52 protein-coding genes, 1 tRNA gene and 2 pseudogenes are annotated in these 55,383 nt (G+C 71.0%); 25 read left to right on the forward strand and 30 right to left on the reverse strand.

Going from position 1 to position 55,383, the window contains the following annotated elements; translation table 11 throughout:
- Positions 1-336: 336 nt before the first annotated feature.
- From ACFYOH_RS30055 to ACFYOH_RS30070, 4 genes and pseudogenes are all read right to left on the reverse strand, one after another.
- Positions 337-1,155: pseudogene (locus ACFYOH_RS30055) on the reverse strand (hypothetical protein); the annotation flags it as partial.
- Positions 1,156-1,465: 310 nt separating this feature from the next.
- Complete coding sequence (locus ACFYOH_RS30060; protein WP_388631867.1) at positions 1,466-2,149, reverse strand: LPXTG cell wall anchor domain-containing protein; 684 nt, start codon at positions 2,147-2,149, stop codon at positions 1,466-1,468.
- A gap of 343 nt (positions 2,150-2,492) precedes the next feature.
- Positions 2,493-3,062 carry an ATP-binding protein gene (locus ACFYOH_RS30065; protein ID WP_388631869.1) on the reverse strand — a complete coding sequence of 190 codons (570 nt, stop codon included), beginning with the start codon at positions 3,060-3,062 and terminating at the stop codon, positions 2,493-2,495.
- Positions 3,063-3,380: 318 nt separating this feature from the next.
- Positions 3,381-3,758, reverse strand: coding sequence for an STAS domain-containing protein (locus tag ACFYOH_RS30070; protein ID WP_388631871.1), 378 nt, complete (start codon positions 3,756-3,758; stop codon positions 3,381-3,383).
- 230 nt (positions 3,759-3,988) lie between these two features.
- On the opposite strand from ACFYOH_RS30070, the gene ACFYOH_RS30075 reads away from it, so the two are divergent.
- Positions 3,989-4,897 carry an RNA polymerase sigma factor SigF gene (locus tag ACFYOH_RS30075; protein ID WP_388631874.1) on the forward strand — a complete coding sequence of 303 codons (909 nt, stop codon included), beginning with the start codon at positions 3,989-3,991 and terminating at the stop codon, positions 4,895-4,897.
- 309 nt (positions 4,898-5,206) lie between these two features.
- Positions 5,207-6,781, forward strand: a complete 1,575-nt coding sequence (locus ACFYOH_RS30080) for a ricin-type beta-trefoil lectin domain protein (RefSeq protein WP_388631877.1) — start codon at positions 5,207-5,209, stop codon at positions 6,779-6,781.
- A gap of 30 nt (positions 6,782-6,811) precedes the next feature.
- Here ACFYOH_RS30080 and hutI read toward each other — a convergent pair whose 3' ends face one another.
- From hutI to hutU, 4 genes are read right to left on the reverse strand one after another with little or no spacing between them, the layout of a single operon-like run.
- The gene (gene hutI, locus ACFYOH_RS30085) at positions 6,812-7,987 is read right to left on the reverse strand and encodes an imidazolonepropionase (protein ID WP_388631880.1); all 1,176 of its coding nucleotides are present in this window, start codon (positions 7,985-7,987) and stop codon (positions 6,812-6,814) included.
- A gap of 20 nt (positions 7,988-8,007) precedes the next feature.
- Positions 8,008-9,360 carry a formimidoylglutamate deiminase gene (locus ACFYOH_RS30090; protein ID WP_388631883.1) on the reverse strand — a complete coding sequence of 451 codons (1,353 nt, stop codon included), beginning with the start codon at positions 9,358-9,360 and terminating at the stop codon, positions 8,008-8,010.
- On the reverse strand, positions 9,357-10,574 hold the full coding sequence (locus tag ACFYOH_RS30095; RefSeq protein WP_388631886.1) for an allantoate amidohydrolase: 1,218 nt from the start codon (positions 10,572-10,574) through the stop codon (positions 9,357-9,359). Before ACFYOH_RS30095 ends, ACFYOH_RS30090 begins: the two co-directional genes overlap by 4 nt.
- Positions 10,571-12,235 carry a urocanate hydratase gene (gene hutU / locus ACFYOH_RS30100; RefSeq protein WP_388631888.1) on the reverse strand — a complete coding sequence of 555 codons (1,665 nt, stop codon included), beginning with the start codon at positions 12,233-12,235 and terminating at the stop codon, positions 10,571-10,573. The genes ACFYOH_RS30095 and hutU overlap by 4 nt, the downstream gene beginning before the upstream one ends.
- Before the next feature lie 148 nt (positions 12,236-12,383).
- Here hutU and ACFYOH_RS30105 point away from each other — a divergent pair, with 148 nt between their 5' ends.
- From ACFYOH_RS30105 to ACFYOH_RS30125, 5 genes are all read left to right on the forward strand, one after another.
- Positions 12,384-13,757, forward strand: coding sequence for a diaminopimelate decarboxylase (locus ACFYOH_RS30105; protein WP_388631891.1), 1,374 nt, complete (start codon positions 12,384-12,386; stop codon positions 13,755-13,757).
- A 179-nt stretch (positions 13,758-13,936) separates the two neighbouring features.
- Positions 13,937-14,323, forward strand: coding sequence for a hypothetical protein (locus ACFYOH_RS30110; protein ID WP_388631893.1), 387 nt, complete (start codon positions 13,937-13,939; stop codon positions 14,321-14,323).
- Positions 14,320-15,132: a transcriptional regulator gene (locus ACFYOH_RS30115; RefSeq protein ID WP_388631896.1), complete on the forward strand. Its 813-nt coding sequence runs from the start codon at positions 14,320-14,322 to the stop codon at positions 15,130-15,132. Before ACFYOH_RS30110 ends, ACFYOH_RS30115 begins: the two co-directional genes overlap by 4 nt.
- Positions 15,133-15,163: 31 nt before the next feature.
- Positions 15,164-15,676, forward strand: coding sequence for a roadblock/LC7 domain-containing protein (locus ACFYOH_RS30120; RefSeq protein WP_388631898.1), 513 nt, complete (start codon positions 15,164-15,166; stop codon positions 15,674-15,676).
- Between the two features lie 20 nt (positions 15,677-15,696).
- Positions 15,697-16,071: a hypothetical protein gene (locus ACFYOH_RS30125; protein WP_388631900.1), complete on the forward strand. Its 375-nt coding sequence runs from the start codon at positions 15,697-15,699 to the stop codon at positions 16,069-16,071.
- Between the two features lie 13 nt (positions 16,072-16,084).
- On the opposite strand, the gene ACFYOH_RS30130 is transcribed toward ACFYOH_RS30125, so the two are convergent.
- The 3 genes from ACFYOH_RS30130 to ACFYOH_RS30140 form a co-directional block, all read right to left on the reverse strand.
- Positions 16,085-16,669: a hypothetical protein gene (locus ACFYOH_RS30130; RefSeq protein ID WP_388631903.1), complete on the reverse strand. Its 585-nt coding sequence runs from the start codon at positions 16,667-16,669 to the stop codon at positions 16,085-16,087.
- 92 nt (positions 16,670-16,761) lie between these two features.
- Entirely contained in the window at positions 16,762-17,643 is an 882-nt protein-coding gene (locus ACFYOH_RS30135; RefSeq protein ID WP_388631905.1) for a MurR/RpiR family transcriptional regulator, read from the reverse strand.
- Entirely contained in the window at positions 17,640-19,157 is a 1,518-nt protein-coding gene (locus ACFYOH_RS30140; RefSeq protein ID WP_388631908.1) for an aromatic amino acid ammonia-lyase, read from the reverse strand. Before ACFYOH_RS30140 ends, ACFYOH_RS30135 begins: the two co-directional genes overlap by 4 nt.
- Positions 19,158-19,298: 141 nt before the next feature.
- Between ACFYOH_RS30140 and ACFYOH_RS30145 the strand changes: the two genes are divergently transcribed.
- The 5 genes from ACFYOH_RS30145 to ACFYOH_RS30165 all read left to right on the forward strand — a co-directional run bounded on the left by ACFYOH_RS30145 (position 19,299) and on the right by ACFYOH_RS30165 (position 23,067).
- Complete coding sequence (locus ACFYOH_RS30145) at positions 19,299-20,333, forward strand: ABC transporter ATP-binding protein (protein ID WP_388631911.1); 1,035 nt, start codon at positions 19,299-19,301, stop codon at positions 20,331-20,333.
- The gene (locus tag ACFYOH_RS30150; protein ID WP_388631913.1) at positions 20,330-20,971 is read left to right on the forward strand and encodes an ABC transporter permease; all 642 of its coding nucleotides are present in this window, start codon (positions 20,330-20,332) and stop codon (positions 20,969-20,971) included. Before ACFYOH_RS30145 ends, ACFYOH_RS30150 begins: the two co-directional genes overlap by 4 nt.
- Positions 20,971-21,633, forward strand: coding sequence for an ABC transporter permease (locus ACFYOH_RS30155; RefSeq protein WP_388631915.1), 663 nt, complete (start codon positions 20,971-20,973; stop codon positions 21,631-21,633). The genes ACFYOH_RS30150 and ACFYOH_RS30155 overlap by 1 nt, the downstream gene beginning before the upstream one ends.
- Positions 21,634-21,645: 12 nt before the next feature.
- Positions 21,646-22,578 (forward strand): ABC transporter substrate-binding protein, encoded by a 933-nt coding sequence (locus ACFYOH_RS30160; protein WP_388631918.1) that lies wholly within the window; start codon positions 21,646-21,648, stop codon positions 22,576-22,578.
- A gap of 66 nt (positions 22,579-22,644) precedes the next feature.
- Complete coding sequence (locus ACFYOH_RS30165; protein ID WP_388631921.1) at positions 22,645-23,067, forward strand: hypothetical protein; 423 nt, start codon at positions 22,645-22,647, stop codon at positions 23,065-23,067.
- A 401-nt stretch (positions 23,068-23,468) separates the two neighbouring features.
- Here ACFYOH_RS30165 and ACFYOH_RS30170 read toward each other — a convergent pair whose 3' ends face one another.
- Positions 23,469-24,860, reverse strand: coding sequence for a cystathionine beta-synthase (locus ACFYOH_RS30170; RefSeq protein WP_388631922.1), 1,392 nt, complete (start codon positions 24,858-24,860; stop codon positions 23,469-23,471).
- 159 nt (positions 24,861-25,019) lie between these two features.
- Here ACFYOH_RS30170 and ACFYOH_RS30175 point away from each other — a divergent pair, with 159 nt between their 5' ends.
- The 3 genes from ACFYOH_RS30175 (at position 25,020) to ACFYOH_RS30185 (ending at position 28,495) form a co-directional block, all read left to right on the forward strand.
- The gene (locus ACFYOH_RS30175) at positions 25,020-26,039 is read left to right on the forward strand and encodes an SGNH/GDSL hydrolase family protein (RefSeq protein WP_388631925.1); all 1,020 of its coding nucleotides are present in this window, start codon (positions 25,020-25,022) and stop codon (positions 26,037-26,039) included.
- Between the two features lie 160 nt (positions 26,040-26,199).
- Positions 26,200-27,420 carry an acetyl-CoA C-acetyltransferase gene (locus tag ACFYOH_RS30180; RefSeq protein ID WP_388631927.1) on the forward strand — a complete coding sequence of 407 codons (1,221 nt, stop codon included), beginning with the start codon at positions 26,200-26,202 and terminating at the stop codon, positions 27,418-27,420.
- Between the two features lie 283 nt (positions 27,421-27,703).
- Positions 27,704-28,495 (forward strand): hypothetical protein, encoded by a 792-nt coding sequence (locus tag ACFYOH_RS30185; RefSeq protein ID WP_388631930.1) that lies wholly within the window; start codon positions 27,704-27,706, stop codon positions 28,493-28,495.
- 10 nt (positions 28,496-28,505) lie between these two features.
- On the opposite strand, the gene ACFYOH_RS30190 is transcribed toward ACFYOH_RS30185, so the two are convergent.
- Positions 28,506-28,817 (reverse strand): hypothetical protein, encoded by a 312-nt coding sequence (locus ACFYOH_RS30190; protein ID WP_388631932.1) that lies wholly within the window; start codon positions 28,815-28,817, stop codon positions 28,506-28,508.
- A gap of 99 nt (positions 28,818-28,916) precedes the next feature.
- Here ACFYOH_RS30190 and ACFYOH_RS30195 point away from each other — a divergent pair, with 99 nt between their 5' ends.
- Positions 28,917-29,147, forward strand: a complete 231-nt coding sequence (locus tag ACFYOH_RS30195; protein ID WP_020940491.1) for a DUF4287 domain-containing protein — start codon at positions 28,917-28,919, stop codon at positions 29,145-29,147.
- A 67-nt stretch (positions 29,148-29,214) separates the two neighbouring features.
- Here the strand turns inward: ACFYOH_RS30195 and ACFYOH_RS30200 are convergent, their stop codons facing one another.
- The 6 genes from ACFYOH_RS30200 to ACFYOH_RS30225 form a co-directional block, all read right to left on the reverse strand.
- The gene (locus ACFYOH_RS30200; protein WP_388631934.1) at positions 29,215-30,069 is read right to left on the reverse strand and encodes a Bax inhibitor-1/YccA family protein; all 855 of its coding nucleotides are present in this window, start codon (positions 30,067-30,069) and stop codon (positions 29,215-29,217) included.
- 186 nt (positions 30,070-30,255) lie between these two features.
- Positions 30,256-31,482 carry a 4-hydroxybenzoate 3-monooxygenase gene (locus ACFYOH_RS30205; RefSeq protein WP_388631936.1) on the reverse strand — a complete coding sequence of 409 codons (1,227 nt, stop codon included), beginning with the start codon at positions 31,480-31,482 and terminating at the stop codon, positions 30,256-30,258.
- A gap of 145 nt (positions 31,483-31,627) precedes the next feature.
- Positions 31,628-32,302 (reverse strand): hypothetical protein, encoded by a 675-nt coding sequence (locus ACFYOH_RS30210; protein ID WP_388631939.1) that lies wholly within the window; start codon positions 32,300-32,302, stop codon positions 31,628-31,630.
- Between the two features lie 58 nt (positions 32,303-32,360).
- Entirely contained in the window at positions 32,361-34,283 is a 1,923-nt protein-coding gene (locus tag ACFYOH_RS30215) for a hypothetical protein (protein ID WP_388631942.1), read from the reverse strand.
- Positions 34,284-34,419: 136 nt separating this feature from the next.
- Complete coding sequence (locus ACFYOH_RS30220; RefSeq protein ID WP_388631945.1) at positions 34,420-34,638, reverse strand: hypothetical protein; 219 nt, start codon at positions 34,636-34,638, stop codon at positions 34,420-34,422.
- A 43-nt stretch (positions 34,639-34,681) separates the two neighbouring features.
- Entirely contained in the window at positions 34,682-34,897 is a 216-nt protein-coding gene (locus tag ACFYOH_RS30225; RefSeq protein ID WP_388631947.1) for a hypothetical protein, read from the reverse strand.
- 234 nt (positions 34,898-35,131) lie between these two features.
- Between ACFYOH_RS30225 and ACFYOH_RS30230 the strand changes: the two genes are divergently transcribed.
- A complete protein-coding gene (locus tag ACFYOH_RS30230; protein WP_388631950.1) occupies positions 35,132-35,539 on the forward strand; it encodes a helix-turn-helix domain-containing protein in 408 nt (135 codons plus the stop codon).
- A 139-nt stretch (positions 35,540-35,678) separates the two neighbouring features.
- Positions 35,679-35,930 (forward strand): hypothetical protein, encoded by a 252-nt coding sequence (locus ACFYOH_RS30235; RefSeq protein ID WP_244189471.1) that lies wholly within the window; start codon positions 35,679-35,681, stop codon positions 35,928-35,930.
- A 394-nt stretch (positions 35,931-36,324) separates the two neighbouring features.
- Here the strand turns inward: ACFYOH_RS30235 and ACFYOH_RS30240 are convergent, their stop codons facing one another.
- The 4 genes and pseudogenes from ACFYOH_RS30240 to ACFYOH_RS30255 all read right to left on the reverse strand — a co-directional run.
- Positions 36,325-36,522: a hypothetical protein gene (locus tag ACFYOH_RS30240; RefSeq protein ID WP_388631953.1), complete on the reverse strand. Its 198-nt coding sequence runs from the start codon at positions 36,520-36,522 to the stop codon at positions 36,325-36,327.
- 42 nt (positions 36,523-36,564) lie between these two features.
- Complete coding sequence (locus ACFYOH_RS30245) at positions 36,565-36,759, reverse strand: hypothetical protein (protein ID WP_388631955.1); 195 nt, start codon at positions 36,757-36,759, stop codon at positions 36,565-36,567.
- Entirely contained in the window at positions 36,756-36,974 is a 219-nt protein-coding gene (locus tag ACFYOH_RS30250) for a LexA family protein (RefSeq protein ID WP_388631958.1), read from the reverse strand. The genes ACFYOH_RS30245 and ACFYOH_RS30250 overlap by 4 nt, the downstream gene beginning before the upstream one ends.
- 136 nt (positions 36,975-37,110) lie before the next feature.
- Positions 37,111-37,479: pseudogene (locus tag ACFYOH_RS30255) on the reverse strand (Ku protein); the annotation flags it as partial.
- Positions 37,480-38,461: 982 nt separating this feature from the next.
- Here ACFYOH_RS30255 and ACFYOH_RS30260 point away from each other — a divergent pair.
- From ACFYOH_RS30260 to ACFYOH_RS30275, 4 genes are all read left to right on the forward strand, one after another.
- The gene (locus ACFYOH_RS30260) at positions 38,462-39,847 is read left to right on the forward strand and encodes an NADP-dependent succinic semialdehyde dehydrogenase (protein WP_365723147.1); all 1,386 of its coding nucleotides are present in this window, start codon (positions 38,462-38,464) and stop codon (positions 39,845-39,847) included.
- Between the two features lie 34 nt (positions 39,848-39,881).
- Positions 39,882-40,775, forward strand: coding sequence for an NAD(P)-dependent oxidoreductase (locus ACFYOH_RS30265; RefSeq protein WP_388631961.1), 894 nt, complete (start codon positions 39,882-39,884; stop codon positions 40,773-40,775).
- A 55-nt stretch (positions 40,776-40,830) separates the two neighbouring features.
- On the forward strand, positions 40,831-41,628 hold the full coding sequence (locus tag ACFYOH_RS30270) for a maleylpyruvate isomerase family mycothiol-dependent enzyme (protein ID WP_365723145.1): 798 nt from the start codon (positions 40,831-40,833) through the stop codon (positions 41,626-41,628).
- Between the two features lie 149 nt (positions 41,629-41,777).
- Positions 41,778-42,641, forward strand: a complete 864-nt coding sequence (locus tag ACFYOH_RS30275) for an SDR family oxidoreductase (protein ID WP_388631964.1) — start codon at positions 41,778-41,780, stop codon at positions 42,639-42,641.
- A gap of 175 nt (positions 42,642-42,816) precedes the next feature.
- Here the strand turns inward: ACFYOH_RS30275 and ACFYOH_RS30280 are convergent, their stop codons facing one another.
- From ACFYOH_RS30280 to ACFYOH_RS30295, 4 genes are all read right to left on the reverse strand, one after another.
- Positions 42,817-43,512, reverse strand: a complete 696-nt coding sequence (locus tag ACFYOH_RS30280; protein ID WP_365587765.1) for a type 1 glutamine amidotransferase domain-containing protein — start codon at positions 43,510-43,512, stop codon at positions 42,817-42,819.
- A 195-nt stretch (positions 43,513-43,707) separates the two neighbouring features.
- Positions 43,708-44,283 carry an FUSC family protein gene (locus ACFYOH_RS30285; RefSeq protein WP_388631967.1) on the reverse strand — a complete coding sequence of 192 codons (576 nt, stop codon included), beginning with the start codon at positions 44,281-44,283 and terminating at the stop codon, positions 43,708-43,710.
- Between the two features lie 59 nt (positions 44,284-44,342).
- Positions 44,343-45,194: an alpha/beta fold hydrolase gene (locus tag ACFYOH_RS30290; protein WP_365723142.1), complete on the reverse strand. Its 852-nt coding sequence runs from the start codon at positions 45,192-45,194 to the stop codon at positions 44,343-44,345.
- Positions 45,195-46,415: 1,221 nt separating this feature from the next.
- A tRNA-Leu gene (locus tag ACFYOH_RS30295) sits at positions 46,416-46,502 on the reverse strand.
- Between the two features lie 447 nt (positions 46,503-46,949).
- Between ACFYOH_RS30295 and ACFYOH_RS30300 the strand changes: the two genes are divergently transcribed.
- Positions 46,950-47,720, forward strand: a complete 771-nt coding sequence (locus ACFYOH_RS30300) for an ABC transporter ATP-binding protein (protein WP_388631970.1) — start codon at positions 46,950-46,952, stop codon at positions 47,718-47,720.
- Positions 47,720-50,248, forward strand: a complete 2,529-nt coding sequence (locus ACFYOH_RS30305; RefSeq protein ID WP_388631973.1) for an ABC transporter permease — start codon at positions 47,720-47,722, stop codon at positions 50,246-50,248. Before ACFYOH_RS30300 ends, ACFYOH_RS30305 begins: the two co-directional genes overlap by 1 nt.
- 59 nt (positions 50,249-50,307) lie before the next feature.
- Here ACFYOH_RS30305 and ACFYOH_RS30310 read toward each other — a convergent pair whose 3' ends face one another.
- Complete coding sequence (locus ACFYOH_RS30310; RefSeq protein WP_388631976.1) at positions 50,308-51,600, reverse strand: class I SAM-dependent methyltransferase; 1,293 nt, start codon at positions 51,598-51,600, stop codon at positions 50,308-50,310.
- Positions 51,601-51,852: 252 nt separating this feature from the next.
- On the opposite strand from ACFYOH_RS30310, the gene ACFYOH_RS30315 reads away from it, so the two are divergent.
- Positions 51,853-52,449, forward strand: coding sequence for a hypothetical protein (locus ACFYOH_RS30315; protein ID WP_388631979.1), 597 nt, complete (start codon positions 51,853-51,855; stop codon positions 52,447-52,449).
- Between the two features lie 105 nt (positions 52,450-52,554).
- Here the strand turns inward: ACFYOH_RS30315 and ACFYOH_RS30320 are convergent, their stop codons facing one another.
- Positions 52,555-53,934, reverse strand: a complete 1,380-nt coding sequence (locus ACFYOH_RS30320) for an NAD(P)/FAD-dependent oxidoreductase (RefSeq protein ID WP_388631982.1) — start codon at positions 53,932-53,934, stop codon at positions 52,555-52,557.
- 442 nt (positions 53,935-54,376) lie between these two features.
- Positions 54,377-55,333 (reverse strand): exopolyphosphatase, encoded by a 957-nt coding sequence (locus ACFYOH_RS30325; protein ID WP_388632362.1) that lies wholly within the window; start codon positions 55,331-55,333, stop codon positions 54,377-54,379.
- Positions 55,334-55,383 lie beyond the last annotated feature (50 nt).

Here is a 55,383-nt window from a genome sequence, read left to right on the forward strand (position 1 = left end):
CGCAACACCAGGCATCGCAACACCCGCCGTCAGCGAGCCCGTCACACAGCCTCCGAGGGCCCGGCCGTCGAGGGCAGGCGCGGTGGAGGCCGAGGTACCGGTCGACAAGGGGCCGGAGGACAAACCCCCGGCCACCGGGCCACCGTGGGCCGCAACACCAGGCATCGCAACACCCGCCGTCAGCGAGCCCGTCACACAGCCTCCGAGGGCCCGGCCGTCGAGGGCAGGCGCGGTGGAGGCCGAGGTGCCGGTCGACAAGGGGCCGGAGGAGGAATTCCGGGCCGCCGGGGCGTCGGAGGCCGGGGCACCGGGCGTCGGGGGGTCCGGGGCCGAGTGCTCGGGTGCCGGGTCGTCGGAGGGTGTGTGGTGGCGCCGCCTGCGGACTGCGAGCACCGCGATCGCCCCCGCGAGCAACGCGCCGCCCGCCACCGCCGGCCACGGCACGAACCGGGCCGACGTGGTCGCCGTGTCGTGGGCTCCGCCCGGGGCCGTGACCGTCAGCCGTACGTCGACCGCGTCCAGCGCGGGCCGGTCGGGCCAGGGCTCGGTGAGCTTCACGCGGGCGCCGGGGCGCAGGTGGACGGGCAGGGTGCGGGGCGCGCGGTCCAGGACCCGGCCGAGGACGCCGTCCGCGCGCACCGCGAGCCTCGGCACCAGGACGGTCGTACCGCGGTTGACCAGCTCGTACGTGATGCCCTCGGCGTGCACGGCGAGGTGCTCGACGGTCAGCGCGGCGAGCGCCGGGCCGCCGACGCGCAGCCGGACCGGGACGGTGGCCGTACGCCCCCGCGCGTCCCGCGCGACGACGGCACCGGAGTGGTCGCCGGGCGCGGCCCCGACCGGCACGGTCACCGTGAAGGGCACCTCGGCGCGGGTGCGGGCCGGAACGCGTATCCCGTCCCCGGCCTTGTCGGCGAAGACGGTCCACAGGCCGCTTCCGGACAGCCGTACGACGACCGGCGCCCGCCCGGGATTGGTGACGGCCACCGTGTCCTGCAGGACCGAACCCGGCGGACCCTCGGCGTAGAAGGACGGACGGCCACCGCCCGCGGGCGCGACGGACCACCGCGCGGGTGTGGCTGAGGCGCCGGGTGCGGCACCCAGCACGGTGCACAGGCACAGGGTCGCGGGCAGGATGACGCGCGCCGGAAGCAGCGCCTTGGTCCGGGGCGGGCGCCGATGGCTGGTCAGGGCGCGGGACCCTGGCGGGCGTCGGCGGCGCGGCAGAGCACGGCTCAGCGCGCGGGTCAGAGCGCGGACGGCGGACGGCATGGGCGGCTCCAGCGGTTGGCCCGGACTTCGGCGGTGGCCCGCGAACTCGGCGATCGACCTGGGCTTCGGCGACTACCCCCGGCTTCAGCAGTCGCCCCGAGCCCTGGCAGCTACCAGGTCCAGCAGTTGCCCGAGCTGCTGCGGCTACCGGGCTCCGCCGGGCGGCCCGGGTTTCGGTGGTCGTCGGTCCGGGTCAGCGCCGGGACGGCTGGCCACGGCGGGTCAGCCAGAGCGTGCCCGCCGCTCCGGCGAGGAGCACCGTGCCGCCGAGTGTGCCGAGGGCGATCGCGCTGTCCTCGGGGCCGGTCTGCGGGAGCTGTCCGCCGGAGGAGGAACCGCCCGAGGTCGAGGAGGACGACGAGCCGCCGGCCGCCGTCACGTCCAGCGTGAGCCCCGGCCTGGGACTGTTGGTCGGCGTACAGGTCGTCGTCGTACCGAGCGCCTTGATGATCAGCGTGCCCGGCGTGAAGGTGACCTTGCCGGTCTTCTTCGGCGTGTACGTGCCGGTCAAGTCGCTGATCTTGATCGGGGTGTTGGCGGGGATCGCGGCCGCGTTGGCGGGCCCGCTGACCGGCAGTGTGCCGCTGTCGGCGCCTCCCAGCACGATGCTCGCGCTCGGGGTCATCGCGCCCTTGCCCAGCTCGACCGGGCTGGAGGAGACGCCCTTCTGCCAGGACATCGTGATCTTGTAACCGCTGCCGCTCTTGACGCCCGTCATGTCGATGGGCGAGACGGCGCTCTTGACGCCGATCGGGGTCTGACAGCGGTAGTTGACGTCGACGACGTCGGCGTGGGCCGCCGGCGCGGCCAGCAGCACCGCCGAGCCGGCCAGGGCCGCGGCGGACGCGAGCGCGGCGGTTCGTTTCGGGTACGACACGGTCGGTCCACCCCATTCGTTCCGGATTCGTTCGGACGAGCAGTTCCTGACGACGTATCAGATTTGGCCGTCAAGGTACGCCCGGCGCCGCGAGGAGGGAAGACGCAGCACACGCCGGAGTTGTGGCGATCCGGCGTGTGTGACGCGTGGCTGGAGTGGAGGGTGGGCCCGGGCCGGCCCGGGCCTCACGGCCTGCGCAGTACCTCCGGCAGGCCCGAGGCGTTGAGGGCGGGTGGCGGCTCGCTGGGCCCGGGCCACTCGTGTCCGTCAGCGCGTTGCGCCCAGGGCAGGAAGGCTCGTACCCACGGGAAAGCGGATTTCCGCGGGCTCCGAAGCAGGGCGCTCATGCCGGGGCGCCCAGCTCCGCCCACACCGTCTTGCCCGGCCGGCCCGCGGCGCGGACGACGCCCCAGTCCAGGCACAGCCGCTGCACGATGAACATGCCGTGGCCGCCGGGGCGGCCGGCGCGGTGCGGGGTGCGCGGGGCCGGCTGGCCGGCACCGCGGTCCGAGACCTCGATCCGGATCACCTTGTTGCCGCAGGCCAGGAGCAGTTCGTCGGGGCCCTCGGCGTGCAGGCAGGCGTTGGTGACCAGTTCGGAGACGACCAGCAGCACATCCTCGGCCGCGGCCCGCCGGTCGGCGCCCGCGGCGGGCAGCCAGCCCCATGCGTACAGCGCCTGGCGGGCGAAGTCGCGGGCGAGCGGGACGACCCCGCTCTCACCCGCGAGGCCGATCCTGCGGACCTGCGGCCCGCCGGTGCCCTGAGTGCCGTCGGCGGGGCCGGGCGGCACGGACGGCGCGGCTGCCCCCGTGGGCGCGCCTGCCGTCGGCGCACTCTCCTCGGACGCCCCGGAAGCGCCGCTGGGCTCCGGGCCGCGGTCGCCCGGCGAGCAAGGCCGGGTGGTGCTCATCAGCGCTTCACCTCACCGATTCACCAGTTCAGATTCAAAGGGCCGGCACTGCTCCGTGCCGGCCGGTCCGTACGTCGTCCGCCCGCTGTGCGCAGGCCGTCCTGCCGCTGTCCGCGGGGGGTGTCCCGCTCGCCCGTCCGTCGCAACGTACGTCCCGTCCAGTCGTTTCGCCGGTGCCGGGGCGGTCCGGGCCGGCGGTCGTCAGGGGGTTCCCCGTCTTCTCCTGCCCTCTCCTGCCCGGCCGATCCGGCACAACACCCCCGTTTTCGGCGTGCCGGAAACGGGCGCCCGGGACCGGTGGCGCGCGGGACGGCGGACTCAGCCGGCGCCGTCGACCAGGGCCGCCTCCACGGAGTCGTGCACGGTGAAGACCGCCTCGGCTCCCGTGATCTCGAACACACGGGCGACCACCGGCTGCATCCCCGCCAGATGGACCCCGCCCCCGGCGGCCTCCGCCTTCAACCGGGCCCCGAGCAGGACGTTCAGCCCCGTGGAGTCGCAGAACTCCAGGCGGGTGCAGTCCACGACGAGGCGTGAGAAGCCCTTGGCCAGAAGGTCGTCGAGGGGCTCGCGCAGAAGATCGGCGGTGTGGTGATCGAGCTCACCCGCCGGTGTCACAACGGCGCTGGAGCCCTCTTCCCGCACCTCCACCAGAAGCCGGCCCGACTGTGCGCTGCCGACCGTCCCGTGGTCCATGCCGTCTCTCCCCAGGTCGCGGACGCTGACTGGTCTCGAACATTACGCCTTCCCTGCACACTCCGGCACCCGAAGAACCTCACAGAACCGGACATACCCGAACAGGACGCACTTGCGATCGGCTCGGTCGAGCAGGTAGGGCTAGTAGGACACCTACTCCTACACGCCGGCTTCGGAGGCGCCGCACACCGCAGTGCACGCATGGCTTCGGCAGCCGTATGCCGAGAACGATGGAGGACACCATGCCACCCCGGCTCGACGCATCGGATACCCCGCTCGCGACGTCGACACCCCCACCGGAACAACTGGATCATCCCATCGACGCCCTCGACCCCTTCGAGGGACTCCCGGAGATCCCCCCGTACGACGAGATCGGCCCGGTCGACGCGCGGGCCCTGTCCAAGACCCTCTTCGAGCGCCTTCAGTCGCTGGAGGAAGGGACGCACGAGTACTCGTACGTCCGCAACACGCTCGTCGAGCTCAATCTCGCGCTCGTCAAGTTCGCCGCCTCCCGGTTCCGCTCCCGCAGCGAGCCGATGGAGGACATCATCCAGGTCGGCACCATCGGCCTGATCAAGGCGATCGACCGCTTCGAGCTCTCCCGCGGGGTCGAGTTCCCGACCTTCGCGATGCCGACCATCATCGGCGAGATCAAGCGCTTCTTCCGCGACACCTCGTGGTCCGTGCGCGTTCCGCGCAGGCTGCAGGAGCTGCGCCTGGACCTGGCCAAGGCCGGGGACGAGCTGGCCCAGCGGCTGGACCGGGCCCCGACCGTCCAGGAGCTGGCCGAGAAGCTCGGCATCTCCGACGACGAGGTCGTCGAGGGCATGGCCGCCTCGAACGCGTACACCGCCTCCTCGCTGGACGCCCAGCCCGAGGAGGACGAGACGGAGGGCGCGCTCGCGGACCGCATCGGGTACGAGGACCACGGGCTGGAGGGCATCGAGTACATCGAGTCCCTCAAGCCGCTGATCGCCGAACTCCCGCAACGGGACCGGAAGATCCTCTCCCTGCGGTTCGTGGCGAACATGACCCAGTCGGAGATCGGCGAGGAACTCGGCATCTCCCAGATGCACGTGTCCCGGCTGCTGTCGCGCACGCTGGTACGGCTGCGCAAGGGTCTGACACTCGAGGAGTGACCTCCGCGTCCGCTGCTGTGACGCCTGCGCAGCGGCCTGGCCACCGGTGCCGGGCCGCTGCGGCGTTCCGCCGCTGACCCACGTCTCCGAGTGGCGCGAGTATCCCGGACTGCGCCCGCCAATCCCGGTTCCGGGCCGCTCTGCCGACCAACTCGCCCCGTGGTCCCAACCGTTATGTGGTTACCCGCGGAAACCTCTTTTCCCGGCCGTCCCCCTCGACCACTATGGCCCCCCTAACTGGCTACTGGCCGGTATGTCAGACCGGGGCCGCAACGGCGCGGTGCCCGGGGGTGCGAGGAGGCTGGACGCATGGCTCAGGGGGACGGGGCCGGAACGGGCGGAACCGAGACGGGCGGCACCGGGACACCCGGGGAGCTCGAGAACGCGCCGGACACCCGGCTGACCGAACTGCTCCGCTCCCCCACGGCGACGGCGTACCCCGCCCTGCAGGAACTGCGCCGCCGGCACCACGCGGCGGTCCTGGCCTACGCCCGGCTGTGCGCCGCGGGAGAGTCGACCGCCCGCCGGCTGGCGGCCGAGGTCTTCACCACGGCGGCCCGCGAGACGGCCCGGGGCGTCGACCCGGCCGTCCCGCTGCGCCACCGGCTGCTGCTGCTCACCGCACGGCTGGCGGCCGGCTGGGCGCGCGACGAGCGCTCCGCCGGCCTCGACCCCGGGCTGCTGCTCGTCCTGAACGCCTCCGGCCTGCCCGAGGGCCCCACCCCGCCGCTGCTCCCGGCGTTCCGCTCGCTGCCCTCCCGTACCCAGGGCCTGATCTGGTACGGCGTGCTGGAGGCGGAGCCGCAGGACCGCACCGCCGCCTTCCTCGGCCAGAGCGGTGTCGATGTGGCCTACGGCACCCCGCAGGCCCTCAAGGCCCTGGCCCAGGCCTGTCTGCGCCACCGGCTCGCCGCCTCCGACGACCCGCGCTGCGCCGACTTCCGCCGGCTGATCGAGGAGGCGGTACGGCCGGACGGCCCGCGCCACAGCGCCGACCTGGACGCCCACATGGCCCGCTGCCCGCACTGCACGGCCGCGTTCGAGGATCTGCGGGCCCTGCGGGACGCGCCCCGGCAGGCCCTGACGGAGGGCCTGCTGCCGTGGCAGGGAACGGCGTACATACGCGCCGCGGAACCCCCGGCCGCCCCCCGCCTCGCCGCCGTACGTCCGTCCTGGCCGCCCCGGCGCCGTGTCCTGCTGGCCTCGGCGGCCCTGGGCGTGGCCCTGACCCCGCTCCTGGTGTTCCTTCTCACCCCGGCACACACCGACGAACAGCAGCCGACCGCCTCGACGCCCACGCCGCCACCGGTGACGAGGACGGCGACGCCGACGGCCTCGCCCACCCCGTCCCCGTCGCCGTCCCCCACGCGGTCCCCCACGCCCAGGCCGCCGTCCGCCACGCCGAGCCCGTCCCGCCCGGCCACGCACCCGCCGCACACCCAAAAGCCCACTCCCAAGCCGTCGCCCTCGTTCGCACCGCCCGGCACCTCCTTCACCCAGGTGGTGAACCTGGCGACGGGCCGCTGCCTGGACATCCGCGACGGCGATCTGTCCCAGGGCAACGACGTCATCACGGCCCCCTGCTCCGCCGCCGACACCCAGCGCTGGCGGTTCGACACATACCTGGGCGTACTGCGCTCGGAGGCCGACGACGACTTCTGCCTGGACAGCCGGGGCTCGACCGACCGCGGCGTGGGCATCTGGACCTGCGACTCGGTCTACGGCGGCAACGGCGAGAACCTCCGCTTCACCATCGACCCCGACGGCACGATCCGCCCGAACATCGCCATCGAGACAGCGGTGACCCCGGACGGCGGCTACGACGTGTCCCTCCAGCCCCTGTCCGACGGCGGGGAGCAGCGGTGGCGGGCGGGGGCGCGGTGAGGCCGGCCCGGCTCCGCCGCCGGTCCCCGCTCAGACCACGCGTTCGCCGCGCCGCCACACCCCGCTGACCAGGGGCACGCCCGGGCGGTAGGCGAGGTGGACGTGGCTGGGGGCGTCCAGGAGGGTGAGGTCGGCGCGGGCGCCGGGGGTGAGGCGGCCGATGTCGGTGCGGCGCAGGGCCGCCGCACCGCCCGCCGTGGCCGACCAGACCGCCTCGTCCGGGGTCATCCGCATGTCGCGGACGGCCAGGGCGATGCAGAAGGGCAGCGAGGAGGTGAAGGACGAGCCCGGGTTGCAGTCCGTGGACAGGGCGACCGTGACGCCGGCGTCCAGCAGGCGGCGGGCGTCCGGCCACTCGGCGCGGGTGGAGAACTCGGCGCCCGGCAGCAGGGTGGCGACCGTGTCGCTGTTCGCCAGGGCGTCGACGTCCGCGTCGGTCAGGTGGGTGCAGTGGTCGGCGCTCGCCGCGTCCAGTTCGACGGCCAGCTGGACGCCGGGGCCGTACGAGAGCTGGTTGGCGTGGATACGGGGGTGCAGGCCCTTCGCCCTGCCCGCCGTGAGGATCGCGCGGGCCTGGTCGCCGTCGAAGGCGCCCTTCTCGCAGAACACGTCGATCCAGCGGGCGTGCGGCGCGCAGGCATCCAGCATCTCGCCGGTGACCAGGGCGACATACGCGGCCGGGTCCTCGGCGTAGTCGGGCGGGACGACGTGCGCGCCGAGGTACGTCACCTCGTCGGTGTGCCGGGCCGCGAGGCGCAGCGCGCGGTACTCGTCCTCGACGGTCAGGCCGTAGCCCGACTTGGTCTCGAACGTCGTCGTGCCCTGGCGGAGGGCCTCGTCGAGGTAACGGGTGAGGTTGGCCTCCAGGTCCGCGTCGCTCGCCGCCCGGGTGGCCGCGACCGTGGTGCGGATGCCGCCCGCCGTGTAGGAGCGGCCGGACATGCGGGCGTTGAACTCCTGCGTGCGGTCTCCGGCGAAGACCAGGTGCGAGTGGGAGTCCACGAAGCCCGGCAGCACCGCCCGGCCGCCCGCGTCGACCCGATTGTCAGTGGCGGGTGCTTTGCTGGATTCACCGGTCCACGCGACGCGGTCGCCCTCGATGACGACGGCCGCGTCCTGGATCAGACCGAGCGGGGAGCCGTCACCGAGGGAGGGATCGTTGGTGACCAGCGTGGCGATGTTGGTGATGACGGTGCTGCTGCTCATGGTGTCCTCGTGGGTGGTGGTCAGGAGCGAAGGGCTTCGACTGCCCGCGCGAGGGCCTGCGGCACGTCGGGCACGAGCGTGTGCGCCCCGTCCCGTACGACATGCCGTCCGCCGACGACCGTATGCCGTACGTCCGCTGCCGTCGCGGCGAATACGGCCGTCTCGGCCCCCAGCCTGGGCAGCGGGCCCGCTGTCCTGACCGAGTCCAGGGCGATCGTCGTGAAGTCGGCCAGGGCGCCGGGCTCCAGGGTGCCGGCCTCGTGCCAGCCGAGAGCGGCGTGGCCGTCGGCGGTGGCGGCCCGCAGCAGGGCGGCGGCCGTCCAGTGGCCCCGGGTGCGGGTGCGCAGCCGCTCGTTCAGCTCCATCGCGCGCGCCTCTTCGAGCAGGTCGATGACGGCGTGGCTGTCGGAGCCGAGGGAGAGCGGGGAGCCGGCCCGCTGCAGGGCGACGGCCGGACCGATGCCGTCGGCCAGGTCCCGCTCGGTCGTCGGGCACATGCAGGTGCCGGTGCCCGAGCCGCCGAGCAGGGCGATGTCCTCGTCGGTGAGATGGGTGTTGTGCACACCGGTGGTGCGCTGTCCGAGGACGCCGTGGTCGGCGAGCAGCCGGGTGGGGGTGCAGCCGTGCGCGGCGAGGCAGGCGTCGTTCTCGGCGGTCTGCTCCGACAGGTGCACATGCAGCGGGGCCCGCCGTTCCTCGGCCCACCCCGCCACGGTCGCCAACTGCCCGGCGGGCACGGCCCGTACGGAGTGAATCGCCGCCCCGATCCGCGCGTGATCCCGCTCCTTGAGAACTGCACAGCGTTCGGCCCAGGCCTCCGCGCTGCCGTCGGAGAACCGCAGCTGGTGGGTGTTGGGCGGCTCGCCACTGTGCTGGTTCAAGATGGCGGAGGACAGGTAGCAGGTGTCGAGGAGGGTGATCCGGATGCCGGCCTCGGCGGCGGCGTCGATCAGCGCCTCCCCCATGGCGTTGGGGTCGGCGTAGGGAGTGCCGCCGGGCGCGTGGTGCACGTAGTGGAACTCGCCGACGCAGGTGACGCCGGCCAGGGCCATCTCGGCGTACACCGCGCGCGCCAGGGCGTGGTAGGTCTCCGGGGTCAGATGGTCGGCGACGGAGTACATCACCTCGCGCCAGGTCCAGAAGGTGCCGGAGCCGACCTGGACGGTGCCGCGCAGCGCCCGGTGGAAGGCGTGGCTGTGGGCGTTGGCGAGCCCGGGCAGGGTGAGCCCGCGCAGCACCTCGGCGCCGGGCGGCGGGGTGGGCGCCCCGGTGCGCACGGCACCGATCCGCCCACCCTCGGTCTCGACCACGACCCCCGGCTCGACGTTCGTGCCGAGCCAGGCGTGCTCCAGCCAGTAGGTCCGCTTGGTCACCTGCAGGCCAGCCCTTCCAGTACGTCGGCGAGCGCGCGCACCCCGGCCACGCAGTCGTCCTCGGCGGCAAACTCGGCCGGGGAGTGCGAGACACCGGTGGGGTTGCGCACGAACAGCATGGCGGTCGGAATGCTGCCGGAGAGGATTCCGGCGTCGTGTCCGGCCCCGGTCCCGAGGACGGGCACCTTCGGGCCGGTGTCCTTGCCCAGGATGCGGCCGAGTTCGTCGCGCAGGGCGTGGTCGAACTCGACGACGGGCGTGAAGGACTCCCGGACGACGTCGAGCTCGATGCCGTGGGCCTCGGCGTACTCCCGCGCGGCCTTCTCGATGCCCCCGACCACCGTGTCCAGGGTGTCCTGGTCGGCGGCGCGGGAGTCGAGCCAGCCGCGCACGACGGAGGGGATCGCGTTGACCCCGTTGGGCTCCACGGCGATCTTGCCGAAGGTGGCGACGGCACCGGCGAGTTCGGCCTCCCGGCGGGCGGCGAGCACGGTCTCGGCGTAGGACAGCATCGGGTCGCGGCGGTCGACCAGCCGGGTGGTGCCGGCGTGGTTGGCCTCGCCCTTGAAGTCGAACCTCCAGCGGCCGTGCGGCCAGATGGCACTGGCGATGCCGACCCGGTCGCCGGACAGGTCCAGCGCCCGGCCCTGCTCGACATGCAGCTCGACGAAGGCGCCGATCCGGCCAAGCCGCTCCGGGTCGGCCCCGATGCCCTCGGGGTCGTATCCGGCGGCCTCCATGGCCTGCGGGAGGCTGACCCCGTCGGCGTCGGTGAGCAGGTGGGCCTGCTCGACGGTCAGCTGCCCGGCGGTGAGCCGCGACCCGACACAGGCGAGCCCGAACCGGGCCCCTTCCTCATCCCCGAAGTTGACGATGGCCAGGGGCTTGGCGAACCGCGCGTTCCTGCTCCGCAGCTCGTCGAGGGCCGCGAAGGAGGACACCACACCGAGGGGCCCGTCGAAGGCCCCGCCGTCGGGCACGGAGTCCAAATGGGACCCGGCGACCACGGCGTCCCCGGCAGCGGGGTCACCGAGCCAGGCCCACTGGTTGCCGTTCCGGTCCACCTCGTACGTCAGCCCGCGCGCCTCGGCCTGCTCCTTGAACCAGGCCCGGCAGTCGACATCGGCACCGGTCCAGGCGTAACGCCGGTAGCCGCCGGAGGCGGAGCTGCGGCCGATCGGCAGCAGCTCCGCCCACATGCTGTGGAAACTCACGCGCCGTCACCCTCGCGCATGGGCACCCGGACACCGCGCTCCTGCGCGACCGACTCCGCGATGTCGTACCCCGCGTCCACGTGCCGGATGACACCCATGCCCGGGTCGTTGGTGAGCACGCGCCGGATCTTCTCGCCACCCAGCTTCGTGCCGTCGGCCACCGTCACCTGCCCGGCGTGAATGGACCGGCCCATGCCCACGCCGCCACCGTGGTGGATGGAAACCCACGACGCACCGGAGGCCACGTTCACCATGGCGTTCAGCAGCGGCCAGTCGGCGATCGCGTCGGACCCGTCGAGCATGGCCTCGGTCTCCCGGTACGGCGAGGCCACCGAGCCGCAGTCCAGGTGGTCGCGGCCGATCGCCAGCGGAGCGGCGAGCTCGCCGGAGGCCACCATGTCGTTGAAGCGCTCGCCGGCCTTGTCGCGCTCGCCGTAGCCGAGCCAGCAGATGCGCGCGGGCAGACCCTGGAAGTGGACGCGCTCGCCGGCCAGCTTGATCCAGCGGGCCAGGGACTCGTTCTCCGGGAAGAGCTCCAGGATCGCCTTGTCGGTCTTGGCGATGTCGGCGGGGTCGCCGGACAGGGCCGCCCAGCGGAAGGGGCCCTTGCCCTCGCAGAACAGCGGGCGGATGTAGGCGGGGACGAAGCCGGGGAAGGCGAACGCCCGGTCGTAGCCCGCCAGTTGGGCCTCGCCGCGGATGGAGTTGCCGTAGTCGAAGACCTCGGCGCCGGCGTCCATGAAGCCGACCATGGCCTCGACGTGCTTCGCCATCGACTCACGGGCACGGGTGGTGAAGCCGGCCGGGTCCTTCGCGGCGGCGTCGGCCATGTCCTCGAAGGCCACGCCCACCGGCAGGTAGGACAGCGGGTCGTGGGCGGAGGTCTGGTCGGTGACGATGTCGATGGGGGCGTTCATCGCGAGCAGCTGCGGGACCAGCTCGGCCGCGTTGCCGAGGACGCCGATGGACAGGGGGCGGCGGGCGTCGCGCGCCTCGGTGGCCAGCTGGAGCGCGTGGTCGAGGGAGTCGGCCCTGACGTCGAGGTAGCGGTGCTCGATGCGGCGCTCGATGGCGCGCGGGTCGCAGTCGATGCAGATCGCGACGCCGTCGTTCATGGTCACGGCGAGGGGCTGGGCGCCGCCCATGCCGCCGAGGCCGGCGGTCAGGGTGATGGTTCCGGCGAGGGTGCCGTTGAACTTCTTCGCGGCGACGGCGGCGAAGGTCTCGTAGGTGCCCTGGAGGATGCCCTGGGTGCCGATGTAGATCCAGGAGCCGGCGGTCATCTGGCCGTACATGGTCAGGCCGAGGGCCTCCAGGCGGCGGAACTCCTCCCAGTTGGCCCAGTCGCCGACCAGGTTGGAGTTCGCGATCAGGACGCGCGGGGCCCACTCGTGGGTCTGCATCACGCCGACCGGCCGGCCGGACTGGACCAGCATGGTCTCGTCCTGCTTGAGGGTCCTCAGGGTGCGGACCATCGCGTCGAAGGAGCGCCAGTCACGGGCTGCCTTGCCGGTGCCGCCGTAGACGACGAGCTTGTCGGGGTGCTCCGCGACCTCCGGGTCGAGATTGTTCTGCAGCATGCGCAGCGCGGCTTCCTGCTGCCATCCCAGGGCGCTCAGTTCCGTGCCGCGCGGTGCTCGTACGGGGCGGGGTCCCGACATCGTCTGCCTCCTCCTGTTGCTATCTCTATTCACATCCTGGCGTCCTGAATAGAACTAGTCAATACATCGGGGCGACCCCGTCCGCGCGCCGCCGGTGTTTGGCTGGATGTACGCGAGACGGGCACGAGGGGACACGAGGGGAGAGACCGTGGAGCAGGACCTCGAAAGGCAGGCGCGGGAGCGCGCCGCACGACGGGACGAGGCGGTGCGGGCCGCCGTGGAGCAGGGGCTGCTGGGGCCGGACGCGGCCGTGGTGGGGCTGCTGGACGTGACCGGGATCCGGGAGTCGGCGGCGGCGCTGCGCGCGGCGTTCGACGCCGTCGTGCCGTCCGGGACACCGGTGCTGCACGCCTTCGCGGTGAAGGCGAGCCCGCTGGTGCCCGTGCTGCGGTTGCTGCACGAGGCGGGCATCGGCGCGGAGGTGGCGAGCCCGGGCGAGCTGGCGCTGACCCGCACGGCCGGGGTGCCGGCGGCCAGTACCGTGCTGGACTCGCCCGCCAAGACCCCGGCCGAGCTGCGCGAGGCGCTGGCCCTGGGGATCGCGGTGAACGCCGACAACCCGCAGGAGCTGGACCGCCTGGACGCCCTGGTGCGGTCCGCGCCGACCGCGTCCCCGCTCGGCCTCCGGGTGAACCCGCAGGTCGGCGGCGGCACGATCGATGCCACCTCGACGGCGACGGAGACCTCCAAGTTCGGGGTGGCACTGCGCGACGAGGGGGCGCGCGAGTGGGTCGTACGGGCGTATCTGGACCGGCCGTGGCTGAGCCGACTGCACGCGCACACCGGCTCGCAGGGCATCCCACTGGCGCTGCTGGCGCGGGGTGTGGCGGAGACGTACGCGCTCGCCGAGGAGATCAACGAGCGGGCGGGGCGGCGGCAGATCGACACGCTCGACATCGGCGGCGGGCTGCCGGTGAACTTCGCGGCCGAGACGACGGCACCCTCGTACGCGCAGTACGCCCGGCTGCTGGCCGAGGAGGTGCCGGGGCTGTTCGACGGGCGGTACGGGCTGGTGACCGAGTTCGGGCGGTCACTGCTGGCCAAGCAGGGGACGATGGTGGCCCGGGTGGAGTACGCCAAGAGCGCGGGCGGGCGGCGGATCGCGGTGACACACGCCGGTGTGCAGGTGGCGACGCGGACCGTGTACGCGCCGGGGGCGTGGCCGCTGCGGATCGCCGCGTACGACGCCAAGGGGCGGCCGAAGCCTGGGCCCGAGGTGGTGCAGGACGTGGCCGGGCCGGCCTGCTTCTCGGGCGACCTGCTCGCGGAGGGGCGGGCGCTGCCCCTGCTGGAGCAGAGCGACTACGCGGCGGCGCTGGACACGGGCGCGTACTACTTCGCCCATCACTACGCCTACAACTCCCTTGTCCGGCCGGGCATCTACGGCTTCGCGCCGGACGGCTCGTCGGGCGTCGCCTTCGCGACCGTACGAGAGCCGCAGACCGTCGCCGAGGTGGTGGCGGAGTCCGGCGGGGCGCACACGGACGCGCTCACCACCCTCCCCGCGCCGGAAAGCCGTTGACGCACCCCCAGAACCCTCGAACAAATGGGTCAACTCATCTGACGCAGTGGCCAGTTGACCCACACTAGTACGCCCGATGCATGTTCCACTGGAAAATGCCAAAGACTCCCCCTTTCCCGCGCACGGTGCGTAGTGTCGTTGTCACTCAGCCGGAGAACCAGGCGGGAGGGGAACCACCGGTGCCCGGAATCGACGAGTGCCTGTTGGAAGCGATGCGATTGCCCGGTGCCCGGGGAGCGGCGCTGGTGGACTGGACGAGCGGACTTGCCCTCGGCACGGTCGGGGAGGCGCCCGGCGGCGATCATGAGACGACCGCCGCCGAGGCCGCCGAACTGGCCCGGATGGCCGCCGAGCACGGCGCCTTCGCGACCCAGACGGACGACGGGCACCCGACCGTCGAGGACGTGATCGTCAGCAACCGCGACAGCTACCACCTGCTGCGGTTCGTGGACACGACTTTCGACAGCAGTGTCTTCCTGCACCTGTGGCTCGGCCGCGAGGAGGGCAATCTCGCGCTCGCCCGGATCCGGCTCGGCGAGATGGCGGCCCGGCTGGTGCTGGGATGACCGTGGTGCAGATACCTCCGCTGCCGGTGCGGGACAAGTCGGCCGGCCGGGCCCTGTCGCCGATGCTGACCCGGCTCGCCGAGGAGCGGGCCACCGGCGTCCTGGTCCGCGAGCACGGCACCTTGTATCTCGCCGAGGGCCGGGTGGTGCACGCCGAGAGCCCGTTCGCCCCGGGGCTCGACGTGCTCCTCACCGCTCACGGCACCCTCGCGGCCACCGCCTGGCAGCGGGCCGCCACCGAGACCTCCGGCCCGCTGCAGGCCGCCGAACTCCTGTTGGACGCAGGGCTGTTGCCCGCGGGCGCGCTGGAACTGTGCCATCTGGACGCGCTCTACGACGCCGGGTACTTCGCGCTGGCCCCGAGCAGCGCCCCGGGCCGCTTCCGCTACGACCGCGCGCACCGCCTCGGCCCGCTGCCCTCGGTGCCGGTCGTCGCCCTGGAACGCGAGACGCTGCGCCGCCGGCTGCTGCTGCACCGGCTGTGGCCCGACCCGGCCGCCGACACCGCCCCGCTGATCCGCGCGGACCCGGCCGCCGCACGGACCGCCGCGCCGGTCACGCCCCGGCAGCGGGCGGTCCTGGACCGCGTGGACGGCGTCCGCACGGCCGCTGGGATCGCCCGGAACCTGGGCCGGCAGGCCTTCCACACGCTGGTCGACGTACGCCGGCTCGTGGCCGCCGGCCATCTCGCACCGGCGGCACCCGTCACCCCCGTCGTCACGGCGCTCGCACCGCCGCTCCCACCCCCGGTCACCGACCCCGACATCGCGCTGCTGAAGAGGCTCAGGGATGCGCTGGAGGCGCTTTGAACGGCACCGCCCCGCCGAGAGGAGAGAGCTGATGGTGTCCGAGGAGGACCTGGGGGCCGTCCTGGACGAGCTGCACCGGCTGCGCAACCGGGTACCGCAGCTCACCGGCGCCCTCGCGGCCGGCGTCGACGGTCTCGTCGTCGCCCACGACACTCCCGGGGTCGACCCCGAGGGCCTCGCGGCCCTCACCGCCGCCGCGCTCGGCGTCGCCGTGCGCGTCGCCGACGCCACCCGCAACGGCGGCTTCCGGGAGCTGCTGGTGCGCGGTGAGCGCGGCTATGTCGCCACCTACGCGGCCGGCCGCACCGCCGTACTGACCCTGCTCGCCCAGGACCGGGTCAATGTCGGCCGGCTGCATCTGGAGGGCCGTCGCTCCGGCGCCCGCATCGGGGAGCTGCTCGACGCCGCCGACGCCGCGGCCCGGGAGGCCAGGCGGGCCGGGAGGCCCCTGGGCGCCGTGAGCTCCGCACCCCCGACCCGTACCCGCACGACCCGCACGCCCCGCGCCACGAGCACCGACGCGCACACCGCAACCGACAGTTGAACCTTCCGAGAGGATCCACCATGGCCAACACCGAGACCGCGCTGAAGGAAGCCCTCACCTCCATCGAGGGCGCCACCGGCGTCGCGCTCGTCGACTACACCAGCGGGATGGCGCTGGGCACGATGGGCGGCAGCAAGAGCTTCGACCTGAACGTGGCCGCCGCGGGCAACACCGACGTGGTCCGCGCCAAGATGCGCGCGATGGAGATGCTGGGCCTCAAGGGCGGGATCGAGGACATCCTGATCACGCTGAGCGACCAGTACCACCTGATCCGCCTGCTCAAGAGCCGGGGCGGCAACGGCCTGTTCCTCTACCTGGTCCTCGATGCCTCCCGGGCCAACCTGGCGATGGCCCGGCACCAGCTGAAGAAGATCGAGCACGAACTGGAGGTCTGAGCCCCGGCGAGAGCTAGACCAGCGCCGCGGTGCGGCGGCGGGACCCGCCAGGGGCCGCGTCGCCGGCCGCGATGCCCGTACCGCGCAGGCCCTTCACCGCCTTGCCCGCCGGGCGCCCGCCGTGCTGGTCGAGCCAGTCGACGCGCACCCACAGCAGCGTCTGCCCGGCGCGTTCGCGGCGCCCGATCCAGGCGGCCTTCAGCCGCAGCCCGGTGCCGAGCCCGGCCATCAGCATGCCGCCGGCCGCGGGCACCACCAGGGCGGAGCCGAGCGCCACGGCGAAGGCCAGCAGCAGCCACCAGCGGTGGCCCCGGCGCCAGTTGCGCACGGTCACCGCACGGTCCTGCAGCACGTCGTACTTGCCCGCGCGGGCCGCGCCGCGGGCGAGGGCGGCGTACCGGCCCCGGCGCACCAGTGCCACGACCGCCGCGCCGACGAGGAACAGCGCGGCACCGGCGAGCACCCCGATCCGGCGCCCGGTCAGCCCGGGCAGCAGCATCCCGATCCCCGCGGCGAACACCCCGAACCACCACAGCGGTGCTGCCCCAGCCCGTACGACGACGGCCACCCGGGCCAGCCCCTGTCCTCCGCGCGCCACGTCAGCCTCCCGTGTCACGTGTCCGCAAAGCGCCTGTGTCTCCTGGGGAAGCTAGCGGCCGAACGTGAGACGAACATGAGAGCGCCGCGCCGTCACTCCACGAAGAGGCCCCGCGCGGCGGCCTTGGCGTCGAACTCCTCCAGCCGTGCCTGCGCCTGGGGCAGGTCGTCGCAGACCGCCTCCAGCAGCACCCGTCCGAGCAGCATCGGCGCGCACGCGGTGTCGAAGGCGAGCCCGGTGCCGACGGCGGCGGGCAGCAGCAGGTCGGAGTACCTGGCGACCGGCGCGAACGCGGAGTCGGCGACCGTGACGGTCGTCAGGCCGACGTCCTTGGCGTAGGCGAGGGTGTCGACGACCTCGCGCGGATGCCGGGGCAGGGCGAAGCACAGCAGCGCGGAGGCGCCCGCGCGGACGGCCGCGTCGATCCGGTCCTGGATCATGGTGCCGCCCTCGTTGAGCAGCCGGACGTCCGGGTGGACCTTGGCGGCGAAGTAGGCGAAGCCGTACGCCTGGGAGGCGGCGGCGCGCAGGCCGAGCACCGGCAGCGGGCGGGAGGCGGCCAGGATCCGGCCGGCCTTCTGCACCGGGCGCGGGTCGGCGAGCAGGTCGGCGAGGTGCCTGAGGTTCTCGATCTCGGCCTCGACGGCCTGCTGGTACTCGTTGAAGGCGCCCGCCTCGGCGGCCGGTTCGGCGGGTACGACCTCGCGCAGGTGCTTGCGCAGGGCGGGGTAGCCGTCGAAGCCGAGCGCCACGGCGAACCGGGTCACCGACGGCTGGCTGACCCCGGCCAGTTCGGCCAGCTCCACGCTGGACAGGAACGGCACGTCGGCGGCCCGCCGGACCATGCTGTGCGCGATCCGGCGCTGGGTCGGGGTGAGCCGGTGCCCCTCGAAGAGGGCCTGCAGCCGGCCCGCGGGGCTGTCCGTCCCCCCCGTCGCCTCGGGACTCCTGTCCACAGTCCTGTCCACGCTCATGACGCGCTCCCCCTCCAGATGTCCGTGAACCGGTCGAGCAGTGCGGCCGCCTCCGTCACGTCGTCCGTGAGCGGCCGGTCGGCCAGGTCGGGATCGAGGACCGACTCGGCGAGCGCGAACGCCCGGCCGGCCGGCAGCCCGGGGTCGGGCCGCAGGTCGCGCTGGCGCAGTGCGCGGACGGCGGCGACGAGCTCGCAGCCGACCACCAGACGGTACGCACCGCACGCGCGCAGGGTCTGCCGCGCGGCGAGCGAGGCGAAGCTCGCCTGTTCCTCGACGCCCCGGGAGAGTACAGCGTGGCCCAGCGAGGCGGGCGCGGAGAAGGCCCGCAGATCGCCGAGGGCCGCCCCGGCCGCGTACTCCAGGATCATCACGCCGGAGGAGGCCGGTTCGTGGTCGGCGAGGAAGGGGCGCAGCCGGGTGTAGGCGGGCTCGTTGAGGGTGGACAGGCGGGAGGTGGACAGCCGGGCCACCTGGGTCAGGGCGAGCCTGAAGTGGTCCAGGGCGAGGGCGAGTTGGGCCTGGTAGAAGCCGCCGTGGTGGTAGGCGGCCAGGTCCTCGGGGGCGATCAGCGGGTTCTCGGCGGCCGCGTTGATCTCCACGGCGAGGACCTGCTCCAGGGCGTCGGCGGCGTCGTGCGCCGGGCCGTGGATCTGGGGCAGGCAGCGAAAGCCGTAGGGGTCCTGGATCCGGCCGAGCGGTGGGGTCGGCCGGTCGGCGGCGCCGATCAGCTCCCGCATCCGCCGGGCCACCTCGGTGCTGCCCCGGTGCGGGCGGGCGGCGTGCACGGGGGCGGCGTACGCCTCGTGGGAGCCGTCGACGGCGAGCAGGGACAGGGCCGCGACGACCTGGGTGGCGCCGATGAGCCCGCGCAGTTCGTGCAGGGCGAGCGCGGACTGGCCGAGGGTGAGGGCGTTGCTGCTGATCAGGGCGAGGGCGTCGTTGTTGTCGAGGAGCTGTGACGCGGGGGCGCCCGCGCCGCGCCAGGGGTGTTCGCCGGCGAGCGCGAGCCCGAGCTGGGCCAAAGCCGCGATGTCGCCGGTGCCGACGGAGCCGAACTCGTTGACGACCGGATGCGCCCCGGACTCCAGGGCCTCGCACAGGGCGGTGACCACACCGGGCCTCAAGCCCGCGCCGCCGGCCAGCAGCTGGTTGGCGCGGACGGCGAGCATGGCGCGCACCTGCCGGGCGGGAAGCTCCTCGCCGATGGCGCCGGCGTGGCTGCGCAGCAGGCGCAGACCGTGGCCGGCGGCGGCCTCGGTGGGCACGTCCTCGTTCCGGTTGGCGCCCACGCCGGTGGAACGGCCGTAGACGCGTCCGGTGGCGGCGATCTGCCGGGCGGCGTTCCAGGAGTGCTCGGCGCGCCGCATCGCGTCGGCTCCGGGGACGGGATGCGCGGCGCCGTCGGCGAGCCGCACGACGTCCTCGACGCCGAGTCCGGCCCCGTCCAGGACCACGGCCGCGGACCGCGCGGACGGCACGGACACCGGTGCGTCCACGATGCGAGACGACATCACGCCCAAACTCCCCTCAACCCGGACACCCGTTCTTGTTCTGCGGTCAGCCGTTACAGCGGATTAACGCCGAACCGTTGACAAGCTATTCACACACCAAGAACTCTGCATGACGTTATGCAGCCGGGCAAGGGACATCTCATGATCCAGTTCGACGCGGTCCACAAGCGCTTCCCCAACGGCACGACAGCAGTCCACGACCTCAGCCTGGAGATGCCGGAAGGCGGTATCACCGTCCTGGTCGGATCCTCCGGTTGCGGCAAGACCACGACCCTGCGGATGATCAACCGGATGGTCGAGCCGACCTCCGGCACCATCCGCGTCGGCGGCAAGGACGTCACCCGGCAGGACGCGGCCGAGCTGCGCCGCTCCATCGGCTATGTCATCCAGCAGGCCGGCCTCTTCCCGCACCGCACGGTGCTCGACAACATCGCCACCGTCCCGCTGCTGCTCGGCTGGAACCGGAAGAAGGCCCGGGCCCGCGCCGCCGAACTGCTGGAGACCGTCGGCCTCGCCCCCGAGGCCGGCAAGCGGTACCCGCACCAGCTCTCCGGCGGCCAGCAGCAGCGCGTCGGCGTCGCCCGCGCCCTCGCCGCCGACCCGCCGGTGCTGCTCATGGACGAGCCGTTCGGCGCGGTCGACCCGGTCGTCCGCACCCAGCTCCAGGACGAACTGCTCAGGCTCCAGGCGGAGTTGAGCAAGACCATCGTCTTCGTCACGCACGACATCGACGAGGCGGTGCGGCTCGGCGACCGGATCGCCGTGTTCCGCACGGGCGGCCATCTGGTCCAGTGCGCCCCGCCCGCCGAACTCCTGGCCCGCCCGGCCGACGACTTCGTGGCCGGCTTCCTCGGCGCCGAGCGCGGCCTGAAGCTGCTCTCCCTGAAGACCCTCGCCGACGTCCCCCAGGGCCCGGCACCCGAAGGCGGCGCCTGGACACTCGTACTCGACGCGCGGAACAAGCCGATCCACTGGGCCTCGAAGGACGCCGAGCTCCCGGTCCGCCCGCTCAGGGACACCGACTCCCTCCTCTCCGCCCTCAACGAGTCGGTTGCCTCCCCCACCGGACTGATCGCCCGGGTCGACGCCGACGGCGTGCTCACCGGGGTCTCCTCCCGCGACGACATCCACGAGCACGCCGGGCGCGCCCACGCCGAAGTGGGGGTGGCCGCATGACGATCGACTGGTCCTGGATATCGGCCCACACCGACAACCTCACCACCCTCACGCTCTCCCACCTGCAGGCCGCGCTCACGGCCGTCGCCCTCGGCCTGCTGATCTCGCTCCCGCTGGCCGTGGTCGCCCACCGGATCCCCCGGCTGCGCGGCTTCCTGCTCGGCGCGTCCAACGTCCTGTTCACGATCCCGTCGATCGCGATCTTCGTACTCCTCCTGCCGGTCAGCGGCCTGACCCGCACCACCACCGTGACCGGCCTGACCGTCTACACCCTGGTCGTCCTGCTGCGGAACACCGTCGAGGGCCTGGACTCGGTCCCCGTGAAGGTGAAGGAGGCGGCGAAGGCGATGGGCACGCGCCCCCTGCGCACGCTCCTCACGGTCGAGTTCCCGCTCGCGCTCCCCGTGATCATGGCGGGCGTCCGGATCGCCACCGTCATGTCGATCTCCCTGGTCTCCGTCGCGACCTACATCGGCGACGGCGGCCTCGGCCAGCTCTTCACCGACGGCTTCCAGCGCAACTTCCCCACCCCGGTGATCGCCGGAGTGGTCCTCACCCTGCTCCTCGCGGTCGTCGCGGACGCGGCGCTGGTCGCCGTCCAGCACGCCCTCACCCCCTGGGCCAGGAGGCGAGCCTGATGTACGAACTCCTCAAGAACCTCGGCACCTGGCTGACCAGCGGCTCCCAGTGGACCGGCCCGGACGGCATCGCGCACCGCCTCGCCGAGCACCTCCAGTACTCCCTGCTGGCCACGCTCATCGCCGCCGCCATCGGCCTGCCGCTCGGCCTGCTGATCGGCCACACCGGCAGGGGGGCGTTCCTCGCGATCAACCTCGCCTCCTTCGGCCGGGCCCTGCCCACCGTCGGCCTGGTCGTCCTGGTCTTCCTGGCCGGCGGCCTGTCGATGCTGCCGGTGTACGTCGCGCTGGTCGCCCTCGCGGTCCCGGCGATCGTCACCAACACCTACGCCGGCATGACCGCCGTCGACCCGGACGTGCGGGACGCGGCGCGCGGCCAGGGCATGCGCGGCCACCAGGTCCTCCTCCAGGTCGAGCTGCCGCTCGCGCTGCCGCTGATCATGACGGGCCTGCGCCTCGCCCTGATCCAGGTCGTGGCCACGGCGACCATCGCCGCGTACGTCTCCTTCGGCGGCCTGGGCCGCTACGTCTTCGACGGCCTCGCCCAGCGCGACCTGGTCCAGGTGCTCGGCGGCGCGGTGCTGGTCGCCCTCGTCGCCGTCGTCCTGGACGTGGCCCTGACCTCCCTCCAGCGCTTCCTCTTCCGCCACCGCACCGCGTAGGGAACCCCTGACATGAACCGACGCACTGTCCTCGGCGGCCTGTTCGCGGTCGCCTCCGTACCCGCCCTCTCCGCCTGCGCGAGCGGCATCACCTCCCTCAACGGCCAGGGCTCCGCCGCCGGCGGTGCCGGCTCCAGCAAGGGCGGAGTCACCATCGGCACGGCCAACTTCACCGAGAACCAGATCCTCGGCTACCTCTACGCGGCCGCCCTGCGGGGCGCCGGAGTCAAGACGACCGTCCGCCCCAACCTCGGCACCCGCGAGATCGTCATCCCGGCCCTCAGGGGCGGCGACATCGACCTGCTGCCCGAGTACCAGGGCGCCCTGCTCAACTACCTCGCCCCGAAGGTCACGGCCAGCGAGTCGGGCGAGATGCAGAACGCCCTCACCCAGGCCCTCCCGGCCGGCCTCCAGGTGCTGCCGTACGGCATGGCGGAGGACTCGGACGCCTTCGTCGTCACCCGCGAGACGGCGCGGAAGTACGGCCTGGTGTCCCTCGCCGATCTGAAGAAGCAGAACGGCAAGCTGGTCATCGGCGCCGCCCCCGAGGTGAAGAAGCGTCAGGTCGGCGCGGTCGGCCTGAAGGACGTGTACGGCGTGGACTTCAAGGAGTTCAAGTCGCTGGACTCCGACGGTCCGCTGGTCAAGGGCGCGCTCAAGAAGGGCGATGTGGACGTGGCGAACCTGTTCACCACGGACACCGACATCAAGGCCAACGACTGGGTGGTGCTCACCGACCCCGCGCACCTCATCCCCAGCCAGCACATCGTCCCGCTCATCGCCGACCGCAAGGCCGACGACACCGTCCGCAAGGCGCTCGCCCGGCTCGGCAACCTGCTGACCACGGCCCAGCTCACCGAGCTCAACCGGCAGGTGGACAAGGACAAGAAGGACCCCGAGGACGTGGCGAACGCCTATGCGAAACAGCACGGACTGGTGAGGTAGCCGGGTGTTCGAAGAGGGGGGTTGTCCCCCGTGCGGACGGCGTGAGCGCTCTCTAGCGTATCCCTCATGACCGGAACGGACGGACGGGACACCGACCTCAGAAAAGAACTCGACGCCACCCTGCAGACCCGCAGGGAACTGGGCGAGGAGTACGAGTCGGCGCTGGTCGACTCCTTCATGGAGAAGGTCGACCAGCGCATCGACGGGGCGGTCGAGCGCCGGCTGCGCCGGACACTGGCCGAGCAGCGGATGCAGATGGCACGCGGCAACCGCCCCGGGGACGGCGCGGACTCCTGGGCCGAGCGGTTCGGCCTCGCCGTCGTCTCGCTGGTGCTGGCGATCCCGCTGTCGGCGATCGGCGCCCACCAGGCCGGCCTGTCCGGCCTGCTGATCTCCTGGGGCGGCATCGTCGGCGTCAACCTCGTCCAGGCCGCCCGCACCAATCCGGGCCTGTTCAAAGGCCGCCGCCGTCCCTCCGACGACGACTGACCCTCACGCCTGTGGGGTGGGCAGGACCATGATCCGGCCCGGACAGCTCCGCGCTACTCAGAGAGCAGTGGCGGTTCAGCCGCAAAGAGTGTGCGCGGGGACCGCCGCACCCCCGTTGCCGGGGGGCGGGACGACGGCGGTCCCCGCGAGGGACGCGGGCCGGGTCAGGGCCGGGCTTGCGCGTCCATGGCGTCCATGGAGGTCCGGGAGCCGCTCCGGAGGTCCTTGGCGCCGTTCGGCGCCGGCCGGGGCGGGGAGCCGCTCCCGCCCTGCCGACGCCCACCAATGTGCCGGACGCGTGTTAAGCGGGTGCTGCGCGCACGTGACACGCTCGTACCACTTCCGCGAACCCCGCCTCACGTCAAGTCGCGCCCGTAAACCCGCAGTTCACCGGGGGTTCGCTACTGCTTCCCGCCCTTGGCCAGGAAGGCCAGCAAGTCCTGTCGGCTGACCACGCCGGTGGGCTTGCCCTCGACCAGGACGATCGCGGCGTCGGCCGAGCCGAGCACGGACATCAGGTCGCCGACCGGCTCGCCGGAGCCGACCTGGGGCAGCGGGGCGGACATGTGCTTCTCCAGCGGGTCCTCCAGGGAGGCGCGCTTGTTGAACAGGGCGTCCAGCAGCTCCCGTTCCACCACGGACCCGACGACCTCGGCGGCCATCACGTCCGGGTGACCGGCGCCCGGCTTGACGACCGGCATCTGCGAGACGCCGTACTCGCGCAGCACCTCGATGGCCTGGCCGACGGTCTCCTCCGGGTGCATGTGCACCAGGGAGGGGATGGTGCCGCCCGCCTTGTCGTTCAGGACGTCGCCGACGCGGGCGCTCGGGCCCTCGTCCTCCAGGAAGCCGTAGTCGGCCATCCACTCGTCGTTGAAGATCTTGCTGAGGTAGCCGCGCCCGCTGTCCGGGAGCAGTACGACCACGACGTCGTCCGGCCCGAGCCGCTCGGCGACCCGCAGCGCCGCGACGACGGCCATCCCGCAGGAGCCGCCCACCAGCAGGCCCTCCTCCTTGGCCAGCCGGCGGGTCATCTGGAAGGAGTCCTTGTCGGACACGGCGACGATCTCGTCCGCGACGGTGCGGTCGTAGGCGGTCGGCCAGAAGTCCTCGCCGACGCCCTCGACCAGGTACGGCCGCCCGGAGCCGCCGGAGTACACAGAGCCCTCGGGGTCGGCGCCGACGACCTTGACCTTGCCGTCGCTGACGTCCTTCAGGTAGCGGCCGGTGCCGGAGATGGTGCCGCCCGTGCCCACGCCCGCCACGAAGTGGGTGATCCTGCCCTCGGTCTGCTCCCACAGCTCGGGGCCGGTCGAGTGATAGTGCGAGAGCGGGTTGTTGGGGTTGGAGTACTGGTCGGGCTTCCAGGCACCCGGGGTCTCGCGGACGAGCCGGTCGGAGACGTTGTAGTAGGAGTCCGGGTGTTCAGGAGCGACGGCGGTCGGGCACACGACCACCTCGGCGCCGTAGGCCCGCAGCACGTTGATCTTGTCCGTGGAGACCTTGTCGGGGCACACGAAGATGCACTTGTACCCCTTCTGCTGAGCCACGATGGCCAGCCCCACACCGGTGTTGCCGCTGGTCGGCTCGACGATCGTCCCGCCCGGCTTGAGCTCACCGCTCTGCTCGGCGGCCTCGATCATGCGCAGGGCGATGCGGTCCTTCACGGAACCGCCCGGGTTGAAGTACTCCACCTTGGCGAGGACGGTGGCCTGGATGCCCTTGGTCACGTTGTTGAGCCGCACCAGCGGGGTATTGCCGACGAGGCTGATCATCGAGTCGTGGAATTGCACCGTTGTCTCCGGATGCTGCAAAAGATGTGGTCTTAGTGGTGTCGCCAGCCTAAGGCCAGCTGTGTGGCCGGCGCGGCCGTTCACTCCCCGTTGAGATTGACGCACGGTCCGTGCGGGGCAAGGAGTGGGTGTACGGCTACGAGGAGGTGGCGGCGACGCATGACGAGCATGTCGAGGGCGAGGGTGGCCCGGCGCATCGCGGCCGGAGCGGCGTACGGCGGTGGCGGGGTCGGGCTGGTCGGGGCGGCCGCGGTCGGTCTGCTGCTCGCGGAGGTACGGCTGGCCCGGCGCCATGTGGGCAACCACAGCGGCGGCCGCGTCCCGGTGGCGGACGGTGTGTACGGCCACGCGTACGACGTGCCCGGCGAACCGCCTCTCCGCCTGACCATGCTCGGCGACTCCACGGCGGCCGGGCAGGGGGTGCACCGGGCGGGCCAGACCCCGGGCGCGCTGCTGGCCTCGGGCCTGGCGGCGGTTGCGGAGCGCCCGGTGGAGCTGCGGAACGTGGCGCTGCCCGGCGCCCAGTCCGACGACCTGGACCGCCAGGTGGCGTCGGTGCTGTCGGGGCCGGCGCCCGTCCCGGACGTCTGCGTGATCATGATCGGGGCGAACGACGTGACCCACCGGATGCCGCCGACCCGTTCGGTACGGCATCTGTCGGCGGCGGTACGACGGCTGCGCACGGCCGGTGCGGAGGTGGTGGTCGGCACCTGTCCCGACCTCGGCACCATCGAGCCGGTGCAGCAGCCGCTGCGCTGGCTGGCCCGGCGGGCCTCGCGGCAGCTGGCGGCGGCGCAGACGATCGGGGCGGTGGAGCAGGGCGGCCGGACGGTGTCGCTGGGCGACCTTCTGGGCCCCGAGTTCGAGGCGAACCCGCGGGAGCTGTTCGGGCCGGACAACTACCACCCCTCGGCGGAGGGCTACGCGACGGCGGCGATGGCCGTGCTGCCGACGGTCTGCGCGGCCCTGGGACTGTGGCCCGCGGAGGAGGAGCGGCCGGACGTGTCGCGGCGCGAGGGCTTCCTGCCGGTCGCCCGCGCGGCCGCCGAGGCGGCGTCGGAGGCCGGCACGGAGGTCACGGCCGCCATGCCGACGGGGCCGCGGGGGCCGTGGGCGCTGCTGAAGCGGCGTCGGCGGCGCAGGGTGCCGGAGGCCGAGCCCGCCCGCCCGTCCCTGTGACCGGCGTTCACCTCTGTCCGCCAGGCCGCCCGGGCCCAAGCAAGCGCTTAGTAAATTGCGGCCAGTGTCACACGCCAAGACCGGTGACCTTGCCCATACGTAGCGGTAACTTCCCAACCGGCCCTGCCCGAAAAGCAAACCCCCGTTCACTGGAGCCGTGATGCCCGAAGCCGTCATCGTCTCGACCGCCCGCTCCCCCATCGGCCGCGCCGTCAAGGGCTCCCTGAAGGACCTGCGCCCCGACGACCTGACCGCCACGATCATCCAGGCCGCGCTCGCCAAGATCCCCGAGCTGGACCCCAAGGACATCGACGACCTGATGCTCGGCTGCGGCCTCCCCGGCGGCGAGCAGGGTCACAACCTCGGCCGGATCGTCGCCGTACAGATGGGCATGGACCACCTGCCGGGCTGCACGATCACCCGGTACTGCTCCTCGTCCCTGCAGACCTCCCGCATGGCGCTGCACGCCATCAAGGCCGGCGAGGGCGACGTCTTCATCTCGGCCGGTGTCGAGACGGTCTCCCGTTTCATCAAGGGCAGCTCCGACGGCCTGCCGGACACGCACAACCCGCTGTTCGCCGAGGCCGAGGCCCGCACCGAGGCGGTCGCCCAGCAGGAGGGCACGACCTGGCACGACCCGCGCGAGGACGGCCTGCTGCCCGACCCCTACATCGCGATGGGCCAGACCGCCGAGAACCTGGCCCGCGCCAAGGGCATCACCCGCCAGGAGATGGACGAGTTCGGCGTCCGCTCGCAGAACCTGGCCGAGCAGGCCATCAAGAACGGCTTCTGGGAGCGCGAGATCACCCCGGTGACCCTCCCCGACGGCACGGTCGTCAGCAAGGACGACGGCCCCCGCCCCGGCGTCACCCTGGAGGGCGTCGCGGGCCTCAAACCGGTCTTCCGCCCGGACGGACTCGTCACCGCCGGCAACTGCTGCCCGCTCAACGACGGTGCCGCCGCCGTCGTCATCATGAGCGACACCAAGGCCCGCGAGCTGGGCCTGACCCCGCTCGCCCGGATCGTGTCCACCGGCGTCTCCGGCCTCTCCCCCGAGATCATGGGCCTCGGCCCGGTCGAGGCGAGCAAGCAGGCGCTGCGGCGCGCCGGCCTCACCATCGACGACATCGACCTGGTCGAGATCAACGAGGCCTTCGCCGCCCAGGTGATCCCCTCCTACCGTGAGCTCGGCATCGACATCGACAGGCTGAACGTCAACGGCGGCGCCATCGCCGTCGGCCACCCCTTCGGCATGACCGGCGCCCGGATCACCGGCACGCTCATCAACTCCCTGCAGTGGCACGACAAGCAGTTCGGCCTGGAGACGATGTGCGTCGGCGGCGGCCAGGGCATGGCGATGGTCATCGAGCGCCTCAGCTGATCCACCGTCCGTAGCGAGGCGGGCACCTTACGTCAGGAAACGACCCGGAACCGAGGAAACTCCACGGTTCCGGGTCTTTTCGTGATCCAATCTCCCCCAGGATGTGACCTATCTCGCTCACCCGACACATCGGTGCAGGTCAGCGCAGGCCAGCGCGGTCCGCGACGACACCACGAAGCCAAAGTCCTGTCCGTTTCGTGACGTTACGCACTGACAGCTGCTTAGTCCGCCCTTCAAGCTGATGTAGGAAGTCGGGGGTCGACTTTGAACCGGGAGTACGTCAGTGAGCGCCATGCCGATCGCCCTGCTGCTCACCACGGCCGCCACCGGCGCCGTGGGCGTCGCCGTCCTGCGCACCGTTCTGAAGCTGCGCCGCCAGCTGGCGGAGCTGCAGACCCAGCTCGCCGAGAACCAGTCGGCCGCCATGCGCGCACTGCTGCCGCACGCCCGCAGCGGCACCGACGCCGACCAGATACGCGCCGCCGTGGCCGAGGCGCTCGCCGAGGAGCGGGAGCGGGAGCTGGCCGAGGCGCGTGCCTTCTGGGCCGCGCAGGAGGCCCGTGACGCCTCCGACACCCCGACCCTGCTCGGCCTGCCGGACACCGAGCTGTTCCTGCCCCGGCAGACCGACTTCGCCGGCCTGGAGCCGGTGACCGAGCCGACCGCCGACGCCGACGAGTTCGCCGGGGAGTCCCCGGAACTGGCCGCGGCCCGCCGCCGTCACCCCTCGCACCCCGACTTCGTCCCGGTGCAGTCGTCGGCGGTGAACGACCATGAGCGCACGGTGACCACGCTGGAGCAGCTGGCCGCCGACCGCGTCGAGCTCTCCGACGTCCGCCCGGGTCCCCTCGGCACCCTCGACGTCTACGTCTTCGCCGACGGCACCACCCTGTGCATGACCCCCGGCCACCGCGAGACCGCCGAACGCCTGGCGGCAGCGGTGGACGCGGGCGAGGCCCCGTACCTGCTCGGCGGTTCCGGCATCTCGGGCGCCTACACCCTCACCTTCGCCTACGGCGAGGACGACCAGAACATGGTCTACATCCTGGCGGACAGGGTCATCGCGTCCCTGTAGAGAGCGGCGCTCAGACCCCCGCCCGCTGACGCGCCTCCTCGACCACCCGAACCGCTTCGGCGACTTCGTCGTCGCTCCGCAACACGACCGCCAAGTCGTGTGCGGCCACCAGAATCTGATCGGCCGCGGCGAACATCCCGGCGTCCGGCATCTGGCGAGGCTCGCTCCCGGGCTCCTCGACGGCCTGGGCGCGCCGGGCCAACTCCCTGGCCAGTTCGAGAGCCTCGGCCGCGGCACCCCGCTGAAGCCGGCTCTGCGGCGCCGCGCGCAACCTGTCGGCGAAGTGATCCACTGCTCGGGTCAAGGGCGTCGTATCAACCACGCGCCGAGCGTAACGTGCCGCACTGTTGCCAATACGCGAACGCTCAGGCACGGTGACGTGAAGGACCGGCTTACATCCCCTTTGCGTTCGGAGGCGCCGATGTCCCAGCTCTTCTCGGAGGAGACCCACCGCAATCTGCTCGCCCGCATCCCCCACTGCACCGGTCGCGAAGTCTCCGACTGGCTGCGCACCGTTGAAGAAGGCCCCGCCCTGTTCCGCTTCGAGGAGAAGGTCAGCTGGCTCCGGCACGAGTACGACCTCGCGTACGGCCACGCGAAGGCGATCGTCCACGAGTACGACCTGAGGAGGGCAGCACGGAAGCTGCTCTAGCCGCCGCTCAGGACGGCGAAGGGCCCCGGGTCGGAACCCGGGGCCCTCCTCATGACCGGCGCAGGCGCTAGTCGTTGTTGGTGAAGATCGCCACCAGCCGCAGCATCTCCAGGTAGATCCACACCAGGGTCACGGTGAGACCGAACGCGGCGAGCCAGGACTCGTTGCGCGGGGCGCCGTAGGCGATGCCGTCCTCGATCTGTTTGAAGTCGAGGGTCAGGAAGAACGCGCCGAGCACGATGGCGACGATGCTGACGAGCGCACCGAGCGGGCCGAAGCTGCGCAGGCCGCCGTTCTCGGCGACGCCGAACACGACCAGCAGCAGGTTGACCGCCATGACCACCAGGAACGCCATGGCGATGGCCATGCCGATGCGGGCGTAGCGGGCGGTGACGCGGATCCAGCCGGCCTTGTAGACGAGCAGGGTCGCGGCCGAGACCGCCATGGTGCCGAGCACCGCCTGGAAGGGGGCGCCGCTCCAGCGGCTGTTGTACATCTCGCTGATGACGCCGAGGAAGACGCCCTCGAAGGCGGCGTACCCGAGGATCAGCGCGGGCGACGGGGTCCGCTTGAAGTTCTGGACCATCGCCAGGACGAACGCGACGATCGCGGAGCCGATCGCCAGGCCGTAGCTGGTCGCCGTGACCGGCAGCAGCGCCCAGGCGAGGACGGCGCCGACGGCGACGGTGCCGAGGGTGATGGCCGAGCGGACGACGACGTCGTCCATCGTCATCCGGTCGGTGGTGACCGGGGCCTGCGGCGGGGCGCCGACGCCCTGCTGCGCGTACGGGTTCTGGGCGTAGGGGTTCTGCGCGTACGGGTTGCCCTGTGCATACCCGGCCTGCGGTGCGGTGTTGAAGCCGGCGTAGCCGTTGTCGCGGCTGAACCCCCGTCGCGAGAAGACCGGGTTACTGCTCCTCATTTCACTCCTCCATGGCTGCCGTGCGCAGCCTTGGCTCAAGAGTAATGGATTGGCAAAGGACCGACCATGATACCTGAGGAGGATCTTTCCCCTGCCGTGCTCGCCAACACGCTACGCGCACCGGTGATTCCCGGCCATGGGTGATCGGGTTCCATGACGAACCTGCTACCTCGCCGAGACGTGCCGCTAACCCAGCGGGAATCCGGTGTACGCCTCGGCCAGGTCGGTCTCGGCCGCGCGGGAGGAGGCGATCCGCTCCAGCCGGGCCCGCTGGAGACGGGCGTCGAAGGGCGTGGCGTCCGGGGCCGGATGGAGCATCGTCGTCATGTCGTAGGAGAACCGTTCGGCCTGCCAGACGCGGCGCAGGCAGGTCGCGGAGTAGGCGTCGAGGAGGTCCGCCGAGCCGGTCTCCTTCTCGTGGACGAGGGCGCGGGCGAGGGTGACGACGTCGCCGACGGCGAGGTTCAGCCCTTTGGCTCCGGTCGGCGGCACGATGTGAGCGGAGTCACCGGCGAGGAAGAGCCGGCCGTGGCGCATCGGCTCGTGCACGAAGGAGCGCATGGGCGTGACCGACTTCTGGGTGATGGGGCCGCGTTCCAGCCGCCAGTCGTCGTCCGTCTCGCATCGGCGTTCCAGCTCCGTCCAGATCTCGTCGTCGGTCCAGTCGTCGGCGTTCGTGCCGGCGGGTACCTGGAGGTAGAGGCGGGAGACGAAGGATTCGACAGGGAGCGAAGCGACTTCCTTGGAAGGGTGGTGGCGGGTGACGGGCGGGCGCATGGACAGGAGAGCGAAGCCGCGGTCGTGGCGGGCGTAGACGAGTTCGTCGTGGGAGGGCGCGACGTCGGCGAGGACGCCGAGCCAGGCGTAGGGGTACGTCCGTTCGAACACGTGGGACAGGGCGGCCGGGAAGGCCGCCCGGGCCACCCCCCAGAAGCCGTCGCAGCCGACGGCGTAGTCGCACTCCAGCACGTCCTCGCGGCCCCGGTACCTGAACCGGATGCGCGGCCGGTCGCCGTCCGCGCCCTCCACCGCCAGCGCCTCCGCCTCGAACAGCAGCGGCCCGCCCCCCTTCAGCTGAAGGGCGATCAGGTCCTTGCAGACCTCGGTCTGGGCGTACACCGTCACCGACCGGCCGCCGGTCAGGCCGGGGAGGTCGACGCGGTGGCGGCGCCGGTCGAAGCGCAGCTCGATGCCGTCGTGCCGCAGGCCCTCCTGGTCCATCCGCTCCCCGGCGCCGACCGCGCGCAGCACGTCGACCGTGCCCTGCTCCAGGATTCCGGCGCGTTGCCGATGTTCCACGTAGGCGCGGTCGCGGCTCTCCAGGACGACCGAATCGATGCCGGCGCGGTGCAGCAGCCGCGCGAGCAGCAGTCCGGCCGGTCCCGCTCCGATGATCCCGACGGTCGTGCGCATCGGTTCGTCCCTTCGGGTCGACTCTACGTCGTTCGCGTGGTGAACTTTTGTTCACCGACTGCGCCCAGAGTCTGCGCCGGGGGCCGACCGATGTCAATGGGCCCATCGCGCCCCTGCAGGGGCGCGGGACCCTGTCGACAAGGGTTCAGTGACCCGGCCAGCCGTCCAGGTGGCGGTGCAGGGTGACGGTCGGCTGCGCCTCCGCCTTCGGCGCGTGGGCGACCGCGTCGTGCAGGACCGCGGTCACCTCGCCCGCCAGGCCGTCGACCCGGGTCCTCAGCTCGGCCGCGGGCAGCGTGGAGTGGGTCAGCACGTCCAGCCGGCGGTGGATGTCGGCGAGCTGCTGCCGGGCGCCGTCGTCGAGGGTGAGCGGTGCCGGCGTGGAGACGACGAACTGGTAGGCACCGGCGAGGGTCTGGCAGCCGGTGCACTCCTTGTTGGCCGCGTCGCTGAGGTTCACGGCGTTCAGGTGCGTGTGCTCACCGGCGATCGTGACGATCTGGAAGGACAGCGCGACCGACCGGCAGTGGTCGTCGGCCGAGCAGCCGGCGGAGACCGCGTTGGCCTGGTTGCGCACCCCCGCCGCGTTGACGGTGCCGAACTGACGGATGGTGAAGGAGTCCTCGGCCCGCGTGTGATGGGCCCGGTCGGCGTGGCTGAAGACGTGGTCGGACGCGAAGGCCGCGTGCGCGGCGCCGGTCGCCGCCTGGGCCGGTACGGCGGTGGCCGCACCGGCGATTCCGGCCGCGAACAGGCCGAGGCCCAGGGCGCGGCGGGCGAGGGGGTGGTTGCTGGAGCGTGCCTTGCGATGGCTGCTCATTGGGGTCTCCGTACGTTGTTCGGACGGCCCGGGAGGGCCGGACATGGCTGATGAGGCGTCAGGACGACGCCGGTGCGGGCGAGCCACCGGACGGTGCGGGCGTGGGGCTTGCGGTCGGTGACGCGGGGACGCTCTCCGACGGGGTCGGGGATGTCGGGGGGCCGGGGTCCGGGCTGCTGGGCGGGGTCGTGCTCGCGGTGGTGCCACCGGTGGAGGTCTCCGGCTGATGGGACTGCGAGCCGGTCGGCGCGCCCGGTGCCGGATCGGCCGCCGAGGACTGCGGCGCGGAGGCGGACGCGCTCATCGAGGTGTTCGGCGACGACCCGGCGCCCGACGCCGACGCGGACGCTGCCGGCACCGCCGAGGGCGACACGGAGGCGCCGCCGGTGCCGTACCCGCCGCGCCCGCCGGGCCCCGGAGTCGAGGCGTCCCGCGGCGAGGGCTCCTCGGTCGGCACCCCGGGCTGCAGGATCGGTGCGATCGGGGGCTTCTTCGGGAGCGGCTTCGGGGTCACCCCGGACACCCAGGCGTAGGAGAGCCCGGTCAGTCCGGCGAGGGCGAGCACGCACAGCGCGAGGCGCAGCCGGGGCCGTCCGGCGGTGGAGCGCTTCGCGGCCCGGAAGAGCCGGCCGCCGATCTTCACCGACAGATAGACGACGCCGGCCATCGGGCACAGCAGCATCACGCTGCCGATCACCCCGACGAGCCCGGCGACGATCTGTCCGTGTGCGAACGCCTCGCCGGTGCCGAGGAGTTGCTCGGTCAGCGAGCGGACCATCGTGGTGAGGATCCGGGGCAGGTTCCACAGCGCGTAGCCCATCTCGCCGATGATCAACGGCACCATCGTCAGCACCCAGCCGGCCACGATGGTGCGCGCGGACCTCTTCAGCCCGGCGACCTCCGCACGCGCCGCCCGGCCCTTCGCACCCGGCACGAGCGAGAACAGGATCGGCCTGATCTTGCCGTAGAGATCGGGAACTCCGGCGAGGTCGCCGAGGATGTAGTAGCCGTCCAGGCGGACGGCCGGCATCAGCTGTTCCAGGATCTCGAAGTGCCCGAGGTAGACGGCGGCCAGGAAGAACTGCGCCCCGGTGGCGAAGTAGGCCCCGGCCATGGCCAGCATGAAGACGACGTTGAAGTACACCCCGCCGAGGTCCGTGCGGAGCCGGCCGGCCCGGGAGATCCGGTAGACGTCGGTGACGTCGGTGTACATCGACGGCCAGATGAGGAACAGCCCGCAGCCGATGCAGCCGGGCCGGGCACCGCCGTACCGGCAGGCGGAGGCGTGGCCGAACTCGTGGAAGACGAGCGAGGCCACGGTGAGGACGAAGACGATGAGGATCAGCACCGGCTGGTCCATGACCTCCAGCACCGGTTCGATCGCCCCGAAGAAGCCGAACAGCCAGACGTCCATCGCAAGCGCCGTGAGCAGCACGGCGGCGACCACGGCCGGGCGGTGCAGCCAGGCCAGGGCCCGCGCGATCCGCGCCGTACGTCGTTCGTCGAAGATCACCCGGTGGCCCTTGAGGGCGAGCAGCAGGTCGGAGCGCGGGGCGTCGACCTCGTCGTCCTCCTGGCCCTCGGGCACGCACACGCCGAGCGGTTCGAGCTTGTTCTCCACCAGGTAGCGGATGTTCTCGCCGCTCACCTCGCGGCCGTAGCGGGCGCTGACCCGGTGGGCGATCGTCTCGACGTCACGGACGCCGTCGATGGACGACGCCACCAGGTACAGCAGTCGCGACAGCTGGACGACCTGCCCGTCCCCCCGACGGGCGATGTACTTCGGTTCGGTGAAGCCCGAACCCTGGTACTCGCCGTGCAGCCGCAGTCCCGCGCTGAGCCGCGGGGCGGGCCGGACCGGCGTTCCGACGGCCGGCAGGCTGCCGGTCGTCACCTGTTCGTACGTCACCGGCCAGCCGCCGGGCCCGGGTACCGGACCGGTGTCGTACAGCGCGCTGGTGCCGTCGTCGAGCACCGTCATCTGTGGTCTCCCCCCACGTTCCCCCCGGAAAAGACCGCGGGGACGGACCACCCGCACGCCCTGTGCCTGGTGCCCTCCGGGGCGCTCGGCGCGCCCCTTCGGGCGGGTGCGGTCCGTCCCCACGGCCGTGGTGCCGTTACTGCGTGACGGTGATCGTCTGCTGGGCCGACGACTCGGCGTCCGACCACGAGGAGTGGTCGTTCATGGCCGCCGACTCGTTGTGGGCGTTGATGTTCGCGACGTGCTTGGTCACGTTCACCGTCCGGCCGAAGCTGAACTTCAGCCGGCCCAGGGCCTCACGGCCCGGCAGCAGCTCCGCGGACTCGCCGTCCAGCTCGCGCATGTCCATGCTCATGGTGGTGGTTCCTTTCGTGGTGGTCGGGTCGGGTGCGCGCGGGCTACTGGCTGACGCTGATGGTCTGACCGGCGCCGGAGTCGGCCACGGACCACGAGGAGTGGTCGTTCAGGGCGGCGGACTCGTTGTGGGCGTTGATGTTCGCGATGTGCTTGGTCACGTTCACCGTGCGGCCGAAGCAGAACTTCAGCCGGCCGAGGGCCTCGCGGCCCGGCAGCAGCTCCGCGGACTCGGCGTCGAGCTCATGGGCGTTCAACATGGTCGATTCCCCCTTGGGAAACAGGCAGTTCCGGTCGGAGAGAGTCAGGTTCCCCCCGCACTCTGTCCAACTTGGTCGGACGAACTGTCCAACGAGATTGGACACTAGAGCCTCGCGGCACCGCTCCGCAACCCCGATCCGGTGAATCACCCTTTCGGCGGTCCCGCTACCCGACCGTAGAATCGGCGCTGACAGGCACGGTCAGGTAGAGCGGCGAGCAGGAAGTGGACTTCAGTGGCCAACGCACTGCAGCGGTTGATCCGTGAGCGTCTCGATGCCAAGGGCTGGTCCTACGGCGACGTGGCGCGGCGCGGCGCTGTACCCCGCTCCACCGTCCACCACCTGGCCACGGCCGACCGGGTCGTCCGCATGCCCCAGGCCACCACCCTGGAGGGCCTGGCCAAGGGCCTTCAGCTGCCACTGGACACCGTGCGCCGGGCGGCCGCCGAGGCCTGCGGCATCCACGTCTACGGCGGCCCGGCCGCCCCGGACGCCGACAGTACGGCCGCTCGCGCGACCGACCCCGAGGTGGAACTGCTCATCGCCAGCGTGCAGCAGCTGTCGGCCGAGGACCGCCGGCATGTCGCCGCCCTGGTCGAGTCCCTGCTGGGGCGCTCCGCGCCGTCGACGCCGGAGAAGTGACCGGAGTGCCCGCTTCCGGGGCGCGCCGGAAAAATCATGCAACTTCGCCCGAACAGTCCCACATCCCCCGCTAGTCTCTCGTCCTGCCCGGGAAGCGAGAGCCGTGCTACCCGGGTCCTTTGGGGGGAACGTGTTGTTCGTGCATGGCGGGCCGGCCACCGCGGTGGTCCGGGGTCCCGCCGGTGAATCGGTCGTCCTGCTCTCCGGCGAACTGCCGGAGGTGCTCACCGAGGACGCGGTGACCGAACTGCTGGATCTGGCCGCCGCGATCCTGGACGCGGACGAGCTGGAGCTGTTCCACGCCTGCCTGCGCACCCTGCGCACGGACGGGCTCCGGGCGGGCCGGCGCATCGAGGTGGACGGTGCGGTCCTGACCGTGTACGAGGGGTGAGGAGCTGCGAGGTCGGGTAACTGCGTGTCGGAATTGCCCAATTGCCAGATTTTGGTTGGTGTTCTCCGGGCGTCAGTCAGCACGCGGCGAAAGAAGTCTGTCCATGCCATTCCACCCGGGGGAGCAGGTCAATTTCGGCGGTGAAACCGCCGTGGTGCTGGAAGACCGTGGCGGGTCCCCCGCCGCTCCCTCGAGAACGCGCGACGCCGACCGGCCGCCAAGCGGCTGTTCACCCCGAGCGTGCCGCATCTGCTCTCCGTGGACGACTTCCTCGACGACCCGGACGAGGTGCGCGAGATCGCGCTGAGCGCGGGGCTACCACACCGATCCGGAGCACTTCAAAGGGCTGCGCAGCGACCACCAGTACCTCTGGCCCGGCCTGCGCGAGGAGTTCTCACGGCTGCTCGGCACCCCGGTCACCGAGTGGCTCGGCCACAACGCCAACGGTGTCTTCCAGCAGACCGCGCACGACGATCCGCTGGTCTGGCACCACGACACGCAGATTCGGGGTGGACCGGAATCGAAGCGCGGGTTCCTGGCGCCGCAGTTGCGCGAGGGCTCGGTCGCGGTGCGGGTACGAGCGGTCGGCCATGTTCGCCTCCTTGATCCTGGTCAGGATGGCAGACGGCTACGGCTACTCGGGCCAGGCCGTCAACATGGTGCCGGTCTCCTCGTCGGCGAGGGTGACCCGCGGGTCTGGCGTGCTGCCGACGGCGCCGACCCAGCGTCGGAACTTGTCGCGTGCGGTGTCCTCGCTCGCCCACCAGCCGTGCTGTATCGGCCGGCCGCGGGTGGTGAGCAGCAGGTGATAGCGGCCGGGGCTGGTCATGCGAGTCGGATCCCTCTGTACCGGCCGGGCTCGCGGACGATCGCCTGCTTCGATTCGAGCTCGACGAGCTGGTAGTGGACGGATGACCGGCTACGCAAACCGACGGCCTCGCCGATCTCGGCCACGGTCGGAGCCTCGCCCTGGTCGGCGATCGCGTCCCGGATGCAGCGGAGGATGCGCTCCTGGACGGGGGTGAGGTGGTCTACGCGGTGCACAATCTGGATTAGAGCGCATGTTCGAATTTCCGGGCAAGTGGACACACGGCAGTCAGGAGCAGGCCCATGGGCGAGGAGCTCTCTCGCCTCGACGCCCTGCGCTTCGCCCGCCGCGTCGTCGAGCAGCAGGCCACCCGGGAGCTTCCGCGACTGGGCCGGACGGCTGGAGGTAGTAGCCCTCGGCGATCTTCAGCGGGTCGATGGACTCCAGCGGCACGAACGCATCGATCTCGATGGCCCTCGCAGTCGGCAGTGGCAGGTTGCTGAGGTCCTCGTCCGTGATGGGGATGACCTGCGTCTTGGTCAGTTCGTAGCCCTTGCCGATCTCGGACTGGTCGACCTCGCGGTCCTCCAGCTCGCACACCTTCCGGTACCGGATCCGGCCTCGGTCGGCCAGATGGTACTGGTGGAAGCGGATGCTGTGGTCCTCGGTCGCACCGACCACGTTGATTGGCACGGTGACCAGGCCAAAGCTGATCGCGCCGGACCAGATGGTTCGGGGCATGGCCAACCTCCGCAGTAGCCCCGAGCACCACCAGCGTACGAACGACGCATCTGCCCCGCATGCGCGGCGCCGCGTCGCCGGGAGGTGAGGGCTGGGCCGTCTGTGGGCCGTCGAAGAGTGGCCCACAGCGACCATCAACAACCAATGACCACCCCGCGAGCACAGGTCAGCGCTGTGCCCACGTCGATGGCGCGAGGTCGGTTCGGGCTGACGTCACTTCTTCGACTACTGATCGCGCTCGACGGAACTGGACTCGCCCACGAAGGCTCTACCGACCACTTGATCCGCGCGGCGACACGCGATACGCCATTCCTTGATCCGCTGCCGCTGACAGCGAGAGCTCTATTGACGCGAAAGGTGCCGATTTGGGCATCTTCTTTGTGTATGTGCCAGCGTTGGTGTTCTTTGGGTTGGGAATCGTGCGGATCCTCAAAAGGAGAGGAGTTCGGACCGAGGGTCGGCGTGGCGGTACGAGCTGGAACGCCAACATTTCTTCGATCGATGTTATTTATCGAGACGAAAGAGGGAAAGGCATTATGTCACGATCGTAGCCGAGGGTATCGGGCTTATGGCACCTGTCCGCCTCGTAGACCTGCTTCGTGATTCCTGGGGGACTGCGGTATTACGTCGACGTACTGCTGAAGGGCGGAGTAAGAAGTTCACAGCGAATGCACCCGCAGGGCCGAGCCATATCCGTCCACCGGGAACGGTGCCTGGAGAATGGCGCAGCTGTAGTGCCGCTCGGCATCGTTGAAGTCCGTTTTCGCGTGCTGAGGAAGCCTTTTCCACCAGATCATCACTCGTCTTGACCGATCCGGGCCCGACCCTGTTCTCTGCCGTCACCGGCTATCGCCCGCAGCGTTGATCCGCCCCGGATTGCGGCGCGACGCCAATGGCATTCGCCTACCGGGGGTCATGGTGTCTCACGCAGGGCGACGTGACACCTTTTGCTACAAATGAACGACGGAACTAGCCTCATTTTATGGCTATCGCGACCACGAATCCTGTGACGGGCGAGGTCATCAGGACCTTCGAGGAACTCACCGCCGAGCAGTTGGACGACAAGCTGGAGCGGGCCGCCGCCGCGGCAAGGTCCTATCGCCTCACGAGCGTTGAGCAGCGCGCTCAATGGCTGAACCAGGCAGCCGATGTGCTGGAGAAGGACGCCGACGACGTCAGCCGGATGATCACCACGGAGATGGGCAAGACGCTCCGGGCCGCCCGCGAGGAGGTGGCCAAGTGCGTCCACGGACTGCGCTTCTACGCCGCCCACGGCCCGGACTTCCTGCGGGATCTGCGGAACGACGCCGGGAACGTCGGCGCCAAGGAGTCCTTCGTGACGTACCAGCCGATCGGCGTGGTGCTGGCGGTGATGCCGTGGAACCTGCCGCTGTGGCAGGCGATGCGCTTCGCCGCGCCCGCGTTGCTGGCGGGGAACGTCGGGGTGCTCAAGCACGCCTCGAACGTGCCGCAGTGCGCGCTGTACATGGAGCGGCTCTTCCGTGAAGCGGGATTCCCGGACGACGTGTTCCAGACGCTGCTGATCTCCGCGCGCCGGGTCGAGGAGGTCCTGCGCGACGACCGGGTGGCGGCCGCGACGCTCACCGGCAGTGAGCCGGCGGGACGTTCGGTAGGCGGGATCGCCGGTGACGTGATCAAGAAGGTCGTGCTCGAACTCGGCGGCTCCGACCCGTTCATCGTCATGCCGTCCACGGATCTGGACCGGGCGACCGACGTGGCGGTCAGGGCGCGGACGCTCAACAACGGGCAGTCGTGCATCAACGGCAAGCGGTTCTTCGTCCATGAGGACGTCGCCGAGGCGTTCCTGGAGGAGTTCACCGCGAAGATGGCGGCCCTGGTGGTGGGGGACCCGATGGAGGACGCCACGGATGTCGGTCCGCTGGCGACCGAGTCCGGCCGGGCGGACGTCGAGGCGTACGTGGACGACGCGGTCGGCAAGGGCGCGACGGTGTTGACGGGTGGGAGGCGTCCGGACCGGCCCGGCTGGTTCTTCCCGCCGACCGTGCTGACGGGCATCACGGACGAGATGAAGATGTTCCACGAGGAGGTCTTCGGCCCGGTCGCCCAGGTGTGGACCGTGGCGTCCCTGGAGGAGGCCCTGGAGATCGCCAACGGCCACCCGTACGGTCTGGGTTCGAACCTGTGGAGTGAGGACCAGGCGGAACGGGACCTGTTCGTCCGGGATGTGCAGTCCGGTATGGCCTTCATCAACGGCAACACCACCAGCTACCCCGAAATCCCCTTCGGCGGGGTCAAGCGCAGCGGCTACGGACGCGAACTGTCCGACCTCGGGATGCGTGAGTTCATGAACGCCAAGACCGTCTGGATCGGGCAGGACGCCGCCTGAGCGCGGGCGGGACTGTCCCCACGGAGGTGGGAGCATGAGCGGCAGCAACACGGCCCGGGGCCGTCCGGAGGTGGCGGTCCTCGGGATCGGAACCATGGGCGACGCCATGGCGCGGAACATCGCCGCGGCCGGGCTGGGGCTTCGGGTGTGGAACCGCCGGCGGGCTGCGGCCGAGCCGCTGACCGAGGTCGGCGCGGTGGTGTGCGACACGGCGGCTGAGGCCTGCCGCGGGGCCAAGGTCGTACTGACCGTTCTCGCCAACGAGCGGGTGGTGTCCGAGGTGATGGACCAGGCCCGTGACGGTCTGGACCGGGACGCCGTGTGGCTGCAGTGCTGCACCGTCTCGCCCGAGGGCAGCCTGCGCCTGGCGGAGCAGGCCGACGGACTCGGCGTCGCCTTCGTCGAGGCGCCGGTGCTGGGCACGAGGGAGCCGGCCGTCGCCGGCACCCTGACCATTCTGGCCGCCGCGTCGCACCTGTGTGCCGGCGAGCGTGTTCAGCCGGTCCTGGACGCGGTGGGCACGCGCACCGTCTGGCTGGACCACATCGGGCAGCCCAGCAGCCTCAAGCTCGCTTACAACGCGTGGGTGCTGACGACCGTCGAGGGCATCGCCGAGTCCCTCACCCTGGCCGAGGCGCTGGGTGTCGACCCCCACCAGCTGATCAACGTCATCAGCGGCAGTGCGCTGGACAGCAAGTACGTGCAGTCCAAGGGCCCCAAGATGATCAGCGACGACCTCGACACACCGTCCTTCCCGCTGGAAGCGGCGGCGAAGGACGCCGCTTTGATCACCGAGTCTGCTCACGGTGCCGGGCTGCGGCTGGGCATCGCGGAAGTCGTACGTGACCGGTTGCAGTCGGCTGCCGCGCACGGTCAGGGGCGGGCGGACGTGGCGGCCACGTACCGGCTGTCGCGACGGGCGGCCTGATCGGGCCGTCTCCCGGACACCGGTCCGGGTTCGGGCCCGCCGAAAGGAGGCATTGATGACACGAGCAGGAGTCGCGTCGGCGCGGACGAGTAGCGCGCAGCTCGCGGACATCGTTCCACGGGTAGACGACGAGCAGTGGGAGTCGCCCTCCGCCTGCAAAGGCTGGCGGGTCATCGATGTGATCGCCCACCTGGCGGCCCTCGCCCATGAAGCGGTCGAACCCCCCACACCGGACCCGTCCTGGCCGCAGGTTCGCGAGCGCTACCACGACATGCGGGTCGACGAGCGCCGCGGCTGGAATCACCGTGAGGTGATCGACGAGTGGAGGCGCTACACCCCCCGGCAGTTGGAGCTCCTGGAAGCGGGCCAGAAGACGCCGCGAGCGGACGACCCGATACCGGTGCCGGGCTTGGGAACCTATCCGCGGCATCTGCTGGCCGACACCATGGCGTTCAATGTGCTCTGCCATCTGCGTTACGACCTGCTCGGCCCGCGGGGGCCGCTGCCGTTCACGGTTCCGGCGCCGACAGACGAACTGGTGGCTCCGGCCGTGGAGTTCATGCTCGCCGGGGTGCCGCAGATGCAAGGTCACGACCTGGACGCCGCGGTCACCGAGCCGCTCGTGCTGGACCTGACCGGCCCCGGTGCCACGACGGTCACGATACTGCCCGCCGAGGGCGGGCCCGCCGGGCTGACTGTTGCGCCTGGCGCCCTCGGCTCGACCCAGGTCCACAGCAGCGCGGCCGACTTCATCTGCTGGGGTACCACCCGCACTCCGTGGCGCGAGCACTGCGAGATCACCGGAGACGCCGCTGTCGCCGAGCCGTTCCTCGACCGCCTCGACATCATCTGACACACGATCCCGTTCTTGGCCTTTCCCCCCGCGGGGCGCGGTCGCAAGCGGCAGCACCGCTCTCGCCGTTTGAATGCAAAACAGCTCCGAGAACACCATCGACAAGTCGATAATCGCGAACCGGACAGACGAAAAGGAAGTGCGTCACCATGTCGAATTCGTCGCTGAAGAAGGTTCTCATCACGGGAGCCGGTTCCGGCTTCGGTTTCGAGGCGGCCATGCGGCTGGCCCAGAAGGGATTCGACGTCATCGCCAGCGTCGAGATCTACGCCCAGGTGCAGACCCTGAAGTGGCAGGCGGCCGAGCGGAAGGTCGACCTGCACGTGGAGAAGCTCGACGTAACCAACGACGGCGACCGGCGCAAGGCTCTCGACTGGGGCGTGGAGATCCTCGTGAACAACGCGGGCGTCGGAGAAGGAGGCTCGACGGTCGACATCCCCGGCGCGAACATCCGGCACCAGTTCGAGGTCAACGTCACGGGGCCGCTTCTGCTCACCCAGGGGATCGTCAAGCAGATGATCAAGCGCGGCGAGGGCCGTATCGTCTGGGTCTCGTCACGGGAAGGCCTGAACGTCAATCCGTTCACGGGTATCTACTCGGCGTCCAAGCACGCGATCGAGGCGATCGCCGAGACCATGGCGTACGAGCTGCAGGAGTACAACATAGAGGTCGCCACGGTGAATCCGGGGCCGTTCCTGACCGGCTTCAACGACCGGATGTTCCAGACGTGGGAGAGCTGGGAGGACGACCCCGCGGAGCGACTGTTCGACTACTCCGAACTCGCCTTCCCGCGGGCGCAGTTCGACCCTGAAGCCGTCTTCGCCACGCTGACGGCCGTGGCGGCCGGCGAGGTCGACAGCTTCCGGAACCTGGAGCCGAAGTCCATGATCGACGAGACCAAACAGCTGCAGCGGGTTCCGTGGGAGCGCAAGGTCACCGATGGCCTCGGTACCCGGCATGAGGCCATCAAGAACGCCTACAAGATGAAGCCGGAGACACCGGTCTCGGCCTGAACCGGCATCGCATCAACGTGGCGGCCCCCGGCAAGGACGGCAGGGGCGCACGACACCAACGCGGCGCTACCGGAGCCTGGACGCGCGGATGGCACGCGGGCCACGACCCGGCCGCGCCCCGTGGTGCCGGGACCGTGGTCGCACCCGGGTCGCGGGCTGAGCCGCCGCGACGCCGTCAGGCGAGGACTTCGAGGAGTCGTTTGCCGAGGACCCCGGCCGAGTGCGGGTTCTGGCCGGTGATGAGGTTGCGGTCCTCGACCATGTACGGCTCCCAGTTCGGACCCCGGCTGAAGTCGACCCCGAGCTTCTCCTTGAGGTCGGTCTCCAGCAGCCACGGGGCTCGGGGGGCCAGCCCTACGCCCTCCTCCTCGTCATTGGTGAAGGCCGTGATCTTGTAGCCCTTGAACGGCGAGACACCGTGGATCCGGGTGGCCAGCATCGCGGCCGGGGCGTGGCACACGATCGCCAGCGGCTTGCCCGACTGCAGCTGCTCGGTCAGCAGGCGCCCGGTATCGGGGTCGAACGCCAGGTCCTGCATCGGCCCGTGACCGCCCGGCAGGTAGACGGCGTCGTAGTCCTCGAGCCGCACGTCCGAGAGCTTGAGCGGCCGCCGCATCCCCTCGGCGTCGCGAATGATGTTCTCCTGCTGCAGGGCCCCGTCCTCACCACCGTTGAAGGACGGGCGCAGGCTCATCATGTCGACGGTGGGAATCACGCCGCCCGGAGTGGCGATGATCACTTGGTGACCGGCATCCGTGAGGATCTTGTACGGGTTCGCGAACTCTTCCGCCCAGTAACCCGTGGCATGCCTCGTGCCGTCCTTTAGCACCCAGTAGCTGGCACCGCTGACGATGAACAGTACCTTCGCCATACCCCATGCTCCTTCGTCCCGACCTTCGCGCGCAGGCGCGACCACGGCTGGGCAGTCCCCGCACACTTCGCACGCTAAGCGGGCCATTGCCGTCGCGCACTTCGGAGCCGCGGGCTCGGATCCTCGGCGGGACCATTGGGGTGAATCACTGGGACTCGTCCGTCCTGACAGCCCACGTCGCGAGAGTGTGCGGAGTCAGCCGGCCTGACTCGTGGGTGATCGATCCGGTGGAGGGCCGCTTCCTCTGCCTGTCCACTTGCCGATCTGATGCACGATGACCAGCGTGACCAAGCCTGCTGCTACGCCGATGGCCGTGTCCGCCAGACGTAGCAGCGGCTGTTTCCAGGCCCCGTGCGGGTTCAGTCCTGCGACGACCATGACGACGGTGGTGGTGATGGCCGCGGTCGCTTCGTCGCCGGGCCGTCCGATCAGCCCGGGCACCAGGACGCTCAAGCCCACGAGCAGGGCGAGGCCCCAGGCGTGAAAGGGCAGGAACGCGAGGTATGCCAGGCAGAGTACGAAGCTGATGAGGGTCGCCGACATGCGAGCGATCGCCGCGATCGCACTCTCCCTTTTGCATTCCCGGATCACGAAGATCGTGGAGATCGCAGCCCACATGCCACCGAGTTGCCCTTCCTCGTACGGCTGATGAGCGGTCAACCACAGTCTGGTCGCCGCCCAGTAGCTCAGCAGACTGGCCAGGCCGACCTCGACCGAGTACCTCAGCAGCCTTCCGGTCCCCGCCTTCGGTGAACTCGATGTCACCGCCATGCTGCGATCGCTGTCTCGTGGAACCGCAACGCGCGACTGTGACAGGACATGCCCGTTCGTCACTTACCGGTGACGGAGTCGTGGGCCGCGCTGAGGATGAGATCCGTGACGGCTTGGGGGTGGGAGATCAGGGACACGTGGGAGGAGTCGATCTCCACCGTCCTGCGCGCGTGCGCGCGTTCGGCCTCGTACCGTTCGAGGCTCGGGTTGATGGCCCGGTCCTGTCTGCCGACGAGCACATAGACGGGCTTGTCCCGCCAGGCCGCTTCGGTGAGTTTGTCGGTGAAGGCGGACTGTGCGATCGGCCGCTGTGTCGATGCCATGACGGACGCCTGCTGCTGGGAGAGGTCCTGGGCGAAGGTGGCGTGGAGTTCGGCGGGCCGGATGTACACGTCGGTGCCCGTGGTGGTGTCGCCGTTGCGGAAGGGGACCTGCCTCAGCGCCTTGGTGAGCGGGGCTGCCGCGAATTTGCCGGAGAGGCTGGCGAAGGACTCTCCCTTGTCCGGCATGATGGCGTTGACGTACACGAGTGCCTTGACGTTGTCGAGGCCGGCGGCCGCCTGTGAGATCACCTCGCCGGCGTAGGAGTGTCCGACGAGAACGATCGGTCCCTTGATGGTTTTGAGGAGGCTGTTCAGGTACGTCGAGTCCTGGGGTATGCCGCGCAGCGTGTTGGGCGGGGCGATGACCTGGTAGCCGTCCCGCTGCAGGCGCTGGACCACTGCGTTCCAGCTGGACCCGTCGGCGAACGCTCCGTGTACGAGCACCACGGTTGGCTTCTGGGCCGCCGGGGCCCGACCGATGTCGTCCGCGGCGTGAGTCGGCATCGGCATCACTGTCAGGGCGGAGAGCACCGCCACTCCAAGGGCCAGTCTGCCCTGGCCCGATGTCAGGATTCCGGAGACGGTCATGTGCTTCCACTTCCTCGGCGTACAAGGTGAACTCGGCCTGTTCGGCGGCTGAGAAAAGTGAGGGTCGTACGGAAGGCGTCGCCCGCAGCCACCCCGAGAGCCCTGTCCGGCCGGCTGCGCGGAGTCGCGCGGACCTCCTTCGCGGAAGTCGTCGTGCTCCGCGTCCGCCGCATCTCCCGGATCACCATGTTCGCGTGTATCTGCTTGCCGCGCATTCGTTGCCGTGGAGGGGGGCCGGTGGCGGGTGTGGTCGCCGCTCGACAGGCCGTCGCCGCTGGACCCCGACTACTCGCCGCCGCGCTGGATGCGCGACGGCGAGTAGTCGGGGTGCCGCATCGTGAGACGCGCGAGGGTTCGAATGGGTGAATTGCGAGCTATATCGCGTGGTCATACGGTGGATATCGGCTGTCGCGACGACGAGTCCCGCGACGAGTGTCGAGGAGCGGGCGGGGTGGCCGCAGCATGCGGCCGGACGTCTGTCGCTAAGGACGCCGAAGGCGAGGAACCCCAACACCACCAGTGCTGGCAGGTGCCGCACCTCGCATCATGTCCACAGGGAGGGGTGGTGCTGTGGCCGCTGCTGGCCCGGCCGGGACTGCCTGAGAGTCGCGCAACGCGATTACGACGGCCCCGGCGGCTTCGCTCACAACTACATTGAGGTGCTCCCGCGCCCCGGCGTCTGGGACGTCTGCGGCGAACCCCCGAAGCACACCCCTGGGTGTTCGACCGCCACCACGGCGACCGCCGCCGGGCCTCGTAAGGCGCGGCCGCACAGCATCGAAAAGAGGGCGCGACGACCCCTTGCTCAACGCACAGCACGCCGTCCGGCCATACGAATGCTCCCTGAGCCCGGCCGGTCTGACGTACCTGCGCGTAACGCAGGGCGTTGCCAGGCCGCCGGGGAGTCTCTGGAGATGTTGTCCGAGTCTGCTCCACCAATTGGCGCCCAACAGTCGACCATGGCCTGTGTCGTCGGGCCGGGGGTCAACAAGCCCCGTAGCTGCGCGGTGCGCCCCCGGCGCTGCCCTTGGGCACCGCCGGAGCGACTGCCCCTGTCGGTCACTAAGCGTCACCGAATCTGCAGGGCGCAAGCTGACGAAGGACGCCGCGAAACGGCTCGGCGGCGCGCTGCGGGAACCGTAATTGCAACCAGAACTGCAACCAGCGGGCCACTTCCGGGTCACCCCCGAGGGCGGCCCGCCTCCTGCGTCGCAGACGAGGTGGTGCCCGGAGCCGGACTTGAACCGGCACGCCCGCGAAGGGGCAGCGAGGTTTAAGCTCGCCGTGTCTGCATTCCACCATCCGGGCAGGCCATGGGCTCCGCTACGAGGTTCGAGCCTATCGGGACGCATCCCCCGAACAGCGGAAGGGCGGACCGATGTTGTCTTATTTTATTGACGTCTGAGGGTGCATCAGCCCGTGGAACGGGCCATCCGCACTTGCCAACAGCCTGACGTGACGTGGGTACGGCCGTACGCGGAATGACGGAATTTCACCGTCCGAACGAGGGTGTTCCACCCGTTCTCGACATCGTCGGACAGCGGTTCGAGGGCGAGTCGAGGGCGAGTCGACGGCGATCCGGGGCGGTGCCGGTCTCAGGGTCCGCCGTCCTCCCCAGGTATGACGCCGCGCTCTCCCGTCCGACCCGAGTCGGCCTCCGGAACCGGAACAGCGACTGACTACACGCGCGCTGTGTGCCGGGACGATGGAGCGGTCCCCTTGGAACACACGTCGTCCCGACAGGAGCACCGTCCCGTGACCACCACACCCACCGCCGGCCGGACCACCGCCGTGGCCGCACGCGCCACGGAGCTGTCGAAGATCTACGGGCAGGGTGAGACCCGGGTGGTCGCCCTGGACCGGGTCTCCGTCGACTTCCGACAGGCCGAGTTCACCGCGATCATGGGCCCGTCCGGCTCCGGCAAGTCCACCCTGATGCACTGCGTGGCCGGCCTCGACACCTTCTCCTCCGGCTCGGTGCGGATCGGCGAGACCGAGCTGGGCTCCCTGAAGGACAAGCAGCTCACCAGGCTCCGCCGGGACAAGATCGGCTTCATCTTCCAGGCCTTCAACCTGCTGCCGACGCTGACCGCCCTGGAGAACATCACCCTGCCGATGGACATCGCCGGGCGGAAGCCGGACAAGGCCTGGCTGGACCGGGTGATCTCGATGGTCGGCCTGTCCGGGCGGCTCAGCCACCGGCCCTCCCAGCTCTCCGGCGGCCAGCAGCAGCGTGTCGCCGTCGCCCGCGCCCTCGCCTCCAAGCCGGAGATCATCTTCGGTGACGAGCCGACCGGAAACCTCGACTCGCGCTCCGGCGCCGAGGTCCTCGGCTTCCTGCGCAACTCCGTGCGCGAGCTGGGCCAGACCGTCGTCATGGTGACGCACGACCCGGTGGCGGCGGCGTACGCGGACCGCGTGGTCTTCCTGGCGGACGGCCGGATCGTCGACGAGATCCACGGGCCCACGGCCGACTCCGTCCTCGACCTGATGAAGCAGTTCGACGCGAAGGGCCGTACCTCCTGATGTTCCGCACCGCCCTGCGCAACGTCCTCGCGCACAAGGCCCGGCTGCTGATGACGGTGCTCGCCGTCATGCTCGGCGTGGCCTTCGTCTCCGGGACGCTCGTCTTCACCAACACCATCTCCGACGCCTACCAGAAGAGCTCCGCCAAGGGCTTCGACCGGGTCGACGTCGCCGTACAGCCCAAGTTCCAGGATTCCAGGGGCGACAAGGTCGGCAAGCTGTCCGACCTGACCCGGGCCACGCTGGACAAGGCCGCGAAGGTCCCGGGCGCCGCCTCCGCGACCGGTGTCGTCAGCGGCTTCACCGCCGTCGCCGGCAAGGACGGCAAACTGGTCGGCGGCGACTGGCAGTCCAACGGCGGCAACTACTGGGGCACCAGGGACGCCCGGTATCCGCTGGTCAGCGGCCACGCCCCGCGCGGCGCGGGCGAGGTCCTGCTCGACTCCAGGACCGCGGAGCGGGCCGGCTACCGGGTCGGCGACACGGTGCGCCTGTCCGTGAACGGCCCGGTCCTCACCCCGACCCTCGCCGGCATCTTCACCACCGACGACGGCAATGTGTCGGCGGGCGGCAGCCTCGCGCTGTTCGACACACCGACCGCGCAGCAACTGTTCGGCAAGAAGGGCATCTTCGACGAGATCGACGTCAAGGCAGCGGCCGGCACCAGCCAGACCGCGCTGAAGGCCGAGCTGGACAAGGCCCTGCCCGCGCATCTGGTGGAGACCACCACCGGCAAGCAGCTCGCCGACGACCAGGCGAAGCAGATCGCCGACTCGATGAGCGGCCTGAAGCAGGCGCTGCTGGTGTTCGCGGGTATCGCGCTGTTCGTCGGCACGTTCATCATCGCCAACACCTTCACCATGCTGGTCGCCCAGCGCACCCGGGAACTGGCCCTGCTGCGCGCGGTCGGCGCCTCCCGCCGCCAGGTGACCCGCTCGGTGCTGATCGAGGCGTTCGCGGTCGGCGCGGTCGCCGGTGTGGCGGGGCTCGCCGCCGGCATCGGCATCGGCGCGGGCCTGCGCTCGCTGCTGGGCTCCTTCGGCGCGAGCGTGCCCGACGGGCCGCTGGTGATCAGCCCCGGCACCGTGGTGGCCGCCCTCGCGGTCGGCATCCTCATCACCATGCTGGCCGCCTGGCTGCCCGGCCGCCGGGCCGCGAAGATCCCGCCGGTGGCGGCGATGAGCAGCGTGCACGCCAAGGCCACCACCAAGTCGCTGGTGCTGCGCAACACGCTCGGCGCGCTGTTCGCGGCGGCCGGCATCGCGGTGGTCCTCGCGGCCACGACGATGAACACCGACTCCGCCCAGGGCCCCATGGGCATCGGCGCGGTCCTGCTCATCATCGGCGTGTTCATCCTGACCCCGCTGCTGTCCCGCCCGCTGATCGCGGCCGCCGCCCCGCTGCTGCGCGCCTTCGGCGTCTCGGGCAAGCTGGCCCGCCAGAACTCGGTGCGCAACCCGCGCCGTACGGCGGCCACCGCGTCCGCGCTGATGATCGGCCTGACCCTGATCACCGGGATGACGGTGATGGCGGGCAGCCTGCAGACCGCCATCGACAAGATGGCGTCCTCGGCGATCCGCGCGGACTACGTCGTCTCGATGGCCAACCGCTCCCCGCTCTCCCCCGACGTGGCGACCAGGCTCGCCGCCGCCGACGGCGTCACCGCCAGCAGCCCGCTGCGCAACGCCGCCTCCCGCATCGACGGCAAGACCGAGTTCCTGACCGGGGTCGACGGCTCGTCCATCGGGAAGCTGACCGATCTGAAGGTGGACGAGGGCACGTTCGAGGTGGGCGGCTCGCAGACCGTCGTGGACAAGGACCGGGCCAAGGAGTACGGCTGGACGCCCGGTTCGCACTTCACCGCGCACTTCGAGGACGGCAAGGCCCGGACGCTGACGGTCGCCGGTGTCTACGAGGGCAACGACATGATCAACGGCATCATGCTCGACAACAAGGTCCTCACCCCGCACCTGAAGGACCCGGCCGACATGCAGGTCATGGTCAAGACGGCGAACGGCCCCTCCGACGCGACGAAGACCCGGCTGACCAAGGTCCTCGGCACCAACCCGGCGATCAAGATCCAGGACAAGCAGGACATCTCCAACAGCATCGCGCAGATCTTCACCACGATGCTGAACATGCTCTACGGCCTGCTCGGCATGGCGGTGATCGTCGCGGTCCTCGGCGTCATCAACACGCTGGCCATGTCGGTGTTCGAACGCGCCCAGGAGATCGGCATGCTCCGCGCGATCGGCCTGGACCGCAAGGCGGTCAAGCGGATGGTCCGCCTGGAGTCCTTGGTGATCTCCCTGTTCGGCGGCGTGCTCGGCATCGGCCTCGGCGTGTTCTTCGGCTGGGCGGCCGGTCAGCTGCTGGGCACGAAGATGCCGACGTACGAACTGGTCCTGCCCTGGGGCCGGATGGCGGTCTTCCTGCTGCTGGCGGGCACGGTCGGCGTCCTCGCCGCGCTGTGGCCGGCCCGGCGCGCGGCCAGGCTGAACATGCTGGCGGCGATCAAGGCCGAGTAGCGGTGGTACGACGGTGAAGGGGCCCCCGGGCAACGGGGCCCCCTTCTGCCGTACCCGGTTCAGGTGTTCCAGGTGCGGGTGCGCAGCGGCAGCCCGGACGCGCCCGACTCCGGGGTGCGGACCGCCAGGACCTGGTTGACGCCGATCCGGTTGCGTTCGAAGGCGAGCGCGGAGGCGGCCATGTACAGCTGCCAGACGCGGGCGCGGCCGGGGCTGGTGAGGCGGACCGCGCGGTCCCACTCCCCCTCCAGGTTGGCGACCCAGCGGCGCAGGGTGCGGGCGTAGTGCTCGCGGATCGACTCCACGTCCCGCACCTCGAACCCGGCGCGCTCCAGCTGGGTGACGGTGGTGCCCACGGGCGCGAGTTCGCCGTCGGGGAAGACGTAGGCGTCGATGAACGGGTCGACGGCGTACGCCGACTCGTCGTGCTGGGGGCGGCGGGCGATCTGGTGGTTGAGCAGCCGCCCGCCGGGCTTGAGCAGGTCGTGCAGCCGGCGGGCGTACTCCAGGTACCGCTCGGCGCCGACGTGTTCGGCCATGCCGATGGAGGAGATGGCGTCGAAGGGGGCGTCCTTGACGTCCCGGTAGTCCTGGACCCGGATCTCCACCCGGTCGGTCAGTCCCTCGTCGGCGACCCGCTTTCGGGCGTACGCCGCCTGCTCCTGCGACAGCGTGACCCCGACGACGCTCACCCCGTGCTCACGGGCCGCGTGGATCGCCATCGAGCCCCAGCCGCAGCCGACGTCCAGCAGCCGTTGACCGGGCTTCAGGCCGAGCTTGGCGCAGACGAGTTCGAGCTTGTCCCGCTGGGCGGTCTCCAGGGTGCCGGCGTCCTCCCAGTAGGCGCACGAGTACACCATCGAGGGGCCGAGCACGATCTCGTAGAAGTCGTTGCCGACGTCGTAGTGGTGGCTGATCGCCTGCTTGTCGGTGCGCCGGGTGTGCAGATGCCGGCGCGGTCTGCGGACCTCCTCGCGTGGCGGGGCGGGCGGCAGCGGCGGCCCGGCCAGCTTCAGCAGTTCGCGGCCGGCGGCCCGGACGGCGGGGTCGCGCAGGGACCGGAGCAGGCCGGGGGCGTCCTCGCCGCGCTCCCAGACGTGGCCCGCCAGGGCGTCGAGCGCGCTGTACAGGTCGCCCTCGATGTCCAGGTCGCCCGCGACCCAGGCGCGGACGAGGCCCAGCTCGCCCGGTTTGAACAGCATGCGGCGCAGGGCCCGGCGGTTGCGCAGGACGAGCGCCGGCGCGTCCGGCGGCCCGGCCTGCGACCCGTCCCAGGCACGGATCCGTACCGGGAGCGGGGCTCCCAGCCCTTGCTCGGCAAGACTCCTCAGCCGCGACGCGGCGTCAGTCATGGCGCACACCTCCAAGACGAGATCCCGGATGCCGGTAACCACGTAAACACCGTTGGCCCTCCGGCGCAGTCCCGCAAAGGAGTTACAAGTGGGAAAAACAGCTGTATCCGCCACGCGGGTGGGGGCGGAGTGTGCGCGAAGCCGCGCCGTCGGTCAAGCCACGACTTGCAGGGGCATGACGCGTACCGGAAGGCCGGGCCGTAATGGATGGCGTACCCGGCTTCCCCTTCTCCTCATCGGATGTGCATTGCCATGGTTCGTCTTTCCAGGTTCCACCGTCTCGCCCTGCTCACCGCCTCGACGGCGGTGATCACCGGAGGTGTGCTGTCTCAGGGCAGCGCGTTCGCCGCCACGCAGTGGCAGAAGATCACCGACTCCCCGAGCGGCATCACCGTCCGGCTCCCCGGAAAGCCCGTGGTGCAGAAGTACAGCGATCACGGAGTCAACAGCCGCGACTACGTGGTGCCGACCGGATACGGAGCCCTGGGCTTCTCGGTCTTCGACGGGCCCGGCAAGGCCCCGGACAAGCCGTGGGATCTCAGAACGGGTCTCAAGGCCGCGGTGGACGGTTACAACAGCGGCGACACCAGCGCCCGGCTGCACAGCACCGACGTCCATGCCGGCACCAAGGACGGCGACCGGTATCTGGAGGCCAGGCTCATCGGCGCCGAGGGCAGGGTGGGGCACATCCGCCTCGTCGACCACGGCAAGCAGTCGATCGTGGTCATGACCGTCGGCACCGGCAGGCAGCGGGCCGCCGTCGACCGGGACTACCGGCAGGTGCTCGACAGCATCAAGACCCCGCACCACGCGCCCCGGCAGGTCGCGGAACCCGCCGTGTCCACCTGACCGGAGTGTGTCGCCGGCCTCGGCGGCAGGCGCGCCGGCACGCCGAAGGGGCCGCCCGCACCACGGATGGCAGGCGGCCCCTTCGGCGTGTTCACCCGACCGGGGTCAGGAGGCCTTGGCCTTCTCCTCGGTCTTGGCGGCGGCGACCGGCGCCGGCTTCGCGGCCTCGTAGAACTCCTCGCGCGGGTTCTCCATGGCGCCCAGGGAGACGACCTCGCGCTTGAGGAACATGCCGAGGGTCCAGTCGGCGAAGACGCGGATCTTGCGGTTCCAGGTCGGCATCGCCATGCCGTGGTAGCCACGGTGCATGTACCAGGCGAGGCGGCCCTTGAGCTTGATCTTCATCTTGCCCATGACGATCATCGCCACGCCCTTGTGCAGGCCGAGACCGGCGACCGCACCCTTGTTGGCGTGCTCGTACTCCTTCTGCGGGAAGCCCCGCATACCGGAGACCACGTTGTCGCCGAGGACCCTGGCCTGGCGCAGCGCGTGCTGGGCGTTCGGCGGGCACCAGGCGTTCTCGTTGCCCGCCTTGCGGCCGACGAGGTCCGGGACCTGTGCGTTGTCACCGGCGGCCCAGATGTAGTCCGTGCCCTTGACCTGGAGGGTCGGCTCGCAGTCCACGTGGCCGCGCGGGCCGAGGGGCAGACCGAAGCGGGCGAGGGCCGGGTTCGGCTTGACGCCGGCCGTCCACACGATCGTGTTGGCGTCGACCTCGAGGCCGTTCTTCAGCACCACGTGGCCGTCGACGCAGGAGTCCATGGAGGTGGAGAGGTAGATCTCCACGCCCCGGCTCTCCAGGTGCTCCTTGCCGTACTGGCCGAGCTTGGGGCCGACCTCGGGGAGGATCTTGTCGGCGGCGTCGACGAGGATGAAGCGCATGTCCTCACGGGACACGTTCTTGTAGTACTTGGCCGCGTCCCGGGCCAGGTCCTCGACCTCGCCGATGGTCTCCGCACCCGCGAAGCCACCGCCGATGAAGACGAAGGTGAGCGCCTTGCGGCGGATCTCCTCGTCGGTGGTGGAGTCGGCCTTGTCCAGCTGCTCGAGGACGTGGTTGCGCAGACCGATGGACTCCTCGATGCCCTTCATGCCGATGCCCTGCTCGGCGAGGCCGGGGATCGGGAAGGTGCGGGAGACCGCGCCGAGCGCGATCACGAGGTAGTCGAAGGGCAGCTCGTACGCCTCGCCCACCAGCGGGGCGATCGTGGCGACCTTGCGGTCCTGGTCGATGGTGGTGACCCGACCGGTGAGGACCTCCGCCTTCGGCAGCACGCGTCGCAGCGGGACGACGACGTGGCGAGGGGAGATGTTGCCGGCGGCGGCTTCGGGGAGGAAGGGCTGGTAGGTCATGTACGACCGGGGGTCGACGACCGTGACGGTCGCCTCTCCGTAGCGCATCTTCTTGAGAATGCGCCGAGCTGCGTACAGGCCTACGTACCCACCGCCTACTACGAGGATCCTGGGACGCTCCGTGGTGCTCATGCCATCGAGTATCCACCCGCCTTGGAGGGGGTGCTCGTGCGCCCCTTCACAAGGTCTGACAGGGGCTGTGCTACACTCCGCGGCCCACGTGACTCAGGTCATGGCGGGCGAGCGGAACCGCAGCCCCCTTTGGGGCATTGTCAATGCCGCGTGAGCTGCCTCTCCGGGTCGGCGGGGCGGCGGTGAGGGTGCCGTGACATCCCCGGAACGACCCTTTCCGCGGCCGCCCGCATCCTCCATCTGAACATGTTCAAACGACCTTTGGGCCCCCGGAAGGGCCAACCGGCACCCTTTCGCGGCCCGACCGGGCCGAATTCCTTGTGAAGAACTTCACGAACTTTTCCGGAGCGGTCGCGACGAAGGGGCCCCGAAGGGCCCCCATGCCGCTCAAACGTTATCCGACCTGCTCAGCAGATGACTACCCACGGGTAACAAAAGAGAGCTACGCCACCGACCACGCGATGCCGTCGAGGATGTCGTGCTCGCTCACCACGACCTCCTCGGCGCCGGTCCGCTCCATGATCGCGAGCAGTACGAGGGCGCCCGCGCCGATGACGTCGACCCGGCCCGGATGCATGGACGGGATCGCGGCGCGCTCGGCGTGCGTGGAGCGCAGCAGCCACTCGGTGATCTCGCGCACCCGGTCGCGGGTGACACGGGAATGGTGGATACGCGCGGAGTCGTACTCCGGCAGTTCCTGCGCGATGGCCGAGACGGTGGTGACGGACCCGGCGAGGCCCACCAGCGTGCGCGCCTCGCGCAGCGGGACGGTCTCCTCGGCGAGGTCCAGAGCCGCCTCGATGTCCGCCCTCATGGCGGCGATCTGCTCCTCGGTGGGCGGGTCGCTCACCTTGCCGTCGTGCACCAGGTGCCGCTCGGTCATCCGCACACAGCCGACGTCCACGGACCGCGCCGCCCGGACCTGCTCGTCGCCGACGACGAACTCGGTGGAGCCGCCGCCGATGTCCACCACCAGGTACGGCTTGGCGAGGTCGGCCCGTCCCTCGAGTTCCTTGGTGGCCCCCGTGAAGGAGAACCCGGCCTCCTGGTCGCCGGAGATCACCTCGGGCTCGACGCCGAGGATGTCCACGACTCCCCGTACGAAGTCGTCCCGGTTCTCGGCGTCCCGGGAGGCGGAGGTGGCGACGAACCGCACCTCGGCGGCGCCGAGTTCGCGGATGACCCCGGCGTACTCCCGGCACGCGGCGAAGGTCCGCTCCAGCGCCTCCGGTGCCAGCCGGCCGGTGCGGTCCACGTCCTGGCCGAGCCGCACGATCGTCATGCGCCGGTCCAGCTCCAGCAGTTCGCCGGTGGCCGGGTTGACGTCGGCGACCAGCAGCCGGATGGAGTTCGTGCCGCAGTCGACGGCGGCGACCCGGGAGAAGCCCTCAGGAACCATCGGCCGGTGGGCGAAGAAGCCGCTGCGGACCTCTGCGGGGTCCCACACGG

This window comes from Streptomyces sp. NPDC007856, assembly GCF_042868225.1.
Taxonomy (GTDB): Bacteria; Actinomycetota; Actinomycetes; order Streptomycetales; family Streptomycetaceae; genus Streptomyces.

Excerpts from the sequence above, each read along its gene's own strand:
- ACFYOH_RS30065 (WP_388631869.1), bottom strand. The coding sequence starts at position 3,062 with ATGAGCACCACCCGGCCTTGCTCGCCGGGCGACCGCGGCCCGGAGCCC.
- ACFYOH_RS30070 (WP_388631871.1), bottom strand. The coding sequence starts at position 3,758 with ATGGACCACGGGACGGTCGGCAGCGCACAGTCGGGCCGGCTTCTGGTG.
- ACFYOH_RS30075 (WP_388631874.1), top strand. The coding sequence starts at position 3,989 with ATGGAGGACACCATGCCACCCCGGCTCGACGCATCGGATACCCCGCTC.
- ACFYOH_RS30080 (WP_388631877.1), top strand. The coding sequence starts at position 5,207 with ATGGCTCAGGGGGACGGGGCCGGAACGGGCGGAACCGAGACGGGCGGC.
- hutI (WP_388631880.1), bottom strand. The coding sequence starts at position 7,987 with ATGAGCAGCAGCACCGTCATCACCAACATCGCCACGCTGGTCACCAAC.
- hutU (WP_388631888.1), bottom strand. The coding sequence starts at position 12,235 with ATGTCGGGACCCCGCCCCGTACGAGCACCGCGCGGCACGGAACTGAGC.
- ACFYOH_RS30115 (WP_388631896.1), top strand. The coding sequence starts at position 14,320 with ATGACCGTGGTGCAGATACCTCCGCTGCCGGTGCGGGACAAGTCGGCC.
- ACFYOH_RS30120 (WP_388631898.1), top strand. The coding sequence starts at position 15,164 with ATGGTGTCCGAGGAGGACCTGGGGGCCGTCCTGGACGAGCTGCACCGG.
- ACFYOH_RS30125 (WP_388631900.1), top strand. The coding sequence starts at position 15,697 with ATGGCCAACACCGAGACCGCGCTGAAGGAAGCCCTCACCTCCATCGAG.
- ACFYOH_RS30135 (WP_388631905.1), bottom strand. The coding sequence starts at position 17,643 with ATGAGCGTGGACAGGACTGTGGACAGGAGTCCCGAGGCGACGGGGGGG.
- ACFYOH_RS30140 (WP_388631908.1), bottom strand. The coding sequence starts at position 19,157 with ATGTCGTCTCGCATCGTGGACGCACCGGTGTCCGTGCCGTCCGCGCGG.
- ACFYOH_RS30145 (WP_388631911.1), top strand. The coding sequence starts at position 19,299 with ATGATCCAGTTCGACGCGGTCCACAAGCGCTTCCCCAACGGCACGACA.
- ACFYOH_RS30150 (WP_388631913.1), top strand. The coding sequence starts at position 20,330 with ATGACGATCGACTGGTCCTGGATATCGGCCCACACCGACAACCTCACC.
- ACFYOH_RS30155 (WP_388631915.1), top strand. The coding sequence starts at position 20,971 with ATGTACGAACTCCTCAAGAACCTCGGCACCTGGCTGACCAGCGGCTCC.
- ACFYOH_RS30160 (WP_388631918.1), top strand. The coding sequence starts at position 21,646 with ATGAACCGACGCACTGTCCTCGGCGGCCTGTTCGCGGTCGCCTCCGTA.
- ACFYOH_RS30165 (WP_388631921.1), top strand. The coding sequence starts at position 22,645 with ATGACCGGAACGGACGGACGGGACACCGACCTCAGAAAAGAACTCGAC.
- ACFYOH_RS30175 (WP_388631925.1), top strand. The coding sequence starts at position 25,020 with ATGACGAGCATGTCGAGGGCGAGGGTGGCCCGGCGCATCGCGGCCGGA.
- ACFYOH_RS30180 (WP_388631927.1), top strand. The coding sequence starts at position 26,200 with ATGCCCGAAGCCGTCATCGTCTCGACCGCCCGCTCCCCCATCGGCCGC.
- ACFYOH_RS30195 (WP_020940491.1), top strand. The coding sequence starts at position 28,917 with ATGTCCCAGCTCTTCTCGGAGGAGACCCACCGCAATCTGCTCGCCCGC.
- ACFYOH_RS30200 (WP_388631934.1), bottom strand. The coding sequence starts at position 30,069 with ATGAGGAGCAGTAACCCGGTCTTCTCGCGACGGGGGTTCAGCCGCGAC.
- ACFYOH_RS30205 (WP_388631936.1), bottom strand. The coding sequence starts at position 31,482 with ATGCGCACGACCGTCGGGATCATCGGAGCGGGACCGGCCGGACTGCTG.
- ACFYOH_RS30210 (WP_388631939.1), bottom strand. The coding sequence starts at position 32,302 with ATGAGCAGCCATCGCAAGGCACGCTCCAGCAACCACCCCCTCGCCCGC.
- ACFYOH_RS30215 (WP_388631942.1), bottom strand. The coding sequence starts at position 34,283 with ATGACGGTGCTCGACGACGGCACCAGCGCGCTGTACGACACCGGTCCG.
- ACFYOH_RS30220 (WP_388631945.1), bottom strand. The coding sequence starts at position 34,638 with ATGAGCATGGACATGCGCGAGCTGGACGGCGAGTCCGCGGAGCTGCTG.
- ACFYOH_RS30225 (WP_388631947.1), bottom strand. The coding sequence starts at position 34,897 with ATGTTGAACGCCCATGAGCTCGACGCCGAGTCCGCGGAGCTGCTGCCG.
- ACFYOH_RS30240 (WP_388631953.1), bottom strand. The coding sequence starts at position 36,522 with ATGGCCGACCGCTCGTACCCGCACCGCGACCGAGCCCTCGCGCAACTG.
- ACFYOH_RS30245 (WP_388631955.1), bottom strand. The coding sequence starts at position 36,759 with ATGACCAGCCCCGGCCGCTATCACCTGCTGCTCACCACCCGCGGCCGG.
- ACFYOH_RS30260 (WP_365723147.1), top strand. The coding sequence starts at position 38,462 with ATGGCTATCGCGACCACGAATCCTGTGACGGGCGAGGTCATCAGGACC.
- ACFYOH_RS30265 (WP_388631961.1), top strand. The coding sequence starts at position 39,882 with ATGAGCGGCAGCAACACGGCCCGGGGCCGTCCGGAGGTGGCGGTCCTC.
- ACFYOH_RS30270 (WP_365723145.1), top strand. The coding sequence starts at position 40,831 with ATGACACGAGCAGGAGTCGCGTCGGCGCGGACGAGTAGCGCGCAGCTC.
- ACFYOH_RS30275 (WP_388631964.1), top strand. The coding sequence starts at position 41,778 with ATGTCGAATTCGTCGCTGAAGAAGGTTCTCATCACGGGAGCCGGTTCC.
- ACFYOH_RS30280 (WP_365587765.1), bottom strand. The coding sequence starts at position 43,512 with ATGGCGAAGGTACTGTTCATCGTCAGCGGTGCCAGCTACTGGGTGCTA.
- ACFYOH_RS30285 (WP_388631967.1), bottom strand. The coding sequence starts at position 44,283 with ATGGCGGTGACATCGAGTTCACCGAAGGCGGGGACCGGAAGGCTGCTG.
- ACFYOH_RS30290 (WP_365723142.1), bottom strand. The coding sequence starts at position 45,194 with ATGACCGTCTCCGGAATCCTGACATCGGGCCAGGGCAGACTGGCCCTT.
- ACFYOH_RS30305 (WP_388631973.1), top strand. The coding sequence starts at position 47,720 with ATGTTCCGCACCGCCCTGCGCAACGTCCTCGCGCACAAGGCCCGGCTG.
- ACFYOH_RS30310 (WP_388631976.1), bottom strand. The coding sequence starts at position 51,600 with ATGACTGACGCCGCGTCGCGGCTGAGGAGTCTTGCCGAGCAAGGGCTG.
- ACFYOH_RS30315 (WP_388631979.1), top strand. The coding sequence starts at position 51,853 with ATGGTTCGTCTTTCCAGGTTCCACCGTCTCGCCCTGCTCACCGCCTCG.
- ACFYOH_RS30320 (WP_388631982.1), bottom strand. The coding sequence starts at position 53,934 with ATGAGCACCACGGAGCGTCCCAGGATCCTCGTAGTAGGCGGTGGGTAC.
- ACFYOH_RS30325 (WP_388632362.1), bottom strand. The coding sequence starts at position 55,333 with ATGGTTCCTGAGGGCTTCTCCCGGGTCGCCGCCGTCGACTGCGGCACG.